A 56,800-nucleotide genomic window follows, 5' to 3' on the forward strand; every position below is an offset into this window, starting at 1 on the left:
CGTCACCGACGGATCGAGCACGCCCTTCGGCGCGACCGGCTTGTCGGCGGCGTCGAACGGGCCGTTGGCGATATCGGTGGCGGCGGAAAGGTCGACAATCTCGATCTTGCGGTAGACCGACTCGGCGTCCTTCAGCCCCTGGCCGTTGCCGCTGTCGCGTGCCAGCATCAGAAAGTTCTTGTCCGACAGCGCCACGATCTCGCTCTGCGCGGCCACCTTGGTCTTGCCCTTGGCGTCCTTGAACACCGGCAGCGGCACGACATATTCGTGCGCCAGCTTGAGGTGGGCGAGGTCGGAGGCGTCATAGACCAGCGCGCGGGTGTTCATGCGGGTCGACCCGGAATCGCCGCCATCCTGGCGCGGCGCCGACTGCAGCACGGCGATCAGGAACTTGCCGTCCGGCGTCATCGACATGCCTTCGAGGCCCTGATTGTTCTGGCGACCGGTCTCGGGATCCTTCGGATCGGGCTCGGCCGCACCCGGGCCGGGATTGTCGGAAGCGAAGTTCGGCTTGCCATGGCGCATCGGCACCAGAGCCGCCGGCGGCTGGGTCGCCGACATCAGGCGGCCATCGGACGAAAAGCGATAGATGTTGGGACCATATTCGTCGGAAATGAACATTGTGCCGTCGGGCAGGCGCACGATGGCCTCGTCATCCAGCGAAAGCTTGCCATTGTCGGCCTGCGGCAGGATCGGCATGTCGCCGGCAGCGGGGCGCACGCCGTTGAGCGGGTCGAGGCCGGTTGCGTCGGCGCTCTTGTCGTCGGTCAAGAGCATGGTGTCGGCGAGCGTCGCCTTGACGCCCGACTGTTCCTGGCCGGCGGCGGGCGCGGCGCCCGGAGCGGTCGGGGTCAGCTCGATTGCAATGGTGTTCAAGCGAGGCCGGTAGTCGGTGGTGCCGGCGACGTTGTAGCCGCGGTCCGGCAGCAGCCAAAGCGAGCCTTTGTAGCCGACGCCGTCACGCGCCCAGCTCTTGGTGTCGATCGCCATGCCGGAGCCCGAACCGAAGGTCTCGCCGAACTTGTCCTTCTGGCTGGCGGGGATGCGGCCGACCCCGACAAGCCCCTTGTTGGCATAGGTGACGCCCTCGGCGAGCGCAGGGCTGAAAACGGTGAACAGGGCGAGTGCCGCGCCAATCGCGACGGTTTGGTTGAGGCGCTTCATGGATATTCCCCTCGTGACGAGCAGAGCCGGAATGGCGTCACATCGGGTCTAGGGCGCGAACATGATACTTGCGTGACAGGGTGGCGTACTTGCCGTCTCCCACACGCAAGGAAGGGGTGTGCCTCAATCGCTCTCGCGCGCGACGAGCTCCAGCGGCCAGACTTCGCGGATGGTGCGTGGCCCCTCCGGACCGGCATGGGCGGGAAGCGAGGCCAGCAGCATCTCGGCCAAACGCCGGCCCATCGGACCGAGCGCCGGGCGGAAGCCGGTCAGCGCCGGCGAGAAATAGCGGCAGAGCGGGGTGTCGACGATGACGATCACCGCCATGTCGTGACCGGGCCTGATGCCCATTTCGGCCAGCGCCTTGCAGCCGCCGAGGGCCATGGCGTCGTTATTGAAGATGATCGCGGTCGGCCGGTCCTTGGAGAGCATCACGCGCGGCGTCACCTGGTAGCCGCCGGCCTCGTTGATGAAGCCATCGGCAATTAGTCCGGGATCCACCTCGATGCCGTGCCGCCGCAAGGCCTTGCGGTATCCGTCGAGGAACAGATAGCCGAAATTGAGGTTGAGCGACGGCCGGATGGCGGCGATGCGGCGGTGACCGCGCGCGACCAGCCGGTCGACGGCGTCGCTGCCTGCTTTCTCGAAATCGAGGTCAAGCGAGGGGTAGGCCTTGCCGCCCGAGCGGCTGCGGCCGAGCGTGGCGAAAGGAAAGCCTCTCTCGGTCAGGTAATCGATGCGCTCGTCGTCGCGTCGCGTCCAGGCCAGCACGACCGCGTCGGCCCGGCGCGTCTCGACAACGCGGCGCAGGCGTTCCTGCTGATAGTCGCCGGGCGCGCCCATGACCACGATCAGGTCGAGATCGCTTTCCGCGAGCCTCTCCTGCAAGCCGCTCAGGAACGGAATGAAGAACGGTTCGCCATATTGCTGGTCGCCGGGATGCGGCTGAAGCATGAAGGCGATCGAACGGGTGGCGCCCTGCCTGAGGCTCCGGCCGGACTGATTGGGCGAATAATTCAGCTTCCTGGCCGCGTCGAGCACGCGCTGGCGTGTCTCGGCATTGACGTCGGCGCGGCCGTTCAATGCGCGTGAGACGGTGCCGATCGAAATATTCAGGTGACGTGCAAGGTCGTGGATGCTGGACGCCAAAGACAGTTCTCCCCCGCCTTGGCTAGCACCGGCTGCCGCTGAGGCCAAGGCTTCGGGACGATTTTCGCAGGCAGCCGGTTGACATTCTATCGCATCGGGTGTGTTGTCGTAAACGTTTACGGGAAAACGTTTACGGTCACGCCGTGGATGCCGTGGCGATCGGTCTGGAGGGACCGGTCTGGAGGGACCGGTCGGGAGGAGCGCTGGATGATGAATGTCGTCCTGGTCGGATGCGGAGCCATGAGCAGGCACTGGCTCGACGCCGCGACGCGGATCGACGGGCTTGCCATTGTCGGCCTTGTCGACCTCGATGCCGAGCGGGCGAAGGCGAAGGCGCTTGAGTACGAGCTCTCAAGCGCCGTCATCGGCACCAGCCTCGATGCCGTTCTCGACCAGACCCGGCCCGATGCCGTGTTCGATGTGGTGGTCCCCGCCGCCCGGCGCGAGGTCGCGCTTTCGGCCTTTGCCTATAATTGCCATCTGCTCACCGAAAAGCCGCTCGCCGACAGCCCAGAAAATGCGCGCGCCATCATCGAAGCGGCGCGCCGGGCAGGACGCGTCCATGCCGTCGTGCAAAATCGGCGCTATGTCGCCAATGTCCGGCGGATCAGGCGCTTCCTGGAATCCGGCGCGATCGGTCGGCCGACCAGCATCCATGCCGATTTCTTCGTCGCGCCGCATTTCGGCGGCTTTCGTGAAGAGATGGCCCATGTGCTGCTGCTCGACATGGCGATCCATACTTTCGATGCCGCCCGTTATATGGTCGGCGGCGAGCCGGCCAGCGTCTATTGCCAGGAATGGGAGCCGGCCAATTCCTGGTACCGGCAAGGATCTTCGGCCAGCGCCGTGTTCGATCTGGGCGGCAAGGTGTTCACCTATGCCGGCTCCTGGTGCGCCGACGGCTTCCGCACCAGCTGGGAAAGCGCATGGCGCATCGTCGCCGAGCGCGGCAGCATCACATGGGACGGCCACGATGCGCTGAAGGCGGAGGTGGTTGTGTCGGGCCGCGAGGGCCTGTTCGACAAGACCGCGCCCATCGAAGTGCCGGCCCTCGATCCCACCGACCGCGTCGACGGTCATCTCGGCATCATCAAGGATTTCATGCGCGCGATCGAGACCGGCACCGAGCCGGAGACGCGCGGCAGCGACAACATCAAGAGCCTGGCCATGGTTTTCGCCGCGATCGAGAGCGCCGAGACGGGCCGCCGCGTGACGATCGCACAGGAAACCCAATGATGCCCAACCCGCTTCTCGACATCAGGATCGGCACCATGGTGCGGGCCAATCTCGACGATCCGGCCGCCTACATAAAGCAGATCCTGCCGCTCGGCTTCGAGAGCATCCAGCCCTTCTTCTGGCAGACGCTCGGCGGCAAGGACCTGCCGCGGCTCGCCGGTCAAATAAGCGAGGCGATCGGTGACGCCGACGTCACCGTGTCGTCGATCGGCGTGTTCGGCAATCCGCTGGAGAACGGCGATGTCGATCGTGGCGTGCTCGCCGCCTGGGAGACCGTCATCGACAATGCGCATCTGTTCGGCACGTCGACGGTTAGCGGGTTCACCGGCCGCATCCGCGGCAAACCGCTGACCGACAGCCTGCCGGGTTTCCGCGAGGTCTGGGGGTCGCTGGCCAGGCGCGCCGCCGACAAGGGCGTGCGCATCGCCTTCGAGAATTGCGCCATGGACGGCAACTGGGCGAGCGGCGATTGGAACATCGCCCACAATCCCGATGCCTGGGAGCTGATGTTCAACGAGTTGCCAAACGACAATCTCGGCCTCGAATGGGAGCCCTGCCACCAGCTCGTCTATCTGATCGACCCGATCCCGCAGATCCGCAAATGGGCGCCGCGCATCTTCCATGTTCACGGCAAGGACGCGACCGTGCGCTGGGACGTGATCCGCGAGCACGGCGTGTTCGGCCGGCTGCCATTCGTGCAGATGCGCAGCCCCGGCTTCGGCGACAGCGACTGGACGCGGGTGATCAGCGAATTGCGGCTGGCGGGCTACAAGGGCACCATCGACATCGAAGGCTGGCACGACCCGGTCTATCGCGGCGACCTCGAGATGACCGGTCAGGTGCGGGCGCTCGAATATCTGAAGCAGTGCAGGGGAGGAGCCAGCTACCTGCCCAATCCGGTGTGAGGACCGGCCGGCGGGAGGAGCCGGCCACCAAGACTACGGCCGAAGCAATCGTCGAAACCCTCCGTCGGGAGGGACAAAAGGGAGGAACGTGCATGAGCATCATGACGAGAAGGACTGTTCTGCGCTCGACCGTCGTGGCGGCTGCCGCGGCGCTCTGCGCCTCGATCTCCACCTTGCCGGCGCAGGCGCTTGATGCCCAATGGTGCAAGGATGTCCATATCCGCTTCTTCGTCGGCGGCGCCGAGGGCGACGCCTTCGGCACCATCGTCTACAATGGCGCCAAGCAGGCGGCCGCCGATCTCGGACCGAAGGTCGACTACATCTTCTCCGGCTGGGACGTCGAAAAGATGGTGCAGCAACTGCGCGAAGCGGTGGCGGTCAAGCCCAAAGGCATTGCCATGATGGGCCATCCCGGCGACGCCGCGATCATGCCTTTAGCCGAACAGGCGCATAAGGATGGCATCAAGATGATGTACCAGAACGTGCCGGTGCCGAAAGTGGTGGCGGCGTTCGGCGGCGGCTATGTCGGCGCGCAGCAGGAAGAGCAGGGCCGCGCGCTCGGCGCCGAGGCGTTCAAGCTCGCCAAGCTCAAGGCCGGCGACAAGGCGATCATGATCGGCCCGTTCGAGAACGAGAATCGCGGCGCGCGCGAGCGCGGCACGGTCGCGGCGCTGAAGGAGGCGGGTGTCGAGGTGATCCAGCTCTCCTCGCCGCCGAGCGGCGAATGGGCGTCCGATCCGAACCTTGCCATTCCGGTGATCACGGCGGCGCTGCTCAACCACCCCGACGTCAAGGCGGTCGGCTATCCCGGCGGACAGATGCTCGGCAATGTCGCCACCTACATGCAGGCGGCAGGGCGCAAGCCCGGCGACATCTTCAACTTCGGCTTCGATACCAGCCCGCAGATCGTCGAGGCTTTCAAGGGCGGCTGGGTGCAGCTGACGGCCGACCAGCAGCCTTTCCTCCAGGGCTATCTGCCGATCTTGAGCCTGTGCCAGCAAGTTGTGCTGGGTCTTGCGCCGATGAATGTCGACACCGGCGCCGGCTTCGTCACGCCGCAGAATTACGAGATCGTCGCCGAGCTGGCCAAGCAGGCGCTGCGTTGACCTCCCAGGTGGTCGGCCGGGGTTGGGCCCGGCCGGCCGGATCGCCGGCAGCGGCAGATACACAGTTGGAAGCGAGGATCGCATGGGCGAACGCATCATCGAACTGCGCGACATCAAGAAATCCTACGGCCAGGTTTATGCGCTGGGCGGCGTCAACCTCAGCGTCGATCGCGGCGAGGTGGTCGGCTTGATCGGCGACAACGGCGCCGGCAAGTCGACGCTGATCAAGATCCTGTCCGGCGTGGTCAAGCCGACCAGCGGCGACATCCTCGTGCGCGGCAAGCCGGTCACCGGATGGAGCGCGGCCCGCTCGCGCGACGCCGGCATCGAGACGGTGTTCCAGGACCGGGCTCTCGCCGTGCAGCAGACGATCGTGCGCAACATCTTCATGGGCCGCGAGCTGACCGGCTTTCTCGGCTGGCTGAAGGTCGGCAAGGAGATCGAGGAAGCAAGCCGGCTGATGCGCGAGATCGGCTTCACCTCGAAAGTGTTCACGCCGCACTCCATCGTCGGCCAGCTTTCGGGCGGCGAGCGTCAGGGCGTGGCGATTGCGCGCGCCATCTACAAGCAGGCGGAGCTGATCATCCTCGACGAGCCGACGACGGCGCTGTCGCTGACCGAAACCGCCAAGGTGTTCCATTTCGTGCGCCAGGTGCGGGCGAGCGGCCGGTCGATCCTGTTCATCGGCCACAACATCCATCATGTCTTCGACATCGCCGACCGCTTCGTGGTGCTCGACCGCGGCAAGGTGGCGCTGACGGCGGACCGCACCGAGATCAAGTCGGCCGATGATCTCATCAACTTCATGGAAGAGATCGCGCATCCCGGCGGCCTGCCGGGGCTGCACGAGGCGGGCGGAGCGGAGCAGAGAGCGCGATGAGCAAAGCCATGGAACCCGATCTGCAAACGCCTCTGGGAAGGGCAAGCGGCCCGACAGCCAAGGAATCAGGCAAGGAGTGGAGCCATCCTTCCGATCACTGGCTGCGCGGCTTCGTCCTCGACAACCGCGCATCGCTCGGCACACTTGCCGTGTTCATCGTCATGATGGCGATCTTCATGATCGCCAACCCGACCGTCTTCACCACCTGGTATCTTTACAGTTCGGTGCTGACGACGCTTCCCGTGGCGCTGTTCGTGGTCGTGCCGCTGGTCTTCGTCGTCACCTGCGGCGAGATCGACCTGTCGTTTCCCGCGACCATGGGGTTCGCCTCATGGGTCTTCGCGATCGTTGTGCAGGCCGGCTACGATCCCTTCCTCGGCATTGCGGCCGCGCTTCTCACGGGCACGCTGCTTGGCTTCCTGGTCGGATCGCTGGTGGTCTATGGCGGCCTGTCGTCGCTGATTGCCACGCTCGGCATGAACTTCCTGCTGCGCGGGCTGATCCAGATCATCAACGAGGGCAAGTCGACGGCGCTGACCAATCTGGCCGACAGCTCGGCTTACGCGATCTTCTCCAGCCAGCTCTGGGGCATCCCAGTGCAAATCTTCTGGGCGATCGCCTTCGTCGTGTTTTCGGCGCTGCTCTACAACCGCCACCGCTTCGGCGCCCAGGTGAAGGTGGTCGGCGACAACCCGGACAGCGCCAAGCAGATGGGCATCGACGTCCAGCGCGTCAGGGTCAAGGTGTTCGTCTTCACCGGCATCGGGGCGGCGATCGCCGGCACCTTCTCGGTGATGATCAACTTCACCTGGTGGCCGACGGCAGGCGACGGCTATCTCTTACCGGTGCTGGCGTCGGTGTTCGTCGGCGGCACGCCGACCTGGGGCGGCATCGGTACCGTGGCCGGCGGCGCGATCGGCGCGGTCACCGTGTCGTTCATCCAGACCGGCGTCGTCGCGGCGGGTTTGAGCGGCTTCTACGTCCAGTTCTTCAACGGGCTGATCATCATCCTGTCGCTGCTCGGCCACAAATGGAACCAGGCGCGGTATCGCTGAGCGGCTGCGGTTTTCGGGCGGCAATCCGGGCGGCGACCGCTCAGACGCTGGTGACGAACCCGTCGAGCACGCGTTTCTGGCCCGCCTTGTCGAAGTCGATGGTGAGCTTGTTGCCGTCGATGGCCGCGATGTTGCCGTTGCCGAATTTCTGGTGGAAGACGCGGTCGCCGACGTTGAAGGCGGATGGCGTGTCGGCGACCGATTTGGCGACCAGCTCGCCCTCGATGGTGCGGCCTTTCACGCTGGTGCGGCCGGCGCCGTAGCCGCTATCGGTTTCGCCATAGCCGATGCGCTCGACCTGGTGGCCGGAGCGGGTGCCCCAGTTGCGGTCCGTCGCCTCGGTGCGGTTGGCCTGCGCGCGTTGCCAGCCGGGTGTCGCATAGGTGTTGGAGAAGCTGCCGGATTTTTCCGCGCCGATATTGTCGAAGCGCGAGGCGCCGTAGGGGTTCTGCCGGCCGCCGCCGCGACCCGAGGCGAAGGAGCCGCCGCCGTAAGGATTGCCGTAGCCGCCATAGGAATTGCCGCCGTCGGCGACATCGACATGGGCTTCCGGCAATTCATTGACGAAACGCGACGGGATGGTCGATTGCCACAGGCCGTGGATGAGGCGGTTTGAGACGAACCAGACGTGCAGGTTCTTTTTCGCGCGCGTCAGTCCGACATAGGCGAGGCGGCGTTCTTCCTCGAGGCCCGAACGGCCGCCCTCGTCCAGCGCGCGCTGATGCGGGAACAGGCCTTCCTCCCAGCCGGGCAGGAAGACGGTCTCGAATTCAAGGCCTTTCGCCGAATGCAGTGTCATGATCGAGACCGCATCGAGCGATTCGCCTTGCTCGGCTTCCATGACCAGCGCGACATGTTCGAGGAAGGAACGCAGCGATTCATACTCCTCCATGGAGCGGATCAGTTCCTTGAGGTTCTCCAGCCGGCCGGGCGCTTCCGCCGAACGGTCGTTCTTCCACATGTCGGTGTAGCCGCTCTCCTCGAGGATGGTCTCGGCGAGCTCGGTGTGCGGGGTGGTCTCCAGCGCCTTTTGCCAGCGCTCGAAATTGGCCGCGACCTCGCGGAGCGCGGCGCGCGGCTTCGGCTTCAGCTCGTCGCTTTCGGCAAGTGTCGCAGCGGCCTCGAGCATCGGGATTTGCAAGGCGCGCGCCGTGTCGTGGATCTGGCGGATGGTGGCTTCGCCGAGCCCACGCTTCGGCACGTTGACGATACGCTCGAAGGCGAGGTCGTCGCCGCTGTTGACGACGACGCGGAAGAAGGCCAGCGCGTCGCGGATTTCCAACCGTTCGTAGAAGCGCGGGCCGCCGATGACACGGTAGCTCAAGCCAAGCGTGATGAAGCGGTCTTCGAAGGCGCGCATCTGGAAGGACGCGCGCACCAGGATCGCCATATCGTTGAGGTTGTGCTTCTGCCGCTGGTAGGCCTCGATCGCCTCGCCGATGGCGCGCGCCTCTTCCTCCGAATCCCAGGCGGCATGGACATGCACCTTGTCGTCCTCGGGGTCGTCGCGGTCGGTGAACAGCGTCTTGCCGAAGCGGCCCTCATTGTGGGCGATGAGATGGGAGGCCGCGCCCAGTATATGCGCGGTGGAACGGTAGTTGCGCTCCAGCCTGATGATGGTGGCGCCGGGAAAATCCTTGTCGAAGCGCAGGATGTTGTCGACCTCGGCGCCGCGCCAGCCATAGATCGACTGGTCGTCGTCGCCGACGCAGCAGATGTTGACGGTGCTGGCGCCAATCTCCCCCCTTGTGGGGGAGATGTCGCCGGAGGCGACAGAGGGGGGCGCTGTCCCGCCGGCCTTTCCGCCAGAAAGATTGGAGGCGCCGCGATCCTTCGCGCCCCCCTCTGTCCTGCCGGACATCTCCCCCACAAGGGGGGAGATTGGCCTGCCGCCGGCGTCAGCGCCTTTGCGCCCACCACTGGGCCGCTGCGCCAGCAGCCGCAGCCACATGTACTGCGCGGTGTTGGTGTCCTGGTACTCGTCGACCAGGATGTATTTGAACTTGCGATGATAGTCCTTCAGCACATCCGGATAGGCGCGGAAGATGCGGATCGGGTGATACAGTAGATCGCCGAAGTCGCAGGAATTCAGCGTCTGGAGCCGCTCCTGATAGGCCTTGTAGAGCTGGCGCCCCTTGCCGTTGCCGAAGCTGCGCGCGTCGCCTTCCGGAATCTCGTCGGGGCCAAGGCCCTTGTTCTTCCAGTTGTCGATCATCTGCGCGAAGGTCTTGGCCGGCCAGCGCTTGTCGTCCAGATTTTCGGCCTGGATCAGCTGCTTGATCAGCCGCACCACGTCATCGGTGTCGAGGATGGTGAAATCGGATTTCAATCCGGCAAGCTCGGCGTGACGGCGCAAGAGCTTGACGCCGATCGAGTGGAAGGTGCCGAGCCAGGGCATGCCCTCGACATTCTGCTCGCCGATCAGCAAGCCGATGCGCTGCTTCATCTCCCGCGCGGCCTTGTTGGTGAAGGTGACCGCGAGAATCTGCGAGGGGAAGGCCCTGCCGGTGGCCAGGATGTGGGCGATGCGCGTGGTGAGCACCCGCGTCTTGCCGGTGCCGGCGCCGGCCAGCACCAGAACCGGACCCTCCGTCGTTTCGACGGCCAGCCGCTGTTCGGGATTGAGGCCGTTGAGATAATCGGGCGCACGGTTCTGCGCGCTGCGGGCAGCCATGGCGCGCGCGGCAAGGCCGGATGGGGCGGCGGACCGCGCATTCGGTTCGTCAAAAAAAAAGGGCATGTCTTCCGAAAAGCCGGACATCGCCCCCGAATGTAGTGATTCGGCAGCGAAAGGCCAGAAGTGTCTCCGTTTTGTTCTAGTTGTTCCTGTTCGGGGCCGCCTTGACAGGCGCAACTTGCGAGAGAAAGCTGCCAACAGGGCAGGGACGGCACCGTTGCCTGAGAGGCGCCGGAACCGCGCAACAGTCGAAGGAGTCTCGTCTTGGCTGTCACCATAACCTCCCTCGTCCTTTTGCTTATCGGCCTGGTCCTCGGCGGCGGCGGCATCTGGCTGGTAACCTTAGGCGGCAGCTGGTACTACCTGATTGCCGGACTGGCATTCCTGATCACCGCCTGGCTCATTTCGCGCCGCAAATCGACGGGGCTCTGGCTCTATGCGGCGATCGTGCTCGCCTCGCTGTGCTGGGCGGTATGGGAGACCGGCTTTGACTGGTGGCAGCTCGGCCCGCGCGGCGGCATCATCGTTCTCATCGCGCTCTGGCTGCTGACGCCATGGGCCAGGCGGGGATTCACCGGTCCCGACGGACGCGCGCCGCTCATTCTGGCGGTGCTCGCCTCGCTTGCGGTGGCCGGCTATTCGATGACCGCCGATCCGAAGGACATCGGCGGCACGCTCAACACCGAAAAGGTGACGCCGACGGCCAATCTCGGCGGCGACATGCCGGCGGGCGAATGGCATTTCTACGGCCGTACGCCGTTCGGCCAGCGTTACTCGCCGCTCGATCAGATCACGGCGGATAATGTCGCCAAGCTACAGCCGGCCTGGACCTACCGCACCGGCGACGTGAAAGGTCCTGACGACATCGGCGAGACGACCTACCAGGTGACGCCACTCAAGGTCGGTGATGCGCTCTACATCTGCACGCCGCACAATTTCGCCATCGCCATCGATGCCGCGACCGGCAAGGAAAGGTGGCGCTACGATCCAAAGATCAAGCTCGATCCCAACCGCCAGCACCAGACCTGCCGCGGTGTTTCCTATTATGCCGATGCCAAGATCGCAGCGGGCCAGCCCTGCGCGGAACGCATCTATCTGCCGACTTCGGACGCCCGGCTGATCGCCCTCGATGCCGCGAACGGGCAAGTTTGTCCGTCCTTCGCGGAAGGCGGCACGCTGAACCTGATGGCCAACATGCCCTATCCGAAGTCGGGCTATTATTACTCGACCTCGGCGCCGCTGATCCTCGCCGGCAAAATCATCGTCGGCGGCGCGGTCAACGACAATTATTCGACCGAGGAGCCGTCCGGCGTCATCCGCGCCTATGACGCCGGCACCGGCGCGCTGTTGTGGAATTGGGATTCCGGCAAACCGGATCAGACGACGCCGCTGCCGGCGGGGCAGAAATACACCAATAACTCGCCCAACATGTGGTCAACGGCAAGCGCCGACGAGAAGCTTGGCTTGCTCTACGTGCCGCTCGGCAACCAGACGCCCGACCAGCTCGGCATGGGCCGCAGCGCCAGTGTCGAAAAATTCTCCTCCTCGATTACCGCGCTCGACCTCAACACCGGACAGTTGCGCTGGGTGCGCCAGACCGTGCATCACGACCTGTGGGACATGGACGTGCCGGCGCAACCGACGCTGGTCGACATCACGACGGGTAGCGGCGTGGTGCCGGCACTGGTAGGGCCGACCAAGCAGGGCGATCTCTATGTGCTCGACCGGCGCACTGGGAAACCGATCATTCCGGTGAAGGAAGTGCCGGCACCGGGCGGAGCGATCGAAGGCGACCATACCTCGCCGACGCAGCCGTCGTCCGACCTGTCGTTCAACCCGAAGCCGCTGACCGGCGCGGACATGTGGGGCATCACCATGTTCGATCAGCTGGCGTGCCGGATCGAACTGAAGAGACTGCGTTATGAGGGACGCTACACGCCGCCCTCGCTGCAGGGCACCCTGGTCTATCCCGGCAATTTCGGCGTGTTCAACTGGGGCGGCGTCGCGGTCGACCCGGTGCGGCAGGTGATGTTCGGCATGCCGACTTATCTCGCTTTCACGTCGAAGCTCATTCCGCGCGCGGACGTGCCGCCGCCAGGCGACACCAAGGGCAGCGAGCAGGGGCTCAACCGCAACGAGGGCGCGCCTTACGCGGTGGTGATGGGACCATTTCTGTCGCCGCTCGGCATTCCCTGTCAGGCGCCGCCCTGGGGCTATGTCGCCGGCGTCGACCTGAGGACCGGCCAGATCGCCTACAAGCATCGCAACGGCACCGTCTACGACATGACGCCGCTGCCGCTGCCGCTCAAGGTCGGCGTTCCAGGCATCGGCGGGCCGATGATCACGGCCGGTGGCGTCGCCTTCCTCGGGGCCGCGGTCGACGACTATGTGCGCGCATATGACCTTACGACAGGCAAGCAGCTCTGGCGCGCGAGGCTGCCGGCCGGTGGCCAGTCGACACCGATGACCTACACGGTCGCCGACGGCCGCCAGTTCGTGGTCATCGTCGCCGGCGGCCACGGCTCGGTCGGCACCAAGCCGGGCGATTATGTGATGGCTTACACGCTGGCCAAGTAGACAAAGGTATCCGGACTTCAGAGGCCGAGATGGCGCCTCAGGCTAGGCACCTGACCCAGCACCTGATTGGTGAGGTCCGGGCCGGCGGTGTCGTCGCCGGTATATGACTGGACCGCGCGAGTTCCAACCCTATCTTGCGCGTCAAACAGCCGTCGAGGAGAGCCATGACCCAACCTGTTGCCAAGCCCGTCATCACGCAGCCCATCATCACTCAGGCGATGATCGACGCCTATGACGAATACACGCATCTGACGCTCGACCGGCGGCGCTTCATGGAGCAATTGACCAGGCTCGCCGGATCGGGTGCCGCGGCTGCCGCGATCGCGCCGATGCTGGCGGCGAATTCGGCCCAGGCGGCGATCGTCGCCGAGGAGGATCCAAGGGTGAAGGGCGAAGACATCACCTATCCCGGCAGCAGCGGCGAGATGAAGGGCTATCTGGTCAAGCCGGCGAACCAGTCTGGCAAACTCGGCACAGTGATCGTGATCCATGAGAACCGAGGGCTCAATCCGCATATTCGCGACGTCGCCCGGCGCGTGGCGCTGGAAGGCTTCGTCGCGCTGGCGCCGGACTTCCTGTCGCCGCTAGGCGGCACGCCCGCCGACGAGGACAAGGCGCGCGACATGTTCGGCAAGCTCGATGCCGCTCAAGTCGCGGCCGACGGCGTCGCGACGGTCGCCTATCTCAAGGCTTACCAAGACAGCAACGGCAAAGTCGGCGCGGTCGGCTTCTGCTGGGGCGGCGGCACCGTGAACACGCTTGCCGTCAGCGCGCCGGACCTCAGCGCCGGTGTGGCCTATTACGGCATGCAGCCGAAGGCCGAGGATGTGCCGAAGATCAAGGCGGCGCTGCTGTTGCATTATGCCGGGCTGGACGAGCGCATCGACGCCGGCATCGACGCCTACAGGAAGGCCCTCGATGCCGCGCATGTCGAATACACCGTCTATGTCTATGACGGCGTCAACCACGCCTTCAACAACGACACCTCGGCCGCGCGCTACGACAAGAAGGCGGCCGATCTGGCCTGGGGGAGGACGGTCGCCTTCCTTAAGCAGAAGCTGGGATAACACGATGACCTAGGCATCGGTCGCTGGCTTGTGCGTCGCGACGCCAGTTACAACCAGCGCGATGCCGAGGCAATCGGTGAGGCTCGGAACCTGCCTGAGCACGACGACGCCGATGAGCGTTGCGCTGAGCGGCAAGAGCGATAGCATGAGCGCGAAGCTCGCGCGCGGCAGCCGCGCCATGGCGAGCTGGTCGCAGATATAGGGGATGACCGAGGAGCAGATGCCGACGCCGATGCCGGCGATCAGCAGTTGCGGGGCCGAGAAGGCTGGCAGCGCCTCGCTGAAGCCGACCGGCAGCACGACGAGGAAGGCGATCGCCATGGCGGTACCGAGGCCGGCGATGCCGAGGCCGGTTCGGGCGATGCGGTGGCCCAAAACGATATAGCCGATGAACAGCGCGCCGTTGAGAAAGGCCCAGAACAGGCCGACGGGATCGCTGGACCATTTGACACCAATCAGCAGCAACGTACCGGCGGCGGCGATGGCGAGCGCCGCGAAATTGCCCGGGCTTCTGAGGCCGACCAGCGCGACGCCAATGGTGCCGACGAATTCGATCGCGGCGACCAGCGAGATCGGCAGGCGGTCGAGAGCCAGATAGAAGGAGCAGTTCATCACCGCCAGGCAGGCGCCGAAGGCCAACAGCAGCAGGCGGGCCGAGCGGTCGGCGTGCGTGAAAACCGTCCATGGCCTGGTAAGCGGCGCGAAGACGAGCGCGGCCGTGGCGATGCGCAGCCAGGCCATGCCGAGCACGCCAACCTGAGCGAACAGCAGCACGGCGAAGGCCGGCCCGAGATAGTGGAAGATCGCGCTGACGCAGAACCAGACATGTGGCGGCAGTGCATCGGCCGGTCCAGCGAGGGCGGGGCGCGCAGCGTCGATGTCGCTGCGGGCCCGGTTTGTCGGACGAACTTGCGCTTCAGTATTCATAAGGTCATTATCGCAGGCGAACTTCGCGACTTATATGGATGATGAGCGATTCTGATCGCCGCTCACCTTCTGAAGAAAAGAGAATTCTTTGAAACGCCTTCGAAATGAAAATGGCGATCTGGATGCGGCGGACCTGAAGATTCTGCGACTCCTGGAAAAGGATGCGCGCACCAGCACGGCGGAGTTGGCGCGCGCCGTCGGGCTCTCGGCGCCGAGCGTAGCCGAACGCATTCGCAAGCTGCAGGAGAATGGCGTGATCGAAGCCTATACGGTGAAGATCAATCCGGCGGCGCTCGGCATGAAGCTGTCGGCATGGCTCAGGATCCGGCCCGTGCCCGGGCAACTCGCCGTGGTGGCCGAGATCATCCGCGACCTGACGGAAATCGCGCAGTGTGACCGGGTGACCGGCGAGGATTGCTTCATCGCGCTCGCGCATGTCGGCTCGGTGGCCGAATTGGAGCGGGTGATCGACAAAATCATCCCCTATGCGATGACCAACACCGCCATCATACAGTCGTCGCCGGTCGAGCCGCGCTCGCCGCTTGGCAATTTAAGGGAGCGCTGAAGGCTCAGTGTGACCGCGTCTCATGCGCGCCTGCTTGAGTATCGCGCGCCAGCGGATCATGTCGAAGGGGATGGGCTCGTTGTTGTTGGCGATGTGGAAGATCTCGTTGTTGACGTTCTTCAACGATCGCCAGAAATCATAGTCGGTGATGCGCGGATCGGCCGCCAACCGCTCCACTTCGACCTTGATGTCGGTTTTCATGCACTGTCCTCGCACCGCATTCCGCCTGCCGCCCCGCGCGTAAACCCGGTGCGGCGGTTTTCGAACGCGCCACTGAGTCGTTCAACAGACTCAATCGGCTTGTTCACGTTAAAACCTTGGTAAGGTTAACGCGGGTGTCCGGGTTTTCAAGCGCTCTTGCGTTTGATGCCGATCGAACGGCCGGCACGCTCCGGCATCGGCAGCGCGGCGTGGGCGGCGCGCATGGCTTCAACCTGTGCCATCACATCGGCCGGGAAGGGAGCGACCTTCGGCCCGGCCATGTCGACATGCAGCGCAAGCTGCTCGGACGTCGCGGCCAGCCATCCGTCGACGTGGCGAATCTCCTGATAGGCCCTCAGCCGCTTCTCGTCATGGTCGATGAGCTGGAAGGAGACCTTCACCTTGTGGTCGAGGTGAAGCTCCTGCACGTAGCAGACATGGACCTCGGCCGTGTAGATGGTGAGGCGGCGCTCCTTGGCATAGTTCGGCCCCATGCCCATCAGCTCGAACGCCTCGTCCGAGCAGCGGTCGAACAGCACGTTGTAATAGGCCATGTTGAGATGGCCGTTATAGTCGATCCAGTTCTTCTCGATCGCCATCGGGCTGGAAATGATCGGCGCGGGCATCGTCATCTGGCTTTCCTTGATCGTCGCTGGACAGGGCGTGGCTGGTGAGGTTCTCTTCGCTCTGGCGCAAATCCGGAGCTTCACTCTTTTCCTGGAATTGCTTTAGGCATCATCCATAGCTGCATTACAAGAGTGGCCGCTGGTCCATTCGCGGAGGAATTCATGGCTTTGAGCGACCTCAACCCCGTCGAGCGCAACGAGCAAGGCATCGCCGCCGCGCTCGGCATCCTCAAGCAGCGGTTCGGCGAGCGCTTTCAGACCGGCGAGGCGATCCGCGACCAGCATGCGCACACAACGACCTACATCCCGACCCAGGCGCCGGACGGCGTCGTGTTCGCCGAAACCACGCCGGAAGTGCAGGAGATCGTGCGCACCTGCGCCGCGCACCGCGTCCCGGTCATCGCCTTCGGCGTGGGCTCCTCGCTCGAAGGCCACACCAATGCGCCGGGCGGCGGCATCTCGATCGACACCTCTCGCATGAACCGCATCCTCTCGGTTAATCCGCAGGATCTCGACTGCACGGTCGAGCCCGGAGTGACACGCGAGGACCTCAACCGGCATTTGCGCGACACCGGCCTGTTCTTCCCGATCGATCCCGGCGCCAATGCCTCGCTGGGCGGCATGGCGGCGACACGGGCGTCGGGCACCAATGCCGTGCGCTACGGCACGATGCGCGAGAACGTGCTGTCGCTAACCGCGGTGATGGCGGACGGCGAGGCGGTGACGACCGGCAAGCGGGCGAAGAAAAGCTCGGCCGGCTACGACCTGACGCGGCTTTTGGTCGGCTCGGAAGGCACGCTCGGCATCATCACATCACTGACGCTCAGGCTGCAGGGCATTCCGCAGGCGATCTCCGGTGGCGTCTGCCCGTTCCCGACCTTGGAGGCCGCATGCAACGCAGTGATAGCGACCATCCAGATGGGCATCCCGGTGGCGCGCATCGAACTGGTCAACGCGCTGCAGATGCGGGCAATGAAGAATTATTCCAAGCTCGACTATCCCGAGAGCCCTTGCCTGTTCGTGGAGTTCCATGGCAGCGACGCCGGGGTCGCCGAACAGGCAGAGACTTTCGGCATGATTGCCGAGGAAAATGGTGGCGGGCCGTTCCTGTGGACCAGCGTCACCGAGGAGCGGACGAAGCTCTGGAAGGCGCGGCACGACGCCTACTGGTCGTCGCTGACGCTGCGCCCCGGCGCCAAGGGGCTTTCGACCGATGTCTGCGTGCCGATCTCGCGGCTTGCCGAATGCGTCACGGAGACCGAAGCCGACATTGCCGAAATGGGCCTGATCGCGCCCATCGTCGGCCACGCCGGCGACGGCAATTTCCACGTGCTGGTGCTGATGGATGTCGACAGCCCGCAGGAGATCGCGCTCGCCGAAAGATTCGTCGCGCGGCTCAACATGCGGGCGATCGCCATGGAAGGCACCTGCACCGGCGAGCACGGCATCGGCCAGGGCAAGGTGGGCTTCCTGCGCCACGAGCTCGGCCACGGCGTGGACGTCATGCGCACGATCAAGCAGGCGCTCGATCCGCTGAACATCATGAACCCCGGCAAGATCTTGCCGCGAGCCTAGAAGCCGGCGGTTGCAGCCGAATTGCCTCTTTATCGCCGCGCGGATGCGGGTAGAGTGCGGCTGACTTCAATCCTGGCTCGGGAGCCGATGCTCGCTCGCCTGTTCGTGATCTTCGGTGGCCTGTTCGTGCTGGTGCTGTGCGCGGCGCTGGTGGTGCCGTATTTCATCGACTGGACCGGCTACCGCGCCGATTTCGAGCGCGAGGCGAGCACCATCCTCGGCCGCAAGGTGACCGTGAAAGGCGACGCGACGGCGCGGCTCTTGCCATTCCCATCGGTGACCTTCTCCAATGTCGAGGTCGCCGGCGGCCCGGGCGGCCAGCCGGCGATGACGGTCGAGACCTTCTCCATGGATGCTGAGCTTGCCCCTTTCCTGCGCGGCGAGCTGCTGATTTTCGACATGCGGCTGGTGCACCCGAGGGCGACGATCGATGTCGCCGGAGACGGCACGGTCGACTGGGCCATCCGGCCTTCGACGCCCTTCGATCCCGGGCAGATCGCAATCGAGAAGCTGACGGTCACCGAAGGGCAGATCGAACTGCGCCATGCCGCCGGCGGACGCAGCCATCTTATCTCCGAAATCGACTCGACCGTTTCGGCCAAGTCGCTCGCCGGCCCATGGCGAATGGACGGCTCGCTGCGCTTCGACGGCCTGCGGACGGAGGTCTCGGCCTCCACCGGCAGGGTGGAAGCCGACGGCCAGATGCGAGTAAGGCTGAGAGCCAACCCGGATGCCTATCCGCTCGTCATCGAGACAGACGGCAATGCCGGCATCGTCAAGGGCGCGGCGGTCTATTCCGGTCAGTTCAAGGTTTCGGCCTCTGACAAGAATGGGGCCGACAGGAGCTCGGCCGAATTGCGCGGCACTGACGGCGAGACTGTGAAGGTCCGCACCGGCAAGCCCGATCCCGGCTTCCGGCTGAACGGCAAATTCGCGCTCGACCATCAGAAGCTCGGGGTCGACGAATTCCGCTTCGAGACCGGGCCGCTTGACAATCCCTACACCGCCGACGGCAAGGCTTCGGTCGATCTCGGCCTAAAGCCGCATTTCTCCATCGAAGCGAGCGGCGCGCAGGTGCAGTTCGACGAGGCGGTGGGCTCATCCGCGGGTGCCGGATTGACGCTCGACCAGCGCATCGCGGCTTTCGAGCAGACGCTTCAGCACATGCCGAAGCCGACTATACCGGGCACGGTCGAGGTCAGGCTGCCGGCGGTAGTGGCGGGCGACACGACGGTCCGCGACGTGCGGCTCTCGGCGGAGCCGGTCAAAGGCGGCTGGTCGGTCAAGTCGCTTGCCGCGACGCTGCCGGGTCGGGCCACGCTCGAAGCCGACGGCATGCTGAGCGTCGAGGACCATTTCGGCTTCACCGGCTCCCTGCTGCTTGCTGTCGGACAGCCGTCCGGTTTCGCTGCCTGGCTGTCGAAGGATGTCGACGATGCGATCCGCCGTCTGCCGGCGGCGGGCTTCAAGGCCAAGGTCGATCTCAGCGAGAACCGGCAGTCGTTCAGCGACCTCGAGCTGATCCTCGGCAAGGCGAAATTCTCCGGCCGCATCGATTCGAGCCAGCCCGACGGCGCCAGGCCCTCGGTGCTGATGCAGCTGGAGGGCGGCGAGCTCGACGTCGACGGGCTGGCGGCCTTCGCCTCGATCTTCGTCAGCGATAAGGGCGCCAATCGCTTCTCCGATCGCGACCTCGATTTCCAGATCAAGGCAGGCCCAGTCAGCGCGGCAGGGCTGACGGCCGACACGGTGGATACGGCGTTGAGGCTGCGTGAGGGCCTGCTCGAGATCGACCGGCTCTCGGTCGGCGGGCTCGCCGGCGCCTCGATCAGCGCCACAGGGCGCATCAAGGATTTTCCGGAAAGCCCAACGGGCAAGCTCGACGCATCCGTGGTGGCCGTCGATCTCAAGCCGCTCATCGATGTCGCAGCACAGCATTATCCGGACAATCAGATTCTGAAAGGCCTGGCTGACCGTGTTGCTGCCTATCCGGAGCTGTTCCAGGACGCCCGGATCGACCTGGTGACAAGTGCCGCCGACAATGGCGACGGCACCACCGGGGTCGCGCTCTCCGCGCAAGGCAAGGCCGGCGGTTCCGCCTTCTCGGCTTCGCTTTCGGGCAGGGGAACGCCGGATCGGCTTCTCGATGCGCCGGTATCGATCACCTTCAATGCGAGGAATGAGAACGCCGCCACGCTGCTTGCACTCTACGGCCTGCCGGCGCTGCCGCTCGGCATGCTTGGGCAGGCAACCACCGATATCACGGCGAAAGGCTCGCTGGGCGGCGGTCTGGCGACCAGCTTCAACCTGACCGCGGACGACTTCAGGGCGAGCTTTGACGGGACAGTCGCCGAGACACAGCAAGGCGCGACCGCCAAGGGCAAGGTCAATCTCGACGCCGCCGATATCGAGCCATGGCTGATGACGACAGGTGTCGGGCTGCCCGGGATGGGCACCGGCACGTCGGCTTCGCTCGCCGGCGATGCCGACTTCGGCAATGGGCTTCTGGTGCTGAGCGGGCTCAGCGGCGCCATCAACAAGGCGGCTGTGTCCGGCGACGTCAACGCCGACATGAAAGACGGACTGCCGCATCTTGCCGGCGCGCTGGCGCTCGATGAGCTCGACCTCGATCCGCTGGCGGTGTCGCTGTTCGGCGACCAGTCGTTCCTGGCCGGGAAGGACGTTGGCTGGCCGACGACGCCGTTCAGCCAGAAATCGACCCTGCCGTTCAGCGCCGATCTCGACCTCAACACGGCGGCCCTTGCAGCCGGACCGTTCGCGACCGCGCATGACGCGACGCTGTCGCTGAAGCTCGACCGGGAAGGCGTCCATGTCTCGGACCTCAATGCCAAGCTCTATGGCGGCATGCTGACCGGCCTGTTCGAACTCAAGAACACGGACGGCACCGGCCTGTTATCGGGTCAATTGAAGCTGGCGGGCAGTGATCTTACCGCAGTGCTGCCTGGCGCCGGAATCGGCGGCAGCGGCGACATTTCGGCCGCGCTGTCGACCAGCGGCAAGTCTGTTGATGCGATGATCGCCGCCCTGTCAGGGTCCGGCACGGCGGCGCTGAAGGGATTGACCGTCGCCGGCATCAATCCCGATGCTTTTGCCCGCATCATCGCCAAGGCCGATGCAAGCGGACGCGACATTGATGCCGCCAAGACCGCCAGCTTCGCGCCTGAGATCGTCGGACAGGGAAGTTTCGCGGCCGGCAATACCGATATAGCCTTCACCGTTGCCAACGGCACGCTGCGGGCGCCGCCGATCAGCCTCGACAATCCGGCGGCGACGCTGTCGGCGGACGTCACCGCCGACCTCACTGCGAGCGCGGTGGCCGCCAAGGGGGCGATCACCTATCGACCGGGCGACGAGGCGCTGGTTGGCTCCGAACCGGCTGTGAACTTCAACCTTGCCGGCCAGATCGGGGCGACGTCGCTTCAGTTCGACAGTGCGCCGCTGGCGCAGTTCCTGACCCAGCGCGCGCTGGAGAAGGAGCAGCAGCGCGTCGAGGCGATGCAGGCGGCGCTGCTCGAGAAGCAGAGGCTGCGCCGCGAGGTGCGCTACTACGCTGCGCTGCAGGCGGAGCGCGACCGTGCGGCCGAGGAACTGCGCCGGCAAGAGGAAGAGGCGCGGCAGAAAGCCGAGGCTGAAGCCAGGGCGAAAGCCGAAGCGGAGGCGCAAGCTAAGGCAGAAGCCGAGGCGCAAGCCAAAGCGGAAGAAGAGGCAAGGGCAAGAGCGGAAGCCGACGCCAAGGCTCAGGCAGAGGCCGAGGCGCTCGCCAAGGCTGAGGCTGATGCGAAAGCAGAGGCGGAGGCCGACGCCAAGGCAAAGGCCGAGCAACGGGCTGCTGCCGCTAAAGCCCAGGCCGAGGCCGATCGCAAACGTGCCGAGCAGGCGAGGCTGGAAGCCGAACGCAGGGCGGCTGAGCAGGCGCCAAAAGTCGACCAGTCGCTTCCCGGCGTCAACGACGGTTCGGTTCCAGAGCCGCCGAAGCCCAAGACCAATCCGTTTACGATCGACAACCTCTTGAAGTCCCTGGACGGTGGTTGAAACGCAGTATTCCAGGAAAACTGCATAGCCTTTCCGAGCGGAATCCTGGACAAGGCACCCAGGACGCCGCGAGCACGGCGTTATGCGTCAGCGCTCAAACCGGCTCCTGCCGCGAAAGCAGGCGCTTGAGCATCGGCTCGATGCGCGCAAGCTCGTCGAGATGGGCGGCCGACAATTCGGCGAGACGGTCGTCGGCGAGAGGGGTGAGTTGCAGCAGGACGCGGCGGTGGTCGGCCTTGTCTTGATCCCGCGCGACCAATCCGGCCTCGCTCAGCCGATTCACCAGTTCGACTGCGCTGTGGTGGCGGATGCGCAACCGCTCCGCCAGATCGCCCACTGCCACCGGCCCGCCGCCGGGATAACCCTTGATCGCCAGCAGCGCCTGGTGCTGGCGCGGGGTCAAGCCCGCCTCATTCGCCTGCAACTGGCTGAATTCAAGGAAGCGGCGGATCAGATAGCGGAACTCCGAAAGCCGCTGATAGTCGGCCTGGCTGATGGCGGGACGTGGTTTCTTCGGATGCGTCATGCCACGACTTATCGCCCTTTCCGGCCAAAGCTCAACTCTTATGAAAGCTCGGGGCCTGGCGCATCCATGACCAAAATGACGCGGAGCAACCGCCAAAAACGGCCTTGAAATATTATATCGTGTTACGATATGTAGCCGCCCGACAACCGGACGGTACCGCGCCGCCAGAAAGCTCAGGCTCCCCAATGAAATCCGCTCATGCCGGAAACGGCCATCTCCGCGACTTCACCACCGATCCGCGGGTGCTCATTATCGCCGCCATCGCGGTCGTTGTCGCGACCGCGGGGCTGTTTGCCGGCATCGCGCTGTTGAAGCTGATAAGGCTCGCCACCAACGTCGCCTATCTCGGCCAGTTCACCCTGGCCGAGCTCAGGCTCGAGGACACGCCGCTCGGCTATGCCGCTGTGCTGGTTCCAGTGATCGGCGCCCTGATCATCGGGCTGATGGCGCGCTTCGGCAGTGAAAAGATCCGCGGCCACGGCATTCCGGAAGCCATCGAAGCAATCCTGCTCGGCCGCTCGCGGCTCGACGCCAAAGTGGCGGTATTGAAGCCATTGTCGTCGGCGATCTCGATCGGGTCCGGCGGACCGTTCGGTGCCGAGGGGCCGATCATCATGACCGGCGGCGCGATCGGCTCGCTGATCGCGCAGATGCTGCCGGTCAGCGACAATGAACGCAAGACATTGCTGGTGGCGGGCGCGGCGGCCGGCATGACGACCGTGTTCGGCACGCCGATCGCGGCAATCATGCTCGCCGTCGAGCTGCTGCTGTTCGAATGGACGCCGCGCAGCTTCATCCCCGTCGCCGTTGCCGCCGTCGTCGCCGAAGTCGAACGCACCTTGCTGCACCTGCCGGGGCCGATCTTCCCGTTCTCGGGCAGCATGGAAGCGTCGGTTGCTGGATTGGGCGGCTGGGTGCTTGTCGGCATTGCCGCGGGCCTGCTCTCCGGCTTGCTGACGCAGATGGTCTATGCCTCCGAGGACGCCTTCCAGAAGCTGCCGATACACTGGATGTGGTGGCCGATGATCGGCGGTCTGGTGGTCGGTATCGGCGGATTGATCGAGCCGCAGGCGCTCGGTGTCGGCTACGATAACATCGCCAATATGTTGGATGGCCATGTGCTGGCGGCGGCCGCGCTAACGCTTTTGGTGGTCAAGGCCATAATCTGGTCGGTGGCGCTGGGTTCGGGAACGTCGGGCGGCGTGCTGGCGCCGCTCTTGATCATGGGCGGCGCGATGGGCGCGGTGCTTGCCGGCATCCTGCCCGAGGCGACGCCCGGCTTCTGGCCGCTGCTGGCGATGGCCGCGACCATGGGCGGGACCATGCGCGCGCCGCTGACCGCGACCTTCTTCGCGGTCGAGCTCACCGGCAACACCCATATGCTGGTGCCGCTGATCGCGGCCTGCGCCACCGCCCATGCCGTCACCGTGCTGTTGATGAGGCGATCGATCCTGACCGAAAAGCTGGCGCGGCGCGGACATCACCTCGTTCGCGAGTATCGCGTCGATCCCTTCGCGCTGACCAGGGTGCGCGAAGTGATGACGACCAAAGTCGAGAGCGTGCCTGCGACGATGACGCTGCACGGCGCGGCGGCATTCCTGACCGCGCCGGACACGCGCCATCCGAGTTTTCCTGTAATCGACGAAAATGGCCGTGTGCTCGGCCTCATCGACCCGCCAGCGATCCTGCGCTGGCGCCGCGCCGGCAAGCACCGCAAGACGACGCTCGGCGAACTATTGGCCGGCAGCAAGGTCACGCTCGCCTATCCCGACGAATATCTGGAAGGGCTGTCCGACAAGCTGCTCCTGGCCAACGTCTCGCATCTGCCGGTCGTCTCGCGCGAGGACGCACGGCTGGTCGGCTATATCGGCTGGAAGGACCTGATGCGGGTGCGGTCGAAAAAGCAGGCCGAGGAACGCGACCGTTCGGCCCTGCTCAGCTTCGGGCAAAAGGGCAAGGCGCAGCAAAGCATCGGCGATCCGGTCTGAGGCCGGTCAAGATGCCTTGCCGCCGCGCTTTGCCCAGGCGAGCACGTAGAGTCTGAGCGCGGAGGAGAGGTTGGCGTCGCGGGTTCGCGTTTCGTCGATCTCGGCGACGAGGGCCGCGAGCGACAGCGAGCGCTGCGTCGCGATCGCCACCAAATCGTCGTAGAAGGGTTGCTCCAGGGAAAAACTGGTGCGGTGGCCGCGGATCGTCACCGAGCGTTTTTCGACAGCGGCCATCGGGCGCTCAGCGCCGGTCCGGATCGCCGGGCTTTTCGCGGCGATGGCCGTCCATGAATTTTTCCGTCCTGTCGGACGTCAGCCGGTCACGCTTGCGCTCGGCTTTGGAGCGGCCGTGCAAGGCCCGGTTTTCACCGGCCAGGCGTTCCTTCTCGATGCGCGCTTTGTGCTTGCGGGCCTGGCGGAGATTGACGACCTCGCCCATTTCCCCGGCTCACTTTTTGCGAAAGGCGTCGAGCGAAACCACTTCGGCACCCTTGCCGCCGGTATCGGCGGCAGCCGGCTTCTTCTCGGCCTCGGTGGCCTTTTTCTTCGATTCCGGTTTCTTTTCGGTCACGACCGCGATCGGCAGTTCCGGGGCCGGCGCGGCATCATCATCTTCCACGGCATTGTCCGCCTTGACGTCGAATTCGAGTTCGAAATTCACCGAAGGGTCATAGAAACCGCGCACAGCGGAGAAGGGGATTTCGAGCTTTTCGGGCACGTCGGAAAACGAGAGTCCCACCTCGAAACCGGTGTCGGTCACCTTCAGGTCCCAGTACTGGAACTGGATGACGATGGTCATCTGCTCCGGATAACGCTCGCGCAGCCGCGAGGAGATGCGCACGCCCGGCGCGCCGGTCAGGAAGGTGATGAAGAAATGATGGTTGCCCGGAAGGCCGGTGCGCGCGACTTCGGCCAGGACCTTGCGCATGACGCCGCGCAATGCCTCCTGGGCCAGAATGTCGTAGCGGATGTGGTCGTCGGCCATGTGACGGTCGGGTTCCGTTGAATCGTCCGCATAGCTGTAATCAAGCTTGGGCGCGGCGTAAACCGCATATAGGCGCCGAAAGCTAAGGCCAAGAGGGCTGGCGGCGATTTGATCGCTCAGGCGTGGGCGAGGGCGGCCTGCCGGGCGGCTGGCGCTTTCTTCCTGCCGAAGGCGGCCAGGAAGGTGCGCACGCCATTGCTCGCTGACCGCAACACTTCTTCCTCCGTCGGTATGCCGCCGAGCATGAAGGTTATCTGCAACTCGGCGTTGACGAGTGCGAGGAACTGGCGCGCCGCCACGTCCGGATCGCCGATCGAGAGGTGCCCGGCATAGGCAAGCCGCGCGAAGCGGGCGGCAAGCGCTGACCAGGTGCGGCCCGGTCCCTGTTCGCGCCACTCGGCAAAAAGCTCGGGATAGCGCTCGCCCTCGGCCTGGATCAGCTTGCGCAGGAAGCGGCCGTCGCGGTTGCAGATACAGTTGCGGTTCATGCGCACCGCGAAGGCGACAAGATCGGCTTCGAGATCGGCGGGCTGGTCGGGAAAGGTAGCAATGGTGGCGAAGATGCCGGCGTTGCAGCGCTCCGTCAGGTCGCGCACAACAGCCATGAACAGCTTTTCCTTGTCGCCATGATGATTGTAGACGGTCTGGCGCGAAACGCCGGCCTCGGCTGCGATCAGGTCGATATTGGCGCCGGCATAGCCTTCCCTGCAGAAGACCGAAGCGGCAGCATCAACCACCGATATGCGCTTGGCCTCATGGCTGCGTGGCGGGAAAGTGTCAGGAGAAACGCCGACCTTCATAAAAATTTATATAGCGATGATTGACGAATTGGACAAGCCTGTCTAAATTTGTGGACACAATAAAGGGAAGTCCGCTCCCGGGAAACGACAGATTCGCGCTTTTTGAAGCGACGAATGAGTTCACTCCGGATGTCGGGGTTCCACGGGATGGAACGTCCTTGGGTAGACGCCGGACCACGGCGGCAACCAGATCCGAAAGAAGCCCTATCATGAGTCCCAAATTCCTCCGCATCGCGGTCGTGCTCGGCTTGTTGTCAGCGATCGGCCCCTTCGCCATCGATATGTACCTTCCCGCGCTGCCTTCGATCGGTGAGGATTTGAAGGCTGGCACCGCCGCCGTGCAGATGAGCCTTTTGATCTTCTTCCTATCGATGGGCTTCGGCCAGATCGTCGTCGGACCGATCTCGGACATGGTCGGGCGCAAGCTGCCGCTCTATGTCGGACTCGCGCTGTTCATGGTTGGCGGCGTCGGCTCGGCTATGGCGCCCAATATCGAGTGGCTGATCGCCTTCCGCTTCCTGCAAGGGCTCGGCGCCAGCGCCGGCATGGCAGTGCCGCGCGCCATCGTGCGCGACCTGCACACCGGCAACGAGGCCGCCAAGCTGATGTCGCTGCTGATGCTGGTGTTCTCGGTGTCGCCTATTCTCGCGCCGCTCACCGGCAGCCAGATCATCGAGAGCTTCGGCTGGCGTGCCGTGTTCTGGACGGTCACGGGCGCCGCAGCCTTAGCCGCCATCCTGCTCGCGACCTCGCTGAAAGAGACGCGGCCGGTCGAGGAGCGCGCCGGCTCGTCCTTCGGGACGGCGCTTGCCGGCTACCGCTACCTGATGGGCGACCGCAACTTCCTCGGCCTTGTGGCGATCGCCGGCTTCGGCATTGCGAGCTTCTTCGTCTATCTGTCGAGTTCGTCCTTCATCCTGATCGACCATTACGGCCTGTCGCCGTCGGTCTACAGCGTGTTCTTCTCGATCAACGCGGTCGCCTTCATAGGCATGTCGCAGCTGACCGGGATGCTGGCTGATCGCTTCGGCTTGAAGCGGGTCGTGTGGGTGGCGGTGACCGGCTATGCCACGGTGATGGTGGCGCTGTTCGCGATCATGGCATCCGGTGTCGACCGGCTCGACGTGATGGCGGCGCTGCTCTTCGTCGGCTACGGCTTCCTTGGCCTGGTCATTCCGACCACCTCGGTGCTGGCGATGGAGGAGCATGGCGAGATCGCCGGCACGGCCTCGGCGCTGATGGGCACGCTGCATTTCGCCATCGGTGCGCTGGCGATGGGCGTCGCCGGCATCTTCTTCGACGGCACGCCGTTGCCGATGGTGGCCGGCATCACGCTCTGCGCGGTGATCTCGTTCACGCTGGCCAAGGTCACGCTTGGCCGGGCTCGGGAAGCGGTGGAAGCGCCGGCGGAGTAAGAAGCGGATAATAGATCGGTAGAGGCCGGGATTGCCCGGCCTTTTTCAGCCGTGGCAGGAACCGCGCGCATGCGCGCCAAGCAGGCCTTGGCCGTTCAGTTGACTTGGAAAGAAGAAGAAGAGGGAAGGTGGAGGTTTCTGTTGCCAGGTACCTCCGAACCCCGCCTAGAAGTGCGAACCGCTAGGACTTGATTTGAAGCGTTCGCGCCGCATTAAGCAGCGAGACGAGCTTCCGCATAGTTGTCGTTGGCAACTATAAGTTTAGCCCGATGACGGTGGTACAATGCCGGGCAAAAGTACGATCTTTACACCTTCGTCGATCCTATTTCGCCCCCAGCAAAAGCCGCTCCCTTTGGAAGAGCGGTTTTTGGTGGAGGCGCCGGGTACCGCCCCCGGGTCCGAACGGCTTATTGCATCGCCTGTTTATCGCCATAGTCGGTCAAGCCGACGAAGCGAATATAGGGAGCGATCACGGAAAATGAAAGAGCCAAGTCGTGCTTGTCCCCTTAGCAAACTCGACAGCCGAGGGTTGACTTGCGCACTCACTCAATCGAAGCTCCGCCGGCGATGAGGAATATCCGACCTGGCGCACAAGTTGCGCGGCGCGCCACACGCCTCATCGATCGGATCCGTGGCGCCGACGAGGGGAAGTTTCATGGCCGACTATCTTGCGGATGTGAAGAAATACGATGCAGGCGCCAGCGCCGATGCGGTCGAGAAGATCGTCAAGCATCTGGGCATCGCGCTCAGGAACCGCGATTCCTCCCTGGTCTCCTGCGCAGACCCGAAGGAGCTCGAGCGCGTCCGGGACAACTGGGTCGCCAAGAAGCTCGGCATTGCCGACGCCAAGAAGGCCGACGCCTCGATCGAGAAGGCCTGCAAGGCGATGGCCGCCGACAACACCAAAAGCCGCGTGACCTTCTATTATCTGGTCGCGAAGGACCTGGGCAAACTGGGTTCTCTCTGAGGCGCGGCCATCGGCAGCCGGCATGGCAACGTGCCGGCGCCGTGGATTTTCCGGCGCACGATCGACTCTGTAGGCTTTGGGTATTCGACCGACGGCCAGTCGGCTATGATCGCTTGTCATCCGAATCGAGGCCGAGCCGATGCGCCAATATCTCGACCTGTTGAAGCATGTGCTGGAGAACGGCGCCGATCGCGGCGACCGCACCGGTACCGGCACGCGGTCGGTGTTCGGCTACCAGATGCGCTTCGACCTTTCGCGCGGCTTCCCGGTCACCACCACCAAGAAGCTGCATCTGAAGTCGATCATCCACGAGTTGCTGTGGTTCCTGGCCGGCGACACCAACATCAAGTATCTCAATGACAACGGCGTCACCATCTGGGACGAATGGGCTGACGAGAATGGCGATCTCGGCCCTGTCTACGGCAAGCAGTGGCGTTCATGGCCGGATGGGCACGGCGGCGAGATCGACCAGATCGTCGGCCTTCTCAAGGAGATACGCAGAAATCCCAATTCGCGCCGGCTGATCGTCTCAGCCTGGAATCCGGCGGAAGTGGAGGCGATGGCGCTGCCGCCCTGCCACTGCCTGTTCCAGTTCTACGTTTCGGAAGGCCGGCTCTCCTGCCAGCTCTACCAGCGCTCGGCCGACATTTTCCTGGGCGTGCCGTTCAACATCGCATCCTACGCCCTGCTGACCATGATGGTGGCGCAGGTCACGGGCCTGAAGCCTGGCGATTTCGTCCACACGCTCGGCGACGCGCATCTTTACTCGAATCATTTCGAGCAGGCGCGCGAGCAGATGCGGCGCACGCCGAAGCCGCTGCCGACGATGTGGATCAATCCGGATGTGAAAGATCTTTTTGCCTTCCGTTTCAAGGATTTCCGGCTCGAGAACTATTTTGCGGACGGCAATATCAAGGCGCCGATCGCGGTGTAAGGCCCGGTCCACAACGCGCTCAAATCGTCGGTCAATCCCGACCATGACGTCGGAGGCCTTGATCACCGCGCAGGCAAGCTGGCCCCATTCCAGTTGCAGATCGGCAGCCGCTTCGTTTGCTGATCGAAGCGGTGACGAGGAGGCCGCCACCGATGTCGATCCTGACATGCGAGGTGGTCGCTCCCCTTGACGATTTCCGACGTTGCCCTTGAGGATATCGCGGGCGCTGATCTTCGGCTACCTCAGCCTCGCTGTATCGAACGGACTTCATCGTGGGCTGGTGGGACCCTGACGTACAACGGCGCCGAGCCTAAAAATCCTTTTCTTGTTATGTTCGTCCGGATATATCGAGTGGGCTCGAGCCGAACGGATCTTCAGAAGAGGGAGAGGTTTCATGACGGGCAAGAGTTTTGGATTGAAGGCGATCGCCATCGGCGGACTGACGGCAGCGTTGATGGCGGCTGTGCCGGCGGCTCACGCCAGAGACAAGGTGATCGTGTTCGCCGCAGCCAGCCTCAAGGACGCGCTCGATGCGGTCAACAAAGCCTGCGAGCCGGAAGTAGGCGAAGCGGCGATCATTTCCTATGCGGCAAGCTCGGCGCTGGCCAAGCAGATCGAAGGCGGCGCGCCGGCCGATGTGTTCGTGTCGGCCGACCTCGACTGGATGAAGTATCTCTCCGACAAAAAGCTGACTAGGCCAGACACCGAGGTGAAGCTGCTCGGCAACCAGATCGTGCTGGTGGCGCCGCAGGATTCCAAGGTCGAGACGAAGGTCGAGAAGGGCTTCGACCTCGCCGGGCTCATCGGCGACGGCCGGCTCGCCATAGGCGATTTCAAGGCGGTGCCCGCGGGCAAATACGGCAAGGCCGCGCTGGAGTCGCTGGGCGTCTGGTCCTCGGTCGAAGGCAAGATCGCGCAGGCCGAGAATGTCCGCGCCGCGCTCAAGCTCGTATCGACGGGCGAGGCCGCGCTCGGCATCGTCTACGCCACCGACGCGCATGCCGACAAGGGCGTGAAGGTCGTCGGCACGTTCCCCGAGGATTCGCATCCGCCGATCATCTACCCGATTGCCCAGACGGCGGATTCGAAGGACAAGGATACGGCTGCCTTCCTGAAATGCGTCGAGTCGGCCAAGGCCGCCGCGCTCTTCAAGGAACAGGGTTTTACGGTGCTCGCGCCGAGCAACTGAGAAAGACCTTACATCGCATATGAACTGGCTGCTGGACCTCACTCCCGACGAATGGAATGCGGTCCGGCTGTCGATCAAGGTGGCGACGGTGGCGATGATCGCCAGCCTGCCGCCCGGCATCTTGATCGCGCTCCTTCTGGCCCGGGGGCGGTTCTGGGGCAAGACCTTGCTCAACGGGCTGGTGCATTTGCCGCTGATCCTGCCGCCGGTGGTGACCGGTTATCTGCTGCTGCTCACCTTCGGCCGGCGCGGGCCGGCGGGCGCCTTCCTCGCCGAGCATTTCGGCCTCGTGTTTTCCTTCCGCTGGACGGGCGCAGCACTTGCCTGCGGGGTGATGGGTTTTCCGCTGATGGTGCGGGCGATCCGGTTGTCGATCGAGGCGGTTGACCGCAAGATGGAGGCGGCCGCCGGCACGCTCGGCGCCAATCCGGTCTGGGTATTCGCCACAATCACGCTGCCGCTGATCCTCCCCGGCCTGATCGCCGGCGCGATCCTGTCCTTCGCCAAGGCGATGGGCGAGTTCGGCGCGACCATCACTTTCGTCTCCAACATTCCCAACGAGACGCAGACGCTGCCCTCGGCAATCTACACTTTCACGCAGGTGCCGGGCGGCGATCCCGGAGCGCTACGCCTGACGCTTATTTCGATCGTCATCTCGATGGTGGCGCTGGTGGCCTCCGAAGTTCTGGCGCGGCGGATCGGCCAGAGGATGGACATCGAATGACGCTCTCGGTGGACATCAGTCATCGCCTCGGCGATTTCGCCATCGACGCGAATTTCGAAAGCGCCGGCCGGCTGACGGCGCTGTTCGGGCCTTCGGGTTCGGGCAAGTCCACGCTGATCAACCTGATTGCCGGGCTGATCCGGCCGCAAAAGGGACGCATCGCGGTCGACGGTCGCGTGCTGGTCGACACCGCCGCCGGTATCTTCGTGCCGATGCACAAGCGACGGATCGGCATGGTGTTCCAGGATGCGCGGCTCTTCCCGCATATGAGCGTCGCCGGCAATCTGCGCTATGGCCGTTGGTTCACGCCGGTTGCCGAGCGCTACGCCAGCATGGATGCGGTGGTCGAACTCCTTGGCATCGGTCCTCTGCTCGACCGCCGGCCGGCGAAACTGTCGGGCGGCGAAAAGCAGCGCGTGGCGGTCGGCCGCGCCTTGCTCGCCAGCCCGAAGCTGCTTTTGATGGACGAGCCTCTCGCCTCGCTCGACGAGGCGCGAAAGGCCGAAATCCTGCCCTATATCGAGCGGCTGCGCGACGAGACGAAGATCCCGATCGCCTATGTCAGCCATTCCGTCGCCGAGGTGGCGCGACTGGCGAGCGACGTGGCGGTGCTATCACAAGGCAAGATCGCGGCTTTCGGCCCAACCGAGGTGATCATGCAGCGGCTCGACCTTTTGCCGGCGGAGGAGCGCGGCGAAGGCGGCGCGGTGCTCGACACCAGGGTGCTGCGTCACGACGAAGCTTTTGGCATGACCGTGCTCGGCTCGCCGGCCGGCGAGATCCGCGTGCCGCGCCTTCCAAGGCCGGCCGGCGCCGTGGTGCGGCTCCGCATCCGCGCCCGCGATGTCATGATCGCGACCGAGCAGCCGGTAGGCTTCAGCGCGCTCAACATACTGCCGGGGACGATCGCCGCGGTCAGGCCGGGCGTCGGGCCTACGGTGGAGATCGCCATCGACTGCAACGGAGCAACCGTGCTGGCGCGCATCACCGAACAGTCGAAGCAGAGCCTGCGGCTCGCGCCCGGCCGCGAGGTCTTCGCGGTGATCAAGACGGTGAGCTTTGACAGCGCGACGACAGGTGCTGCGCTGCCGGTGGAGGCCGATGGTTGACGAAAGAGCAATATCGCTATGTTGGTTTGGAATAGCGATATGGTGGCGGAGAGGTTAATCTCGGCATGATCGCAGAGGACAAGGGATGCCATCGCTGAGTCTGCGGATAAATCTCGACCCCGACGGACGAATTGGTCCGGGCAAGATCGAATTGCTGGAGCAGATCGCCGCCTTCGGCTCGATCTCGGCCGCGGCGCGCGGCATGGAGATGTCCTACAAGCATGCTTGGGACCTGGTCGAGGACATGAACCGGGTGTTCGGCAAGCCGCTGGTGGCGGCGCAGACCGGCGGCCGCAAAGGCGGCGGCGCGCAATTGACCGCGGTAGGCCTCGCCGTCGTCAGCCGTTTCAGAGCGATAGAGCGCGCGGCGGCTTCAGCGGCGGCCGTGCACATGCAGGCGTTGCAGGCCGAGATCGACGCCGGATAGGCAGTAGGGGAGTAGGGGAAGGAGTAGGATGTGACATTCTGGAAAGTGTCTCAGGCCACGATCTCGCCCATACCCTTACTCCCTACTCCCCTAACTTCCTCAGCAGATAGGTGTCCATGATCCAGCCCTTTCTCCGCCGGGCTGCCTCACGGACCTTCTCGATTTCGGCGCCGACATCGCCGAGGCGACCGGAAAGGGTGATCTCGTCCGGCGTGCCGAGATAGGCGCCCCACTGGATGAAAACATCCTGGTTGGCCAGCGTGTTGAAGGCGCACTTGCCGTCCAGCATGACAACTGTGCTTCCGGCATTCGCGGGCAGGCCTTCCTCAGTCAGCCGGCGGCCGGTGGTGACCAGGATCGAATCGCCGATGCGGTTGAGCGCGGTCGCGTGGGCGGCGGCCAGCGCCTGGATCGCGGTTATGCCCGGAATGACCTCGAGCTCGAAATCGACATTGCCTCTGCGTCGCACGCGATCCACAATGCGCAGCGCGCTGTCATAGAGCGAGGGGTCGCCCCAGATCAGGAACGCGCCGCAGCCGTCCTCGGCAAGCTCGTCGCGGATCAGCCCTTCATAGATTTCGGCGATCGCCTCGTGCCAGTCGTCGACGGTCACGCGATAGGACGATGTCGGCTCGGCCCGAACCGGGACGTCGAATTCGACGCGACGCGACTTCGGGTTGGTGACGAAGCGGTCGCAGATCTGTCGACGGAGTTCCGCGAGGTCGCTCTTCCTGGCGCCTTTGTCGGGAACGAACAGCACGTCGGCCCGGTTCAGGGCGTTGATGGCCTGTACGGTCATGTGGTCGGGATTGCCGGCGCCGATGCCGATGACGAAAAGCTTGCGCATAGGCGTTCTCCTGCCCGATCGGGCGGCCGGTGTCCAGACGGGGCAGGCAGGCACGCGGGAACGCAAAATTCACTCGTTTGGCGGAAACGCTCAACGCCTCTAGCTACTTCTCCCGGAATTGCTCTAGATGGAGGCGCATCCGCATGATCCCGGTCATGCCGTCGAGAGGGGAGCTATGTTACGCACTATCCTGACCGCAGCGCTGGCATTCTCGATTGCACCCGCCTCCGCCAACGATTCCGTTGCCGAGCTGGGTACCGGCGGGCTGATCCTGTCGCGCAGCGATGCGGTTGCCATGGAGAGCGAGGATCTCTTCATCTCGCCGGAAAAGGTGACCGTCGACTACGTTTTTCGCAACAACACCGACAAGGACGTCAGCGCCATCGTCGCCTTCCCGATGCCGGACATCGAAGGCGACCCGAACGAGATGCCGGCCATCCCGGAAGCGCAAAGCGACAATTTCCTCGGCTTCGAGGTGACGATCGACGGCATCGACGCCAGGCCGCAGCTCGAACAAAAGGCGTTCGCGCTGGGTATCGACATCACCGCCGAACTCCAGGCGCAGAACGTGCCGCTCTATCCGTTCGGCGAGGGCGCCAAGGCGGCGCTGGCAAAGCTGCCCAAGGACGTCGCTGAGGATTGGGAAGATCGTGGCATCATCATCGAGGATACCGCCGATAACGGTTCGGGCATGCAAACCGCCTACGCGCCGTTCTGGCAGTTGCGCTCGACCTATTGGTGGCGCTCCACCTTCCCGGCCAGTAAACAAGTCCATGTCTCGCACCGCTACAAGCCGAGCGTCGGCGGCACGTCATCGGTCACCTTCTATTACGACGGCAAGTTCCAGGGGCAGTACGACACTTACAAGACCCGCTACTGCATGGACGGCGCGTTCGAGAACACTGTGCGCAAGGCAGCGAAGGAAAATCCCGACGGCTATCCGCAATATTTCGAGAGCCGCATCGCTTATATCCTGACCACCGGCGGCAACTGGGCGTCTGGCAGTATCGGCAAATTCAAGCTCACCATCGACAAGGGCAGCCCAAAGAACCTGGTTTCCTTCTGCGGCGACAATGTCCGCAAGGTGGGTCCGACGACGTTCGAGATGACGGCCAGGGATTTTTATCCCGAGCACGATATCGGCATCCTGCTGCTCAAGCCGTCGGACAATAGCGGGAACGGCGGCTGATGGACATCGCGATCTACGTCGCCATTGCCGAGAACGGCGTCATCGGACGCCAGGGCGGGCTGCCGTGGCGGCTTTCCAGCGACCTGAAGCGCTTCAAGGCCGACACGATGGGCAAGCCGATCATCATGGGCCGCAAGACCTATGAGGGCATCGGCCGGCCGCTGCCCGGCAGGCTCAACATTGTTGTGACGCGAGCCGGAGACTGGCGCGCCGAGGGCACCGAAGTCGCCCATTCGCTCGACGAAGCGATCGCGCTGGCCAAGGTGCGCGGCCGCTGCATGGCAGGTGCCGAGGAGATCTGCGTGGTCGGCGGCGGCGAGATCTATGCCCAAGCCCTGCCGCTAGCCGATCGTCTCCATGTCACGCATGTACTGGCTCGGGTCGATGGCGACGCCCATTTTCCGCCGATCGACCCGGCGATCTGGCGGATCGTCCGATCCGAGGATTTCCCGGCGGGCGAAAAGGACAGCCACGCCACACGCTATACCGTTTACGAGCGTCGCGGCGACGGTCACTGACGAGGACAAAGGGTCGCTGACGGCTCAAATCGCAGGCGCGCGTAGCGGATCGCGTTGAAAGCGCGTCACGGCGTCCCTATAGAAGAACGAGGGTACAGCGCCACGCTTCCAACCGGACGCGCAAGAAGGTCGCCGTAAAACTTTGATTTGGCGCATGATTCCTTTCCGAAAACCGATATCGGTTTTCGGGGTCATGCGCTAGGATCGCGCCGCAAGGCCTGAGGGAACCGAAGCGAAAGGACATTCATGCCCTGGAACGACAAGAGCGGTGGCGGCGGCCCATGGGGCGGCGGCGGCAATCAGGGACCCTGGGGGCAGGGACCGAAAGGCCCGAGCGGCCCGCCCGGTTCGCCTCCCGATCTCGAGGACATTATTCGCCGCGGCCAGGACAGGCTGCGGCGCGCTCTTCCGGGAGGCGGCGGCGCCAGCCCGGCCGTCCTCGGGCTGATCGCGCTCGCGCTCGTCGTGCTTTGGGCCTTCAAGGCCATCTATACCGTGCAGCCTGACGAGGTCGCGGTCGAATTGCGCTTCGGCAAGCCGAAGGCCGAGCTCTCGCAGCCGGGCCTGCATTTCCACTGGTGGCCGATCGAAACGGTCGAAACGGCAAAGATCTCCGAGCAGCTCGTCAGCATCGGCGGCGGGGCGAGCAGCGGTTCCGGGCTGATGCTCTCCGGCGACCAGAACATCGTCAATGTGCAGTTCTCGGTCGCCTACCAGGTTTCCGATCCAGGGGCCTACCTTTTCGATGTCTCCGATCCCGACGGCATGCTGACGCAGGTGGCCGAAAGCGCCATGCGCGAGGTCGTTGGCCGGCGCCCGGCGCAGGATATTTTCCGCGACGATCGCCAGGGTATCGCCACTTCGGTGCGTGAGATCGTCCAAAACACGCTCGACGGTTACAAGACGGGTCTGCAAGTCAACGCAATCTCCATCGAGGACGCAGCACCGCCGCGCGAGGTCGCCGATGCCTTCGACGAGGTGCAGCGCGCCGAGCAGGACGAGGACAAGTTCGTCGAGCAGGCCAATCAATATTCCAACCAGAAGCTCGGCCAGGCGCGCGGCGAGGCGGCCCAGATCCGCGAAGATGCCGCCGCCTACAAGAACCGGGTCGTGCAGGAAGCCGAAGGTGAGGCGCAGCGCTTCGTTTCGGTTTACAACGAATACGCCAAGGCGCCCGACGTGACGCGTAAGCGCCTTTACCTGGAAACGATGGAGAGGATCCTGAAGGACTCGAACAAGGTCGTCGTCGAGCAGGGCAACGGGCAGGGTGTGCTTCCCTATCTGCCGCTGCCGGCACTGCAGCCCAAGGTGCCGCCCGCGCCTGGGCTGGGAGGTAACCAGTGATGGCCAACCGTCTTCCCCTCATCGCGGTCATCGCGGCCGTCCTTCTGTTTCTGCTCTATTCCTCGGTGTTCGTCGTCAAAGCGGGCGAGCAGGCGATCGTGCTGAGGTTCGGCGAGATCATCGACGTCAAGACCGAGCCGGGCATCTACTTCAAGGCGCCATTCGCCTTCTTCGATGCCGACAGCGTTCAGACGATCGAGAAAAAAGTGATGCGCTTCGACCTCGACAATATCCGCGTCCAGGTCTCCGGCGGCAAGTTCTACGAGGTCGACGCCTTCATCGCCTACCGCATCTCGGATCCGCGCACGTTTCGCGCGGCGGTGTCGGGGCAGGTGGAACTCGCCGAAGCCCGGCTGAAGACGCGTCTGGATGCGGCCCTGCGCCGTGTCTACGGCCTGCGCGACTTCGAGGCGGCACTTTCCGAAGAACGCGGCGTCATGATGCGCGACGTGCGCGACCAGCTGCGCCCGGATGCGACGTCGCTCGGCCTCGACATCGAGGATGTGCGCATCCGCCGGACGGATCTGACCGCCGAAGTATCGCAACAGACCTACGACCGGATGAAGGCCGAACGCCTGGCGGAAGCCGAGCGGCTGAGGGCTCGCGGCAACGAGCAGGCGCAACGCATCAAGGCCAGGGCCGACCGCGAGGTCGTCGAGATCATCGCCGAGGCGCAGAAGGAATCGGAGATCCTGCGCGGTGAGGGCGAGGCGCAGCGCAGCGCCACCTTTGCTGAAGCCTATAAGCGGGATCCGGGCTTCTTCGATTTCTATCGCTCGATGAATGCTTACGGCACGGCCTTGGACAACACCGGAACCACCATGGTGCTGTCGCCCAACTCCGAGTTCTTCCGCTTCTTCCGCGATCCGGAAAGCAAGCCCGAGCCCGGACAACCGGGGGCATCGCAGTCCGCGCCTGCAGCGCCGGCAGCCCCCGCCACGCAACCCGGCACCGCCCAGTAGCGGGCGGTGCAGGACTTCCTCGCGGCTATCGGCCTGGTCCTCGTCATCGAGGGCCTGGTCTATGGCGGGTTTCCGGCTCTGGCCAGGAAACTGGCGGCGGAGGTGCTGTCGTTGCCGGAGAATGTGCTGCGGATCGGCGGATTGGCTGCAATCGGCATCGGCGTCGCCATCGTCTGGCTGGTTCGCGGCTGATGAAATTCCTTGGTGCCGAGGCGATTGACGATTTATCTTCCGCCAATAGCTATAGCCGCAAACGTGCCTTATTTCTTGCCAACATGAATTGGGCGGGCGCCTTTGCGGAAGCGCCTTTCTTTTTCAAAAACGCCGGGAGGCCACGATGATATCCGACACCCTGTTGCGCGCGGCGCGGCGCACGTTTTTCGCCGGTGCCACCGCATTCGTCGTCGGCATAATTGCCGTCCCGTCCTTCGTCACGCCGACGATCGCCTCTGACGCGCCGCCTTCCGTCGCCGACCTCGCCGAACGCCTGCTCGGCGCGGTGGTCAACATCTCGACCTCGCAAACCGTCAAAGGCACGGAAGGCCCCGGTGCGGTGCCGATGCCGCAACTTCCGGAAGGCTCGCCCTTCCAGGACTTTTTCGATGACTTCTTCAAGAACCGCGGCGGCGACAAGGGCGGCGGGCAGAAGGTGCAGTCGCTTGGCTCCGGCTTCGTCATCGATGCCGAGCAGGGCATCGTCGTTACCAACAATCACGTCATCGCCGATGCCGACGACATCGAGGTCAATTTCTCCGACGGCGTGACGCTGAAGGCGACGCTTGTCGGCACCGATACAAAGACCGACGTCGCGTTGCTGAAGGTCGATCCGAAGGGCCACAAATTGACGGCGGTGAAGTTCGGCGATTCGACCAAGATGCGCGTCGGTGACTGGGTGATGGCGATCGGCAATCCGTTCGGTCTTGGCGGCACGGTCACGGTCGGCATCGTCTCGGCGCGCAACCGCGACATCAATTCCGGCCCCTATGACGACTTCATCCAGACCGACGCCGCCATCAATCGCGGCAATTCCGGCGGTCCGCTGTTCAACAGCAGCGGCGAGGTCATCGGCATCAACACGGCGATCATCTCACCTTCGGGCGGCTCGATCGGCATCGGCTTTTCCATTCCCTCGCAGCTCGCGGCGGGCGTCGTCGAGCAGCTGCGCCAGTTCGGCGAGACACGGCGCGGCTGGCTTGGCGTGCGCATCCAGCCAGTGACGGACGACATCGCCGAAAGCCTCGGCATGGCGACGGCCAAGGGCGCGCTGGTGGCCGGCGTCATCAAGGGCGGGCCGGTTGACAACGGCACGGTCCAGGCCGGCGACGTCATCATCAAGTTCGACGGCAAGGACATCCACGAAATGCGCGACCTGCCGCGCGTCGTCGCCGAAAGCCCTGTCGGCAAGGCGGTCGACGTCGTGATTGTGCGCAAGGGCGTCGAGCAGACAGTGAAGGTGACGCTCGGCCGACTCGAGGACGGCGAGAAGCTGGCCAGCGGCGAGAACGGCAGTACCGAGGAGGACAAGGGCGACAAGGCGGCTCCTGTGTCGACGGCTTCTGTGCTCGGCATGACCGTTGGCGAGCTCAACGACCAGACCAGACAGAAATTCGGCATCGCGGCCGATGTGTCGGGCGTGGTCATCACCGACGTCGTCAAGGATTCGGCCGCCGCCGAACGCGGCATCCAGCCCGGTGAGGTGATCACCGAGATCGCGCAGGAATCGGTCGGCACGCCGAAGGACGTCATGGACCGGATCGGCGCGTTGAAGGAGCAGGGGCGCAAGAACGCTCTGCTGATGCTCGCCTCGAAGTCCGGCGAGTTGCGCTTCGTGACGATCCGGATGGACTGACTCCAGAAAGCCCGGTAACAGGTTGATTTTGCAATAAAGGGCGGCTAGCGAGCCGCCCTTTTTCGCGCCTGCCAGTCCTCGCGCGACAGCCTGTACAGCACATGCCGCTTGAGGTGAGGGTGGCTGTCCGGCACGGCGGGATGGTCGAAGTGGGCGCCCGGGTCGGCGCGCATGCCGAGCCGCTTCATGACGGCGATCGAGCGATGGTTTTCGGCGACGGCAAAGGAGACGATTTCGTCCAGCTCCAGCGTTTCGAAACCGAAGCCGAGCCAGGCCTCGGCCGCCTCGGTGACATAGCCCTTGCCCCAGAATTCCGGGGCTAGCCGCCAGCCGATCTCGATCGTTCCGGCAGCCAGGACGTCGATATCCTCGGTTCCGAACAATCCGACGAAGCCGATGCATTCGCCGGTGGCGGCAATCTCGGCCGCGGCGAAGCCGTAGCCGTCCGCATCGATCCAGGCCCGGACCTCGTCCATTTTGGCATCCGCCGCGGCGCGGTCGCGGCGGAACGGAAAAAATTCCATTACGCGCTCGTCCGAGTTGATGCGATGGAAGAGCGCGCGGTCGCGCTCTTCCCAATTGCGCAGGATGAGGCGCTCGGTGCGGATCGGCTTCATTGCACGAATTCGCCCTGGCGATAGCCTTGGAGGTAGAGCAGCGCGGTCAGATCGCTGTGGTCGATGCGGATCCTTGCCTGCTCAGCCACCGCCGGCTTGGCGTGGAGGGCGACGCCGGTGCCGGCAAGGCGGATCATGTCGAGGTCGTTGGCGCCGTCGCCCACGGCAACTGCATCGGCCGTCGTCAAGCCGAACCTCGCCGCGATGTCGAGCAGCGCCTCGGCCTTGGCGGCGCGGCCGAGGATAGGCTCGGCCACCGTGCCGGTGAATTTGCCGCCGTCCTCGATCAGCCGGTTGGCGCGGTTCTCCTGGAAGCCCAGCATTGCGGCGATGCGGCTGGTGAAGACGTCGAAGCCGCCTGAGACGAGCGCCGTCCAGGCGCCGTTGGCGCGCATGGTCAGCACCAGCGTGCGGCCGCCGGCGGCCAGCGTCAGCCGGTTGGCGATGATGCGGTCGACCACCGCCGTGTCGAGGCCCTTGAGCAAGGCGACGCGCTCGCGCAAGGCCGGCTCGAATGCGATCTCGCCATTCATCGACCGCGCCGTGATCGCAGCGACGTGCTCCTTGACGCCGATCTCGTCTGCAAGCTCGTCGATGCATTCCTGGTCGATCATCGTCGAATCCATATCGGCGAGCAGGATCTTCTTCCTCCTGCCTTCAGCCGGCTGGACGATGATGTCGACCGGCTCGGAGGCCAATGCCGCGCGCAGATTGGCCGTCAATTCGCCGATGTCAGGCGTCTCCGGCAAAACCAGATCGCAGGCGACATCTTCGGCCAGCCAATGAACGGCGCTTGCGCCGGCCGCTCGCGAGGCGATATTCGCAAGCGGGACCGACACTCGGCGGTCTTTGGGATTGGACACAAGCGTGGCGATCAGCGGCATCGAAAATTCCGGCAGGCAGGCGGGCAAAGGCCGCGTGAAAAACGCGATCCTGATAGCGGGGCCGACCGCCAGCGGCAAGTCGGCGCTGGCGCTGGACATCGCCGAGCGCAAGGGCGGCGTCATCGTCAACACCGATTCCATGCAGGGCTATTCGGTTCTTGACGTCCTGACGGCGCGTCCGAGCGCGGCCGAAACGGCGCGCGTGCCGCATTATCTCTACGGCCACGTGCATCCTTCGACAGCCTACTCGACCGGCGCCTGGCTGCGCGACGTCACCGGGCTGATCGCGGAAGGCATTTTGTCCGGCCGGCCGGCTGTCTTCGTCGGCGGCACGGGGCTTTATTTCCGCGCTTTAGCCGAAGGCATCTCGGACATGCCCGACATTCCGTCGTTGGTACGTGAGCGCTGGCGCTACGAGCTCAAGGAACAAGGGGCGGAACGGCTGCACCGCATACTGATGCATGAGGATTCGGCTGTCGCCATGCAGCTCCGGCCGACCGACGGCCAGCGCATTGTGCGGGCGCTCGAGGTGCTCGACGCGTCGGGCCGGTCGATCCTTGAATGGCAGGCGGCTCGCGGCCAGCCCCTCATCGACCGCGACAGCGCGACCTTCCTGGTGATCGAGCCGGATCGCGGCGAACTGGTGACGCGTATCGGGGCGCGTTTCGATCAGATGCTGGACAAGGGCGCGCTCGACGAGGTCAGGCAGCTGATGGCGCTCGACCTCGATCCGAACCTGCCGGCGATGAAGGCGATCGGGGTGCGCGAGCTGCAGGCTGCGATGGCCGGACACATGAGCTTTCCCGAAGCGATTGAGCGAGCCAAAATCGCCACACGCCAATATGCCAAGCGGCAAACGACCTGGTTCAGACACCAGCTGGGACCGGAGTGGCAAAGGTTACGCCCGGGCGAGAGATGGTCAATCCCGGACTGATGGAATGCGATTTGAATCAGGGGCTTGGAATTGTGAGTGCAGCTTCCCGTGACGGTTGTCGGGTTAACCGTCCGTAAGGTCTGGCATGCCATAACGACGACGGTCGCAGTACCGCGGGGCGTTATGCGTTTTCACAAGGCGGAATCCGCGTTTTTCGTCTTTATCTTCGTGATCCTGGCCGCTGGCCTGGTGACCTTCCACGCCTATGGCCAATTGCAGGATATCGCGACCGATCTCGACACCGCATCGCGTCTCGACAGAATCGCTTATCTCAACAAATTGCTGTTCGTGACCGGTGCGCTGCTGGCGGCTGCCTTGTTTTTCGGGACCTTCTTCATCTACCCGCTGATCCGCGGCCAGGTGAGGGAAGAGGGCAAGTTGCGCGCCATGACGGTGTCGCTGAGCGCCCGTTCGCAAACGCTCGAGCAAGCAGCGCTCACCGACGGCCTGACCGGAATGCAGAACCGCCGCTACTTCGACGACGCGTTGCGGGAATATCTCGACGAGTTCGGCCGCATCGACAGGCCGGTGGGCCTGATGATCCTCGACCTCGATCATTTCAAGCAGGTCAACGATACGCATGGCCATGATGTCGGCGACGAAGTTCTTCGGTCCGTCGCGCAGTGTGTACGGGGCATGACGCGCTATCACGATGTGGTGGCGAGGCTTGGCGGCGAGGAGTTCGCCGTGGTGACGCCCAACATGGATGCGGAACTGCTCGCGCGGTTCGCCGAGCGCATCCGCAAAGCGATCGCGAACCTGTCGATCCTGTCGGGCAATGTGCGGCTGAAGGTCACCACCAGCGTCGGCCTCGCCGTCTGGGACCGCAAGGAGAGCGCCGAGGACTTCTATCGCCGGGCGGACCGGCAGCTCTACGAGGCGAAGAAGCAGGGCCGCAACCGAGTCTGCGCCTAAAATTCCGAAGACGAATTCATGAGGCCGGGCGCCTGACGCGGCTTTCTCAACTTCCGGTGCTCACGGACTGAATGTCCGCTCCGCTCCGGCTTTTCGAAAGCCACGCCATTCGATCCGGCCTGATGAATTCCCTTTCGGAATTTGGCAGTGCCTCCGCCGTCGGTCGATCAATCGTTCTGCTGGCGCATGCCGAAGGTCGAGGGCCTCAGGCCGTAGCGCATGTCGAAATCGTCGTCCGGCTGCACGCGCGGCGCCGATGGCTTGCGGTAGTCGGGGTCGCCAGCCTGGCGCCCGGTATCGACGGCCTCGGCAAACGCTATCGACTGCTGCGGTTTCGGCACGTTGCGCAGCCGCTCGACAATTCCGGCGAGATCGACATCGTCGCCGGCCTCTGCGGGCAGGGCCTGCTCCCGCTTCGATGTCCCGGGAATGAATTCCTGGGACAGCTTCTCGAATTTCAGCCGCATGGTCGTCGCCACGCCTTCGCCGAATGCGATCGCTTCGCGCTGGCCCATCGAGGACAGGAACGCAAGCGTCGAGGCCGAGGAATCGGCAATCGCCGAGCGGATGATCGCCTGGTCCTGCTCGTTGGCGAGCCGCATGGCGAAGAAGGTCGAGCATTGCGACAGGATGGTCGGATCGAGCTCGCCTGGACGCTGAGTTACAACGCCGAGATAGCAGCCATATTTGCGGCCTTCCTTGGCGATGCGCGACAAAGCGTGCCTGGTCGGCGCGAAGCCGAGGCGCGGATCGGCAGGCATGTAGCGGTGCGCCTCCTCGCAAAGCAGGAGCAGCCGCAGCCGGCCCTCGCTCCAGAGCGCAAGGTCGAAGGCGAGACGCGCCAGCACCGAGCAGACCGAATTGACGACCTCGGACGGCATGCCCGCCATCTCGAAGCAGGTCACCGGACGCCCGTGGTTCGGCACGCGGAAGATGTTGCCGATCGTCTCGTGGATGGTGTCCTCGATCAGCCGCGAATTGAACATGAAACGGTAGCGCGGGTCGGAAGCGGCGGATTCGATGCGCGTCCTCAGCGACTTCAGGGTTGGGCGATCATTCTTGCTTTCGAGCAGACCCATGCGCTCGTCGATTTGCTTGAGCAGATCGGCGATGCGGTAAGGCACCGGCGTGTCCGCCGTCAGCGCATCGCTGCCGCGCCTGATGTAGCTGCCGGAACTTGGGTTGCGATAGAGGTTCTTGGCGGCCGGGATGAGGTCGCGCAAGACGTCGACTTCGTCCGGAACGGTCTCGCGACCGCGAAACAAAACTTCAGCCAATTCTTCCAGCCTGAACATCCAGAACGGCAGGTCGAGCGTCTTGGAATCGACCTTCACGCAGTATTCCGGAAGCGAGGCGGCAAACTCGTTGTGCGGGTCGAGGATCAGCACGCGCAGATCGGGCCGCGCCTCGATCGATTTGCGCAACAGCAGCGAGACAGCCGTGGATTTACCGACGCCGGTCGTCCCGACAATGGCGAAATGGCGCGCCAGCGTGTCGTCGACAGCGATGTTGGCGTCGATCGCCTCGTCCTGGGACAGCGTGCCGACGGTCATCGAATGGCGGCCGGCGAGATCGTAGACGGCCTGCAGGTCGCGGCTGCGGATACGGTGGGCAACCGCGCCGATATGCGGATAGGTGGTGATGCCGCGGTCGAAGACCGGTTTGGCGCCGGGCTCGGCACCGTCGCGCACCTCGCCGATCAATTCGATGCTGACCTCGATTGCGTTCTGGCCCTCATTGCTCCAGGCGCGGTCAGACTTGCCGATCGCATAGACAAGGCCGACGGTGCGCGTCGCGCCAAGGTTGATGGAAATCATCTTGCCGACGGTCCACAGGCCGGTGACCGTGCCTTCGGCATCCTCCGCGTAGGCGCTGATGGTGGCGCGCGCACCGTCGCATTGCACGACATTGCCCAGAATGCGCTTGTCGCTCTGCTGGGCATCGCGGCGCTCCTGCGACGTCGGCTCCCCAACGGACGCTTCGCGTTCAACAAACATCGGTTACCTGTCCCATTCCCGTCGAGGTCAAAGCTATCCAATCGGGGTTAAAGCGGCGTGAGGTCGGATGGTGTAGGGCCCGTTAAGCCACTCGCGAAAATTCGATCGAACAGCCTCTTCCGTCACCGCGAATTTTCGATATATTGGATGAATGACTGATATATCGAACGACATCACCTCCACGATCGGCAGACGAATACGCTCCGAGCGTGATTTGCGGGGATGGTCGCTGGCCGAACTGGCCGAGCGTTCCGACGTTTCCAAGGCGATGCTGAGCGCCGTGGAGCGCGGCATGACAAGTCCGACCGCGGCGCTCCTCGTGCGCATCGCGTCGGCTTTCAGCATGACGCTCTCTGCGCTGATTGCCCGCGCCGAAATGCAGCGCGGCAGTGTGTCCCGCAAGGACGAGCAGCCGGTGTGGCAGGATCCGGCGACCGGCTATGTGAGGCGGCATCTGTCGCCGGCAACGCAAATGCCGCTCGAGTTGATCCGGGTCAGTCTGCCGGCAGGCGCCAAGGTCGATTTCCCGGCATCGTCCTATACCTTCATCAAGCAGCAAATCTGGCTGATCGGCGGCCGCCTGGACTTCACCGAAGGCGATGTCGTCCACAGGCTGGAGCCGGGCGATTGCTTGGCGCTCGGCGCGCCGTCGGACTGCACCTTCCATGCTCCGGGACCGGAAGCCGCCGAGTATCTGGTGGCGCTGGTCCGGGGCTGATCGCATGGCACGCCGGCCTGGACGCTCCCACAATGGCGGGCCACCTCTCGACGACTACGAAGGTCCGCCCTGGGGCAAGGGCGACGCCTACATCTTTCTCGCCTGGCGCGCCGCCCACGACAAAGCCTGGAAGGCGCCGAGCCACGCCGTCATGCTGATGCGGCTGGAAAAGGCCGAGCAGCTTGGGCTCACCTATGAGGAATACACGCTCGAGATCCTGGAGCGCGGGCGGCACCTCAGCGAGGACGATACCGCGCGTATCGCGGAAATCCAAAGGGCGCGGCGCCGAAGACGCAGCAGTCATTTCGAATGACCGCGGCCCGACACCTCATCACCTGGAGACCACCGACATGAACCCCCTTGAAATCAGGGCGTTGAACGACGACGCAAAAACCAGCGGGATGCTCGCCGACCTGCTGATCGAGACAGTCGCCGCCGGCGGATCAGTGAGCTTCATGCATCCGCTGTCTCCCGATGCGGCCCATGAGTTCTGGCGCAAATCGCTCGCTGCCGCGACGCGCGGGGAACGGGCGGTGCTGGGCGCATGGGCTGGCGAGACGCTTGTCGGCACCGTCACGCTTCTTCTCGACTGCCCGCCCAACCAACCGCACCGCGCCGAGATCGCCAAGCTGATGACCCGCCTCGACTATCGCGGCCAAGGTATTGCAACCCGTCTTGTGCGGGCCGCCGAGGACCTTGCGGTCGAGAAAGGACGCACCCTGCTGGTGTTGGACACAGCAAGCGAAGAGGGGGCCGCCGGCCTTTACGAAAAACTCGGCTTCTCGCTGACCGGCGAGATTCCGGACTTTGCGCTGAAACCCCATGGTGGGCTCACCGGCACGCTCATCTATTGGAAGCGGATAGGGAGCCGGCCCAAGCGCTATCCTGAAATGCTGGCGAGACGCGATAAAAGCCAGCGGCGAAAATCCTGTTCGGCGCCGGACATCCGCGACGACGATGGCCATGTCAGGAAGTGACCCGATGGGCTCGAAAGCTCGAAATTGGAAAGCCTGACAAGTAGATTGTCGTCGAGCGCGGTGTCGATGAGCGGCCGCGAGCCCAGCAGCGCTCCGGCGCCGGCCTTCGCCGCTTCCATCGCGGCGACAAAACTGTCGAAGCGATGCGAGCGTTGGGAGTGTCCGGCAAGGCCGGAGGCTGCGAACCATTCCGCCCACATCTCGCGCGCGCCCGCCACCAGCAGCAGCGGCAGGGATGTCCATTCGGCATTTCCGGCCAGGGTCGGCGCCGCGACCGGGACAAGCCGCTCGACCGTCAACCGATCGGCGTCGCGCCCGGGAAAGGAACCGTTGCCGAAGCGGATGTCGAGCGTCGAGCCCGGCTGGTCGTAGTCCGTCGGCCGATGGATTGTCACGAGATCGAGCCTGATCCACGGCAGCTCCTTTGTGAGATCGGAAAGAGCCGGGACCAGCACCAGCAGCGCGAAGGAGATCGGAACGCGAATGGTGACGGTTTGCAAGACGCGTGGCTCGAACAACTCGCTCGTGCTGCTACCGATGATCGCGAATGCCGACTGGATGTGGGGAAGATAGGCGGCACCCTCCGGCGATAACGCCACACCGCGGGCCAGCCGCGCGAACAGTCTCGTCTTGAGGCGCTCTTCCAGAAAGCGGATGTGCTGGCTGACGGCGGCTTGCGTGAGCCCGAGCTCGGCGGCCGCGGCGGTGAAATTCGACAGGCGCGCAGCCGCTTCGAAACTGCGCAGCCAGTCGAGCGGAGGCATGGGATCGGCAGCTTTTCCAGTCATTAGGTTTTTGGCGGCATTGGCTGAAAAACAATAATTTGAATTATGCCTTCGGCAAGGACAGCATGCAATCGATTCCGCGGCGACGGCCCGAAGACGGGAGTTTCAGAAACATGCTGACGAGAGCAACCCTTGGCGACGAAGGACGAACGATAGCGCTTGGCTGGGACGACGGAACGTGCAGCCGCTTCCATGCCGTGTGGCTGCGCGACAACGCACTGGACAACAGGACGCGCAGCGCCGGCAACGGCCAGCGGCTGATCACCATTCTGGACATTCCGGCCGGGACACGAATCGGCGCGGCCTCGATCAAGAGCGAGGCGCTGGTGGTCACGTTCCTGCCTGAAGACAAGACCGTCAGTTTTCCCGCAAGCTGGCTTCGCGCCCATACTTACGACCGCGAAGAGAATCGGCAGCCCGGCTGGACGGGCAGCGACATTCGGCCGTGGACCAAGGCCACGATGCAGAGTTCGGTGCCGCGCGCGGCCTATCTTGAGGCCAGGCACGACAGGAATGTTCTGCGGCAATGGCTAACGGCGGTGCGGAGCTGTGGCTTTGCCATCATGGACGGTCTGCCGGCCGAATCCGGGGCATTGTGCAAGGTGGCCGACCTCTTCGGATACATCAGGGAGACCAATTACGGGCGCTGGTTCGAGGTGCGCGCCGAGGTCAATCCGAACAATCTCGCCTACACCAATCTCGGCCTGCAGGCGCATACCGACAATCCCTACCGCGACCCGGTGCCGACGCTGCAGATCCTGGCCTGCATCGAGAATACGGTGGAAGGCGGCGAATCCAGCGTCGTCGACGGGTTCGCGGTGGCGGCCGCGCTGCAGGCGGAGAATTCGGAAGGCTTCCGGTTGCTTTCCTCCTTCCCGGCGCGCTTCGAATATGCCGGCTCATCGGGTGTGCGGCTGCAGTCGAAGCGCCCGATGATCGAACTCGGGCCCGATGGCGAGCTCATCTGCGTCCGCTTCAACAACCGCACGCTGGCGCCGACCGTCGACGTGCCGTTCGCCGAAATGGACGCTTACTACGCTGCCTATCGCCGGTTCGCCGAACTGATCGAGGAACCGGCCTTCGAGGTGACCTTCAAGCTCGAGGCGGGCCAGTCCTTCATCGTCGACAACACGCGCGTCATGCATGCGCGCAAGGCCTTTTCCGGCAGCGGCAAGCGCTGGCTGCAGGGCTGCTACGCCGACAAGGACGGCCTGCTGTCCACGCTGGCGGCAATCGAACACGATTTCAGAGAGGCTGCCGAATGAATCCGAATGAACTGAACACCGGCAACATCGTCGAGTTCATCGCGGACATCTTCGAGCGCCGCGGCGCGGAATCCTATCTCGGCGAGCCCGTCACCATGTCCGAGCATATGCTGCAGGGCGCGTGGCTAGCCGAGCAGGATGGCGCGCCGGAGGAGCTTGTGGCTGCGGCGCTGCTGCACGACATCGGCCACTACACCAGCGAGTTCGGCACCTATTCGCCCGACGACATCGAGGACAAGCACCACGACGAGGCGGGCGGCGAGGTGCTGGCGCCCTTCTTTCCGCCGGTCATCGTCGAATGCGTCAGGCTGCATGTTGCGGCCAAGCGTTATCTCTGCGCCACCGATCCGAGCTATTTCGGCAAGCTGTCGCCGGCCTCGGTCCACACGCTGTCGCTGCAGGGCGGGCCGATGAGCGCAGAGGAGGTGGCGGAGTTCCGCAGCAATCCGTTCCATGAGGAAGCCGTGCGGGTGCGCATCTGGGACGAGGGTGGCAAGGTCGCCAACATGAAGACGCGCGCCTTTCGCGACTACGTGTTCTTGCTGGAGCGCGTGGTGGAAAAATTTGCGGCCCAAAGGGCGATGTGATCTCAGATCACAGGCGCTGCTCGAGGTGTCGCCGCGCCGCCGAAGCCAGAGATGTTTTCTTGGCAACATCGTTGCGTCTCGACATACGCGGCAAAATGCGTTGCCGGCAACCCGGCGAGGCGTGTGGTGCTGGCGGCATGAACAATCCGCGCCGCTGAACAATGAGATCGACAGATTGGCCGTTGACAGCGGCGCGGAACCGACCTTATTGTCCGCGCCCATGAAAACAGCACTCATTCTCGTAGGCTGGCGCGTGGGCAAGGCGGTGTAACCGCCGGGCGAAAACCTCCCATGCGCATCCCACAGGCTCCCTCGGGGGCCTTTTTTATTGCCCAAAACCCAACTAAACGACCAGCAAATCGCCAGACGGCGAACAGTACGGGACCAGACCGATGAGCAACGGACAGAACGAGCGGCGCGAAATGACGGGTGCCGAAATGGTGGTGCAGGCGCTGAAGGACAACGGCGTCAAGCACGTCTTCGGCTATCCGGGCGGCGCGGTCCTTCCGATCTATGACGAGATCTTCCAGCAGGATGAGGTCGAACACATTCTGGTCAGGCACGAGCAGGGTGCCGGCCATGCGGCGGAAGGCTATGCGCGCTCGACCGGCAAGGCCGGCGTGCTGCTGGTCACGTCCGGTCCAGGCGCAACCAATGCCGTCACGCCGCTGCAGGACGCGCTGATGGATTCCATCCCGCTGGTGTGTCTCACCGGTCAGGTGCCGACTTCGCTGATCGGCTCCGACGCCTTCCAGGAATGCGACACCGTCGGCATCACGCGCCCCTGCACCAAGCACAATTGGCTGGTGAAGGACGTCAACGAGCTCGCCGCCACCATCCATGAGGCCTTCCATGTCGCGACCACCGGCCGCCCCGGCCCGGTTGTGGTCGACATTCCCAAGGACGTGCAGTTCGCCAAGGGCATTTACGTGCCGCCGCAGACAGCGCCGCGCACCAGCTATCAGCCGAAGGTGCAGGGCGATCTGGAGAAGGTGAAGGCTGCCGTCGAGCTGATGGTCGGTGCCAAAAAGCCGATTATCTATTCGGGCGGCGGCGTCATCAATTCCGGTCCGGAAGCCAGTCATCTGCTGCGCGAGCTGGTCGACCTCACCGGCTTCCCGATCACCTCGACGCTGATGGGCCTCGGTGCTTATCCGGCATCGGGCAAGAACTGGGTCGGCATGCTCGGCATGCATGGCACCTACGAAGCCAACATGGCCATGCATGACTGCGACGTGATGATCTGCATTGGCGCGCGCTTCGACGACCGCATCACCGGCCGGCTGACCGCGTTCTCGCCGAACTCGAAGAAGATCCATATCGACATCGATCCGTCCTCGATCAACAAGAACGTCCATGCCGACGTGCCGATCCTGGGCGATGTCGGCCGCGTGCTGGAAGATCTGGTGCGGCTGTGGCGGGCGACCGCCAAGGCCGACAAGAAGGCGCTCTATCCATGGTGGGAGCAGATCGCGAAATGGCGCGCGCGGGACTCGCTCGCCTATAGGATGAACAACGACGTGATCATGCCGCAATATGCGATCCAGCGGCTCTATGCGCTGACCAAGGACATGGACACCTACATCACCACCGAAGTCGGCCAGCACCAGATGTGGGCGGCTCAGCACTATCACTTCGACAAGCCCAACCGCTGGATGACCTCGGGCGGCCTGGGCACGATGGGATATGGCCTGCCGGCGGCGCTCGGCGTCCAGATCGCTCATCCGAACGCGCTGGTCGTCGACATCGCCGGCGACGCTTCGGTGCAGATGACGATGCAGGAGATGAGCTCGGCGGTGCAGTACGAAGCGCCGATCAAGATCTTCATCCTGAACAACCAGTATATGGGCATGGTGCGCCAGTGGCAGCAGCTGCTGCACGGCAACCGGCTGTCGCATTCCTACACCGAGGCGATGCCGGATTTCGTCAAGCTGGCGGAAGCCTATGGCGGCCACGGCATACGCTGCGACAAGCCGGACGAGCTGGATGACGCGATCCGCGAGATGATCTCGGTGAAGAAGCCGGTGCTGTTCGACTGCCGCGTGGCGACTTTGGCCAACTGCTTTCCGATGATCCCGTCGGGCAAGGCGCATAACGAGATGCTCCTGCCTGACGAGGCGACCGACGAGGCGGTGGCCAACGCAATCGACGCCAAGGGCAGGGAACTGGTGTAGCGGCAGGCAGCGTCTGCGGCGGGAAGCCGTGTGGAAACAGAAAATTAGCGCCAAAGTTTGAAATCGAGATTCAGGTCATGAACGCACAGCTCCAGCCGACCGGCTCCGCCTATTTCATCGCCAAGGAAACCGAGAAGCCGGAAACGCACACGCTTTCCGTGCTGGTCGACAACGAACCGGGCGTGCTTGCCCGCGTCATCGGCCTGTTCTCGGGGCGCGGCTACAACATCGAAAGCCTCACGGTGTCCGAGACCGAGCACGAGAAGCATCTGTCACGCATCACCATCGTGACGCGTGGCACGGCGCATGTGCTGGAGCAGATCAAGCACCAGCTCGAGCGCATCGTGCCGGTGCACCGCGTGGTCGATCTCACCGTGCGCTCGCACGAGCTCGGCCAGGAGCGGCCGCTGGAGCGCGAGCTTGCGCTTGTCAAGGTCGCCGGCAGCGGCGACGCCCGCGTCGAGGCCCTGCGATTGGCCGACGCCTTCCGCGCTTCGGTCATCGATGCCAACACCGAGCATTTCATCTTCGAGATCACCGGGAAGGGCTCGAAGCTCGACCAGTTCATCGCCATCATGAAGCCGCTCGGCCTGGTCGAGATCTGCCGCACCGGTGTCGCAGCCATGAACCGCGGCCCGCAGGGCATGTAGGCGCGCCACCACCGCTCCGACTGCTTCGAATTCTTCTCGCTGGTCCGGCAGTCGCCCGTCCGTGGCTTTTGCGTCTGCCGAAAAAGGACAATATAACTGACCTATCCGGGGAGGATATGATGTCCGTCAATGCGTTCCTTGCACTCTTGGTCTATGCCTTCGTGACGTCGATCACGCCGGGGCCTAACAATCTCATGCTGCTGGCCTCCGGCGTCAATTTCGGGATCGTCAGAACGGTTCCGCACATGCTGGGCATCAGCATCGGCTTTCTGGTTCTGCTGCTGGCCGTCGGCTTCGGACTCGGCGCGGTGCTGACAGCGTTTCCGGCGCTGCACACGGCGCTTAAAATCGCCGGCGCCGCCTACCTGCTCTATCTCGCCTGGAAGATCGCCATGTCGCGCTCGATGAGCGACAAGGGCGGAGCGGAGGCGCGGCCGATGCGCTTCATCGATGCCGCCGCGTTCCAATGGGTCAATCCCAAGGCATGGGTGATGGCGATTACCGCCATGGCCGTCTACACCAATCCGGATCATCCGTTCGTCTCGGTGGCGCTGATTTCGATCGCCTTCACCATCGTCAACCTGCCCAGCGTTTCCGTGTGGGCCGGGTTCGGCACCGCGCTGCGCGGCTTCCTTTCAGATCCCGTGCGCCTGAAATGGTTCAACATCGGAATGGGTCTGCTGCTCGCAGCTACGCTCTGGCCGATGCTGCGTTAAGGGTCTTTCAGGCTGACCGCCACGGCACGTCAGCCGGCTGCACAACCATTGTGCAGTGCACATTAAATCTTCGTAATGCCGCGTTTTGGCCCTTTTCCGCCAAAGCCTTGTCCTATCTATTCGGCGAAATTCGCGGCAACGGCCGTGAAATGAGCTGAGAATAGACCACCGGTTTCGGCGTGTCGGATAGAGGGCCTGTTGTCGATGCGCGGAAAAATCGCCTTTACAGTCGTTGCTCTGGCCTGCCTTGCAGGGGCCGGCCTTTATCTGTCGCCCACCACGATGGGCAGGGTGCAGCAGCTGATCTCCGGCCAGCAGGCCGACGCAGCCGGCGCCGATACGTCCAAGGCATCGGGCAGCCAGAAGGGCGGCGCGGGCGGCGCGCGTTCGGCCTCGATCGTTTCGGCAACCGCGACGACAGCCGATTTTCCGATCCGCCGCTACGCAATCGGCTTCGTCTCCTCGCCGTCCGTGGTCAGCGTGAATGCCCGTGTCTCCAGCCAGATCGTGTCGATCGCGGTGAAGGACGGGCAAATGGTCAAGGCCGGCGATCTTCTCTTCTCGCTCGATGACCGCGCGCTGAAGGCGCAGCTTGCCAAGGACCAGGCGACGCTCGTCAAGGACCAGGCCCTGCTGGTGAGCGCCACGGCGGATCTTCAGCGCGCCAAGGACCTTGTCGCCAAGCAGGCTGGCACGCAGCAGACTTACGACCAGGCACTGGCGGCGCAGAAGGCCGCGGCCGCTACCATCGATGCCGACAAGGCGACGATCGATGCCGATACGGTCCAGTTGAGCTACGCGACCATCAGCGCGCCCATCTCAGGCAGGCTGGGAGCGGTCAACGTCTCGGTCGGCGATCTCGTCACCACCAGCAACGGCTCAAGCACCACGACGCCGCTTGTGACCATCACGCAGATGGACCCGCTGCAGGTGAATTTCACTCTGCCGGAGAGCAACCTTGCTTTATTGCACAAGGCGTTGGCGAGCCCACAGCAAGGGGACGTGACGCTGACCAAAGACGGCGATCCCACGCCGATCGGCAAGGGCACACTCGATTTCGTCGATTCCAGCGTCGACACCGCCTCCGGCACCATCGCCACGCGGGCGAGCATACCGAACTCGGATCTTTCGCTTTGGCCGGGGCAGTATGTGAACGTCATCCTTGATGCCGGCACCATGCCGCAAATGACCTCGGTGCCGACGGTCGCGGTGCAGCCGAGCCAGAAAGGTCCCTTCGTCTACGTGGTCAAGCCGGACAACACGGTCGAGATGCGGCCGGTGCAGGTGGCGCTGACGGAGGGCGATAACAGCGCCATCAGCCAAGGCCTCAAGCGCGGCGAGAAGGTGGTGGTCGAAGGCCAGACAAGGTTAAAGGACGGCGCGGCGGTGCATGAAGGCAAGACCGCGAGCAACAGCGGCGATCAAAATTCGCCTAAGGTCGCGGAAGCCGACAAGGCCGGCGAGGCGCGCCCATGATTTCCGAATTCTGCATACGAAAGCCCGTCGCCACGCTGCTGATGTCGTTCGCCCTCGTGCTGGGCGGACTGTTCGCTTACAAGTTCCTGCCGGTTGCGGCGCTGCCCAGCGCGGAGTTCCCGGTGGTGAATGTCTCGGCCCAACTGGCAGGCGCTTCGCCGGAGACCATGGCGACCTCGGTCGCGACGCCGCTGATCAAGCAGTTCGCAACCATTGCCGGCATCGATTCGATTTCGACAACCAACTCGCTGGGCCAGACCTCGATCGCCATCCAGTTCGTGCTTAACCGCGACATCGACGCGGCCGCCGCGGACGTTCAGGCAGCCATCGCACGCACGCAAAAATCGCTGCCGCCGCAAATGACGGCGCCGCCGAGCTATCGCAAGGTCAATCCGGCCGATGCGCCGATCCTTCTGATGTCGCTGGTCAGCGACACCGTACCACTCACCGACCTCGACGCATTCGCCGAAAACGTCATCTCGCCCTCGCTATCGACTATCGATGGCGTTGCGCAGGTTTCGATCTACGGACAGCAAAAATATGCGGTGCGCATCCAGATCGATCCGACCGCGCTCGCCGCGCGCGGCATCTCGATCGATCAGTTGCAGACGGCCGTGGCCTCGGCCAACAGCAACACGCCGCTCGGCGTGCTGCAGAACGACAAGCAGCAGCTGACGATCACGGCCAACACTCAGCTGATGAATGCCGCCGATTTTTCCAACATTATCATCGCCACCAAGAATGGCCATCCGGTGCGGCTGGGCGAGGTCACGCGCGTTATCGACTCGGTCGAAACCACGACGACGGCGAGTTTTTATGATGGCACGCGCGCCATCATCATGGCCGTGCAGCGCCAGCCCGACGCCAATACGGTCGACGTCGTCGACAAGGTCAAGGCGATGCTGCCGTCCTTCCAGGACCAGATGCCGGCTGCCGCGAGCATCAAGCTGCTCAACGACCGTTCCACCTCGATCCGCCAGGCCGTCGACGACGTGCAGTTCACGCTGCTCCTGACCATCGCGTTGGTGGTGATGGTGATCTTCGTGTTCCTGCGCCGCGTCACGGCAACGATCATCCCCGCGGTGGCCGTGCCGATCTCGCTGATCGCGACCCTCGGCGCGATGTTCCTGTTCGGCTTCTCGATCGACAACATCTCACTGATGGGTCTGACGCTGGCCGTCGGCCTCGTCGTCGACGACGCAATCGTCATGCTCGAAAACATCTTCCGCCACATGGAAGAGGATGGGCTGTCGGCTTTCGACGCCGCGCTCAAGGGCGCGCGCGAGATCGGCTTCACCATCATATCGATTTCTATTTCGCTGGTGGCGGTGTTCATCCCCGTGCTTCTGATGGGCGGCGTCATCGGTCGCATCTTCAACGAATTCGCCGTCGTGGTGACGGTCGCCATCCTGGCGTCGATGTTCGTGTCGCTGACCCTGACGCCGATGCTATGCTCGCGACTTTTGTCGGTGACCAAGGCTGATCGCGAGGCGCATGCTGACGGTCACAGACATGATCTCATCACGCGTGGCTATGACTGGATCCTGAGCTTCTGCCTCCGCCACACCTTCCTGGTGTTCCTGGTCTTCGTCGGCACCGCGGCGGCCTCTGTCTGGCTGATCCAGGTTTCGCCGAAGGGCTTCTTCCCGCAAGAGGACATAGGCCAGATCTCGGTAACCACCATCGCCCGCCAGGACATCTCCTTCGACGCGATGACGAAGCTGCAGGGCCAGGTTGCCAACGTCTTCGCGCATTCGCCTTACGTCGATCACGTCGCGTGGTCGGTGGGCAGCGGCAACAATGCGCTCAATCAGGGACAGTTGTTCGTGCAACTGAAGGACAAGGACAAGCGTCCCGACATAGAGAAGGTGCTTTCCGATTTGAGGCGGCAGCTGTCCAGCGTCGCCGGCATCGAAACCTATATGCAACCGGTGCAGAATCTCAGGCTCGGCTCGCGCTCCTCGGCCAGTGCCTATCAGCTGGTCGTCCAAGGCCTCGATAACGGCGCGACGGACGCTTGGGCGCAGAAATTGAATGACGCCATGGCCGCCGATCATAAATTCTTCACCGACGTCACGAGTGATCTGCAGAACAACGCGCTGCAGGCGTCGCTGGTCGTCGATCGGGACAAGGCCGCTCAGCTCGGCATCGACACAGACACGCTGCGCTCGGCGCTCTATGGTGGCTTCGGCACCGATCAGGTCTCAACCATTTTCGGCTCGGCCGACAGTTACGAGGTCATCACCGAGCTCGATCCGAAGATCGAATGGTCACCGGAGCGCATGCTGGCCATTCAGGTGAGAACGGCGAGCGGCAGCCTCGTGCCCCTCGGTGCGTTCGCCCGGGTCGATCGCACGGCCGGCGCCTTGACGGTCAACCAGCTTGGCCAGTTGCCGGCGGTGACGATCTCCTACAACCTGCCGCAGGGCGTCTCGCTCGGCGACACGGTGACCCGCATCAACCAGCTCAAGGACCAGATCGGCATGCCGCAGGCGATCGGCACCACCTTCGCCGGCACGGCCAAGACGTTCCAGGATTCGCTTGCCAACCAGGGGCTGCTGATCGGGGG

51 protein-coding genes, 1 other RNA gene and 2 pseudogenes (2 of these 54 running past the window's edge) are annotated in these 56,800 nt (G+C 64.1%); 36 read left to right on the forward strand and 18 right to left on the reverse strand.

The features are described 5' to 3' along the window. Together CK220_RS16400 and CK220_RS16405 are read right to left on the reverse strand one after the other, a co-directional pair. On the reverse strand, positions 1–1,164 hold the 5' portion of the coding sequence (locus CK220_RS16400; protein ID WP_095812536.1) for an esterase-like activity of phytase family protein. Its footprint begins 318 nt before the window's first position; only the first 1,164 of its 1,482 coding nucleotides appear in the window; the start codon lies at positions 1,162–1,164; its stop codon lies beyond the left edge, outside the window. A 123-nt stretch (positions 1,165–1,287) separates the two neighbouring features. Then, a complete protein-coding gene (locus CK220_RS16405) occupies positions 1,288–2,313 on the reverse strand; it encodes a LacI family DNA-binding transcriptional regulator (RefSeq protein WP_095812537.1) in 1,026 nt (341 codons plus the stop codon). Between the two features lie 207 nt (positions 2,314–2,520). Here CK220_RS16405 and CK220_RS16410 point away from each other — a divergent pair, with 207 nt between their 5' ends. From CK220_RS16410 to CK220_RS16430, 5 genes are all read left to right on the forward strand, one after another. Next, positions 2,521–3,549 (forward strand): Gfo/Idh/MocA family oxidoreductase, encoded by a 1,029-nt coding sequence (locus CK220_RS16410; protein WP_095812538.1) that lies wholly within the window; start codon positions 2,521–2,523, stop codon positions 3,547–3,549. Further along, positions 3,546–4,454, forward strand: a complete 909-nt coding sequence (locus tag CK220_RS16415) for a sugar phosphate isomerase/epimerase (RefSeq protein WP_095812539.1) — start codon at positions 3,546–3,548, stop codon at positions 4,452–4,454. The genes CK220_RS16410 and CK220_RS16415 overlap by 4 nt, the downstream gene beginning before the upstream one ends. A gap of 92 nt (positions 4,455–4,546) precedes the next feature. Further along, on the forward strand, positions 4,547–5,560 hold the full coding sequence (locus tag CK220_RS16420; protein WP_095812540.1) for a substrate-binding domain-containing protein: 1,014 nt from the start codon (positions 4,547–4,549) through the stop codon (positions 5,558–5,560). An 82-nt stretch (positions 5,561–5,642) separates the two neighbouring features. Next, complete coding sequence (locus CK220_RS16425; RefSeq protein WP_095812652.1) at positions 5,643–6,440, forward strand: ATP-binding cassette domain-containing protein; 798 nt, start codon at positions 5,643–5,645, stop codon at positions 6,438–6,440. Then, complete coding sequence (locus CK220_RS16430; protein ID WP_095812541.1) at positions 6,437–7,495, forward strand: ABC transporter permease; 1,059 nt, start codon at positions 6,437–6,439, stop codon at positions 7,493–7,495. The genes CK220_RS16425 and CK220_RS16430 overlap by 4 nt, the downstream gene beginning before the upstream one ends. Before the next feature lie 40 nt (positions 7,496–7,535). Here the strand turns inward: CK220_RS16430 and CK220_RS16435 are convergent, their stop codons facing one another. Continuing rightward, positions 7,536–10,256: a UvrD-helicase domain-containing protein gene (locus CK220_RS16435; RefSeq protein WP_095812542.1), complete on the reverse strand. Its 2,721-nt coding sequence runs from the start codon at positions 10,254–10,256 to the stop codon at positions 7,536–7,538. 180 nt (positions 10,257–10,436) lie between these two features. Between CK220_RS16435 and CK220_RS16440 the strand changes: the two genes are divergently transcribed. Both CK220_RS16440 and CK220_RS16445 read left to right on the forward strand, forming a co-directional pair. Next, positions 10,437–12,749 (forward strand): glucose/quinate/shikimate family membrane-bound PQQ-dependent dehydrogenase, encoded by a 2,313-nt coding sequence (locus CK220_RS16440; protein ID WP_095812543.1) that lies wholly within the window; start codon positions 10,437–10,439, stop codon positions 12,747–12,749. A gap of 164 nt (positions 12,750–12,913) precedes the next feature. Further along, positions 12,914–13,816, forward strand: a complete 903-nt coding sequence (locus CK220_RS16445; protein WP_095812544.1) for a dienelactone hydrolase family protein — start codon at positions 12,914–12,916, stop codon at positions 13,814–13,816. A gap of 9 nt (positions 13,817–13,825) precedes the next feature. On the opposite strand, the gene CK220_RS16450 is transcribed toward CK220_RS16445, so the two are convergent. Continuing rightward, positions 13,826–14,743, reverse strand: coding sequence for a DMT family transporter (locus tag CK220_RS16450; protein ID WP_245429233.1), 918 nt, complete (start codon positions 14,741–14,743; stop codon positions 13,826–13,828). Between the two features lie 88 nt (positions 14,744–14,831). On the opposite strand from CK220_RS16450, the gene CK220_RS16455 reads away from it, so the two are divergent. Continuing rightward, the gene (locus tag CK220_RS16455) at positions 14,832–15,308 is read left to right on the forward strand and encodes an Lrp/AsnC family transcriptional regulator (protein WP_095812545.1); all 477 of its coding nucleotides are present in this window, start codon (positions 14,832–14,834) and stop codon (positions 15,306–15,308) included. On the opposite strand, the gene CK220_RS16460 is transcribed toward CK220_RS16455, so the two are convergent. Together CK220_RS16460 and CK220_RS16465 are read right to left on the reverse strand one after the other, a co-directional pair. Further along, positions 15,294–15,509 carry a hypothetical protein gene (locus CK220_RS16460; RefSeq protein ID WP_066990849.1) on the reverse strand — a complete coding sequence of 72 codons (216 nt, stop codon included), beginning with the start codon at positions 15,507–15,509 and terminating at the stop codon, positions 15,294–15,296. The two genes, CK220_RS16455 and CK220_RS16460, sit on opposite strands and share 15 nt — an antisense overlap. Positions 15,510–15,655: 146 nt before the next feature. Continuing rightward, complete coding sequence (locus CK220_RS16465) at positions 15,656–16,141, reverse strand: thioesterase family protein (RefSeq protein ID WP_095812546.1); 486 nt, start codon at positions 16,139–16,141, stop codon at positions 15,656–15,658. A 156-nt stretch (positions 16,142–16,297) separates the two neighbouring features. On the opposite strand from CK220_RS16465, the gene CK220_RS16470 reads away from it, so the two are divergent. Both CK220_RS16470 and CK220_RS16475 read left to right on the forward strand, forming a co-directional pair. Next, positions 16,298–17,710 carry an FAD-linked oxidase C-terminal domain-containing protein gene (locus CK220_RS16470; RefSeq protein WP_095812654.1) on the forward strand — a complete coding sequence of 471 codons (1,413 nt, stop codon included), beginning with the start codon at positions 16,298–16,300 and terminating at the stop codon, positions 17,708–17,710. Positions 17,711–17,797: 87 nt separating this feature from the next. After that, positions 17,798–21,763 carry an AsmA family protein gene (locus CK220_RS16475; protein ID WP_095812547.1) on the forward strand — a complete coding sequence of 1,322 codons (3,966 nt, stop codon included), beginning with the start codon at positions 17,798–17,800 and terminating at the stop codon, positions 21,761–21,763. Positions 21,764–21,857: 94 nt separating this feature from the next. Here CK220_RS16475 and CK220_RS16480 read toward each other — a convergent pair whose 3' ends face one another. Beyond that, on the reverse strand, positions 21,858–22,289 hold the full coding sequence (locus CK220_RS16480) for a helix-turn-helix domain-containing protein (RefSeq protein WP_066990862.1): 432 nt from the start codon (positions 22,287–22,289) through the stop codon (positions 21,858–21,860). A 185-nt stretch (positions 22,290–22,474) separates the two neighbouring features. Here CK220_RS16480 and CK220_RS16485 point away from each other — a divergent pair, with 185 nt between their 5' ends. After that, complete coding sequence (locus CK220_RS16485; RefSeq protein ID WP_095812548.1) at positions 22,475–24,277, forward strand: chloride channel protein; 1,803 nt, start codon at positions 22,475–22,477, stop codon at positions 24,275–24,277. Between the two features lie 6 nt (positions 24,278–24,283). On the opposite strand, the gene CK220_RS16490 is transcribed toward CK220_RS16485, so the two are convergent. The 4 genes from CK220_RS16490 to CK220_RS16505 all read right to left on the reverse strand — a co-directional run bounded on the left by CK220_RS16490 (position 24,284) and on the right by CK220_RS16505 (position 26,062). Continuing rightward, on the reverse strand, positions 24,284–24,511 hold the full coding sequence (locus tag CK220_RS16490) for a ribbon-helix-helix domain-containing protein (protein ID WP_095779013.1): 228 nt from the start codon (positions 24,509–24,511) through the stop codon (positions 24,284–24,286). A gap of 7 nt (positions 24,512–24,518) precedes the next feature. Further along, the gene (locus tag CK220_RS16495) at positions 24,519–24,716 is read right to left on the reverse strand and encodes a DUF4169 family protein (protein WP_095812549.1); all 198 of its coding nucleotides are present in this window, start codon (positions 24,714–24,716) and stop codon (positions 24,519–24,521) included. Positions 24,717–24,725: 9 nt separating this feature from the next. Then, positions 24,726–25,262 carry an SspB family protein gene (locus CK220_RS16500; protein ID WP_095812550.1) on the reverse strand — a complete coding sequence of 179 codons (537 nt, stop codon included), beginning with the start codon at positions 25,260–25,262 and terminating at the stop codon, positions 24,726–24,728. Between the two features lie 116 nt (positions 25,263–25,378). Beyond that, complete coding sequence (locus CK220_RS16505; RefSeq protein ID WP_095812551.1) at positions 25,379–26,062, reverse strand: TetR/AcrR family transcriptional regulator; 684 nt, start codon at positions 26,060–26,062, stop codon at positions 25,379–25,381. Between the two features lie 209 nt (positions 26,063–26,271). Here CK220_RS16505 and CK220_RS16510 point away from each other — a divergent pair, with 209 nt between their 5' ends. Continuing rightward, on the forward strand, positions 26,272–27,477 hold the full coding sequence (locus CK220_RS16510; protein WP_095812552.1) for a multidrug effflux MFS transporter: 1,206 nt from the start codon (positions 26,272–26,274) through the stop codon (positions 27,475–27,477). Between the two features lie 127 nt (positions 27,478–27,604). Here CK220_RS16510 and ssrA read toward each other — a convergent pair. Further along, positions 27,605–27,965, reverse strand: a transfer-messenger RNA (tmRNA) gene (gene ssrA / locus CK220_RS16515). Between the two features lie 167 nt (positions 27,966–28,132). Between ssrA and CK220_RS16520 the strand changes: the two genes are divergently transcribed. Both CK220_RS16520 and CK220_RS16525 read left to right on the forward strand, forming a co-directional pair. After that, the gene (locus CK220_RS16520) at positions 28,133–28,444 is read left to right on the forward strand and encodes a DUF2853 family protein (RefSeq protein ID WP_095812553.1); all 312 of its coding nucleotides are present in this window, start codon (positions 28,133–28,135) and stop codon (positions 28,442–28,444) included. A 139-nt stretch (positions 28,445–28,583) separates the two neighbouring features. Continuing rightward, positions 28,584–29,378: a thymidylate synthase gene (locus tag CK220_RS16525; protein WP_095812554.1), complete on the forward strand. Its 795-nt coding sequence runs from the start codon at positions 28,584–28,586 to the stop codon at positions 29,376–29,378. Positions 29,379–29,408: 30 nt separating this feature from the next. Here CK220_RS16525 and CK220_RS32480 read toward each other — a convergent pair. After that, a pseudogene (locus CK220_RS32480) lies at positions 29,409–29,609 on the reverse strand (molybdopterin-binding protein); the annotation flags it as partial. 163 nt (positions 29,610–29,772) lie between these two features. Between CK220_RS32480 and modA the strand changes: the two are divergent. The 4 genes from modA to CK220_RS16550 all read left to right on the forward strand — a co-directional run bounded on the left by modA (position 29,773) and on the right by CK220_RS16550 (position 32,827). Then, positions 29,773–30,567 carry a molybdate ABC transporter substrate-binding protein gene (gene modA / locus CK220_RS16535; protein ID WP_095812555.1) on the forward strand — a complete coding sequence of 265 codons (795 nt, stop codon included), beginning with the start codon at positions 29,773–29,775 and terminating at the stop codon, positions 30,565–30,567. A 19-nt stretch (positions 30,568–30,586) separates the two neighbouring features. Continuing rightward, the gene (modB, locus tag CK220_RS16540; protein WP_095812556.1) at positions 30,587–31,291 is read left to right on the forward strand and encodes a molybdate ABC transporter permease subunit; all 705 of its coding nucleotides are present in this window, start codon (positions 30,587–30,589) and stop codon (positions 31,289–31,291) included. Beyond that, entirely contained in the window at positions 31,288–32,400 is a 1,113-nt protein-coding gene (gene modC / locus CK220_RS16545) for a molybdenum ABC transporter ATP-binding protein (RefSeq protein WP_095812557.1), read from the forward strand. Before modB ends, modC begins: the two co-directional genes overlap by 4 nt. 85 nt (positions 32,401–32,485) lie before the next feature. Beyond that, positions 32,486–32,827 (forward strand): winged helix-turn-helix domain-containing protein, encoded by a 342-nt coding sequence (locus CK220_RS16550; RefSeq protein WP_066990897.1) that lies wholly within the window; start codon positions 32,486–32,488, stop codon positions 32,825–32,827. 82 nt (positions 32,828–32,909) lie between these two features. Here CK220_RS16550 and cobF read toward each other — a convergent pair whose 3' ends face one another. After that, complete coding sequence (cobF, locus tag CK220_RS16555; protein ID WP_095812558.1) at positions 32,910–33,674, reverse strand: precorrin-6A synthase (deacetylating); 765 nt, start codon at positions 33,672–33,674, stop codon at positions 32,910–32,912. A 175-nt stretch (positions 33,675–33,849) separates the two neighbouring features. Here cobF and CK220_RS16560 point away from each other — a divergent pair, with 175 nt between their 5' ends. The 6 genes from CK220_RS16560 to CK220_RS16585 all read left to right on the forward strand — a co-directional run bounded on the left by CK220_RS16560 (position 33,850) and on the right by CK220_RS16585 (position 39,536). After that, on the forward strand, positions 33,850–34,863 hold the full coding sequence (locus tag CK220_RS16560) for a DUF4424 domain-containing protein (protein WP_095812655.1): 1,014 nt from the start codon (positions 33,850–33,852) through the stop codon (positions 34,861–34,863). Then, positions 34,863–35,381 carry a dihydrofolate reductase gene (locus CK220_RS16565; protein ID WP_095812559.1) on the forward strand — a complete coding sequence of 173 codons (519 nt, stop codon included), beginning with the start codon at positions 34,863–34,865 and terminating at the stop codon, positions 35,379–35,381. Before CK220_RS16560 ends, CK220_RS16565 begins: the two co-directional genes overlap by 1 nt. 246 nt (positions 35,382–35,627) lie before the next feature. After that, positions 35,628–36,725 carry an FtsH protease activity modulator HflK gene (gene hflK / locus CK220_RS16570; RefSeq protein WP_095812560.1) on the forward strand — a complete coding sequence of 366 codons (1,098 nt, stop codon included), beginning with the start codon at positions 35,628–35,630 and terminating at the stop codon, positions 36,723–36,725. Continuing rightward, entirely contained in the window at positions 36,725–37,687 is a 963-nt protein-coding gene (locus CK220_RS16575) for a protease modulator HflC (protein ID WP_095812561.1), read from the forward strand. Before hflK ends, CK220_RS16575 begins: the two co-directional genes overlap by 1 nt. 6 nt (positions 37,688–37,693) lie before the next feature. Next, the gene (locus CK220_RS16580) at positions 37,694–37,879 is read left to right on the forward strand and encodes a DUF2065 family protein (RefSeq protein ID WP_095812562.1); all 186 of its coding nucleotides are present in this window, start codon (positions 37,694–37,696) and stop codon (positions 37,877–37,879) included. A 145-nt stretch (positions 37,880–38,024) separates the two neighbouring features. Beyond that, positions 38,025–39,536: a DegQ family serine endoprotease gene (locus CK220_RS16585; protein WP_095812563.1), complete on the forward strand. Its 1,512-nt coding sequence runs from the start codon at positions 38,025–38,027 to the stop codon at positions 39,534–39,536. 44 nt (positions 39,537–39,580) lie between these two features. Here the strand turns inward: CK220_RS16585 and CK220_RS16590 are convergent, their stop codons facing one another. Then, positions 39,581–40,153 carry a GNAT family N-acetyltransferase gene (locus CK220_RS16590; protein WP_095812564.1) on the reverse strand — a complete coding sequence of 191 codons (573 nt, stop codon included), beginning with the start codon at positions 40,151–40,153 and terminating at the stop codon, positions 39,581–39,583. Continuing rightward, positions 40,150–41,037 carry a phosphoserine phosphatase SerB gene (serB, locus tag CK220_RS16595; protein ID WP_095812656.1) on the reverse strand — a complete coding sequence of 296 codons (888 nt, stop codon included), beginning with the start codon at positions 41,035–41,037 and terminating at the stop codon, positions 40,150–40,152. The genes CK220_RS16590 and serB overlap by 4 nt, the downstream gene beginning before the upstream one ends. Here serB and miaA point away from each other — a divergent pair. Together miaA and CK220_RS16605 are read left to right on the forward strand one after the other, a co-directional pair. Further along, the gene (miaA, locus tag CK220_RS16600) at positions 41,027–41,971 is read left to right on the forward strand and encodes a tRNA (adenosine(37)-N6)-dimethylallyltransferase MiaA (RefSeq protein WP_095812657.1); all 945 of its coding nucleotides are present in this window, start codon (positions 41,027–41,029) and stop codon (positions 41,969–41,971) included. The genes serB and miaA overlap by 11 nt on opposite strands. 123 nt (positions 41,972–42,094) lie before the next feature. Then, positions 42,095–42,886, forward strand: a complete 792-nt coding sequence (locus tag CK220_RS16605; RefSeq protein WP_095812565.1) for a GGDEF domain-containing protein — start codon at positions 42,095–42,097, stop codon at positions 42,884–42,886. Positions 42,887–43,053: 167 nt separating this feature from the next. Here the strand turns inward: CK220_RS16605 and CK220_RS16610 are convergent, their stop codons facing one another. After that, positions 43,054–44,883: an ATP-binding protein gene (locus CK220_RS16610; protein WP_095812566.1), complete on the reverse strand. Its 1,830-nt coding sequence runs from the start codon at positions 44,881–44,883 to the stop codon at positions 43,054–43,056. 151 nt (positions 44,884–45,034) lie between these two features. Between CK220_RS16610 and CK220_RS16615 the strand changes: the two genes are divergently transcribed. The 3 genes and pseudogenes from CK220_RS16615 to CK220_RS16625 all read left to right on the forward strand — a co-directional run. Next, a complete protein-coding gene (locus CK220_RS16615; protein WP_095812567.1) occupies positions 45,035–45,601 on the forward strand; it encodes an XRE family transcriptional regulator in 567 nt (188 codons plus the stop codon). A 4-nt stretch (positions 45,602–45,605) separates the two neighbouring features. Further along, the gene (locus CK220_RS16620) at positions 45,606–45,914 is read left to right on the forward strand and encodes a hypothetical protein (protein WP_095812568.1); all 309 of its coding nucleotides are present in this window, start codon (positions 45,606–45,608) and stop codon (positions 45,912–45,914) included. Positions 45,915–45,951: 37 nt separating this feature from the next. Beyond that, positions 45,952–46,467 (forward strand): annotated as a pseudogene (locus CK220_RS16625) (GNAT family N-acetyltransferase); the annotation flags it as partial. 14 nt (positions 46,468–46,481) lie between these two features. Here CK220_RS16625 and CK220_RS16630 read toward each other — a convergent pair. Beyond that, positions 46,482–47,366, reverse strand: coding sequence for a LysR family transcriptional regulator (locus CK220_RS16630; RefSeq protein ID WP_095812570.1), 885 nt, complete (start codon positions 47,364–47,366; stop codon positions 46,482–46,484). Between the two features lie 110 nt (positions 47,367–47,476). On the opposite strand from CK220_RS16630, the gene CK220_RS16635 reads away from it, so the two are divergent. The 7 genes from CK220_RS16635 to CK220_RS16665 all read left to right on the forward strand — a co-directional run. Continuing rightward, complete coding sequence (locus tag CK220_RS16635) at positions 47,477–48,628, forward strand: gamma-butyrobetaine dioxygenase (protein WP_095812658.1); 1,152 nt, start codon at positions 47,477–47,479, stop codon at positions 48,626–48,628. After that, positions 48,625–49,215, forward strand: coding sequence for an HD domain-containing protein (locus tag CK220_RS16640; RefSeq protein WP_095812571.1), 591 nt, complete (start codon positions 48,625–48,627; stop codon positions 49,213–49,215). Before CK220_RS16635 ends, CK220_RS16640 begins: the two co-directional genes overlap by 4 nt. A gap of 392 nt (positions 49,216–49,607) precedes the next feature. Beyond that, the gene (locus CK220_RS16645) at positions 49,608–51,389 is read left to right on the forward strand and encodes an acetolactate synthase 3 large subunit (protein WP_095812572.1); all 1,782 of its coding nucleotides are present in this window, start codon (positions 49,608–49,610) and stop codon (positions 51,387–51,389) included. A gap of 77 nt (positions 51,390–51,466) precedes the next feature. After that, positions 51,467–52,039 carry an acetolactate synthase small subunit gene (gene ilvN / locus CK220_RS16650; protein ID WP_095812573.1) on the forward strand — a complete coding sequence of 191 codons (573 nt, stop codon included), beginning with the start codon at positions 51,467–51,469 and terminating at the stop codon, positions 52,037–52,039. Between the two features lie 119 nt (positions 52,040–52,158). Then, entirely contained in the window at positions 52,159–52,755 is a 597-nt protein-coding gene (locus CK220_RS16655; protein ID WP_095812659.1) for a LysE family translocator, read from the forward strand. A gap of 204 nt (positions 52,756–52,959) precedes the next feature. Further along, positions 52,960–54,231, forward strand: coding sequence for an efflux RND transporter periplasmic adaptor subunit (locus CK220_RS16660; protein ID WP_095812574.1), 1,272 nt, complete (start codon positions 52,960–52,962; stop codon positions 54,229–54,231). Continuing rightward, positions 54,228–56,800, forward strand: partial view of an efflux RND transporter permease subunit gene (locus CK220_RS16665; RefSeq protein WP_095812575.1) — the 5' portion only. The gene runs 586 nt beyond the window's last position; only the first 2,573 of its 3,159 coding nucleotides appear in the window; it begins with the start codon at positions 54,228–54,230; its stop codon lies off the right edge, out of view. Before CK220_RS16660 ends, CK220_RS16665 begins: the two co-directional genes overlap by 4 nt.

This window comes from Mesorhizobium sp. WSM3860, assembly GCF_002294995.1.
Classification (GTDB): domain Bacteria; phylum Pseudomonadota; class Alphaproteobacteria; order Rhizobiales; family Rhizobiaceae; genus Mesorhizobium.

Coding starts and splice junctions, on each gene's coding strand:
- CK220_RS16460 (WP_066990849.1), bottom strand. CDS start 15,509: ATGAAAACCGACATCAAGGTCGAAGTGGAGCGGTTGGCGGCCGATCCG.
- CK220_RS16430 (WP_095812541.1), top strand. CDS start 6,437: ATGAGCAAAGCCATGGAACCCGATCTGCAAACGCCTCTGGGAAGGGCA.
- CK220_RS16630 (WP_095812570.1), bottom strand. CDS start 47,366: ATGACTGGAAAAGCTGCCGATCCCATGCCTCCGCTCGACTGGCTGCGC.
- CK220_RS16575 (WP_095812561.1), top strand. CDS start 36,725: ATGGCCAACCGTCTTCCCCTCATCGCGGTCATCGCGGCCGTCCTTCTG.
- modC (WP_095812557.1), top strand. CDS start 31,288: ATGACGCTCTCGGTGGACATCAGTCATCGCCTCGGCGATTTCGCCATC.
- CK220_RS16610 (WP_095812566.1), bottom strand. CDS start 44,883: ATGTTTGTTGAACGCGAAGCGTCCGTTGGGGAGCCGACGTCGCAGGAG.
- CK220_RS16470 (WP_095812654.1), top strand. CDS start 16,298: ATGGCTTTGAGCGACCTCAACCCCGTCGAGCGCAACGAGCAAGGCATC.
- CK220_RS16605 (WP_095812565.1), top strand. CDS start 42,095: ATGCGTTTTCACAAGGCGGAATCCGCGTTTTTCGTCTTTATCTTCGTG.
- CK220_RS16425 (WP_095812652.1), top strand. CDS start 5,643: ATGGGCGAACGCATCATCGAACTGCGCGACATCAAGAAATCCTACGGC.
- cobF (WP_095812558.1), bottom strand. CDS start 33,674: ATGCGCAAGCTTTTCGTCATCGGCATCGGCGCCGGCAATCCCGACCAC.
- CK220_RS16620 (WP_095812568.1), top strand. CDS start 45,606: ATGGCACGCCGGCCTGGACGCTCCCACAATGGCGGGCCACCTCTCGAC.
- ilvN (WP_095812573.1), top strand. CDS start 51,467: ATGAACGCACAGCTCCAGCCGACCGGCTCCGCCTATTTCATCGCCAAG.
- CK220_RS16560 (WP_095812655.1), top strand. CDS start 33,850: ATGTTACGCACTATCCTGACCGCAGCGCTGGCATTCTCGATTGCACCC.
- CK220_RS16415 (WP_095812539.1), top strand. CDS start 3,546: ATGATGCCCAACCCGCTTCTCGACATCAGGATCGGCACCATGGTGCGG.
- CK220_RS16590 (WP_095812564.1), bottom strand. CDS start 40,153: ATGAAGCCGATCCGCACCGAGCGCCTCATCCTGCGCAATTGGGAAGAG.
- CK220_RS16635 (WP_095812658.1), top strand. CDS start 47,477: ATGCTGACGAGAGCAACCCTTGGCGACGAAGGACGAACGATAGCGCTT.
- CK220_RS16475 (WP_095812547.1), top strand. CDS start 17,798: ATGCTCGCTCGCCTGTTCGTGATCTTCGGTGGCCTGTTCGTGCTGGTG.
- CK220_RS16585 (WP_095812563.1), top strand. CDS start 38,025: ATGATATCCGACACCCTGTTGCGCGCGGCGCGGCGCACGTTTTTCGCC.
- serB (WP_095812656.1), bottom strand. CDS start 41,037: ATGCCGCTGATCGCCACGCTTGTGTCCAATCCCAAAGACCGCCGAGTG.
- CK220_RS16450 (WP_245429233.1), bottom strand. CDS start 14,743: ATGAATACTGAAGCGCAAGTTCGTCCGACAAACCGGGCCCGCAGCGAC.
- CK220_RS16645 (WP_095812572.1), top strand. CDS start 49,608: ATGAGCAACGGACAGAACGAGCGGCGCGAAATGACGGGTGCCGAAATG.
- hflK (WP_095812560.1), top strand. CDS start 35,628: ATGCCCTGGAACGACAAGAGCGGTGGCGGCGGCCCATGGGGCGGCGGC.
- CK220_RS16640 (WP_095812571.1), top strand. CDS start 48,625: ATGAATCCGAATGAACTGAACACCGGCAACATCGTCGAGTTCATCGCG.
- CK220_RS16510 (WP_095812552.1), top strand. CDS start 26,272: ATGAGTCCCAAATTCCTCCGCATCGCGGTCGTGCTCGGCTTGTTGTCA.
- CK220_RS16615 (WP_095812567.1), top strand. CDS start 45,035: ATGACTGATATATCGAACGACATCACCTCCACGATCGGCAGACGAATA.
- CK220_RS16495 (WP_095812549.1), bottom strand. CDS start 24,716: ATGGGCGAGGTCGTCAATCTCCGCCAGGCCCGCAAGCACAAAGCGCGC.
- CK220_RS16520 (WP_095812553.1), top strand. CDS start 28,133: ATGGCCGACTATCTTGCGGATGTGAAGAAATACGATGCAGGCGCCAGC.
- CK220_RS16550 (WP_066990897.1), top strand. CDS start 32,486: ATGCCATCGCTGAGTCTGCGGATAAATCTCGACCCCGACGGACGAATT.
- CK220_RS16435 (WP_095812542.1), bottom strand. CDS start 10,256: ATGTCCGGCTTTTCGGAAGACATGCCCTTTTTTTTTGACGAACCGAAT.
- CK220_RS16480 (WP_066990862.1), bottom strand. CDS start 22,289: ATGACGCATCCGAAGAAACCACGTCCCGCCATCAGCCAGGCCGACTAT.
- modB (WP_095812556.1), top strand. CDS start 30,587: ATGAACTGGCTGCTGGACCTCACTCCCGACGAATGGAATGCGGTCCGG.
- CK220_RS16655 (WP_095812659.1), top strand. CDS start 52,159: ATGTCCGTCAATGCGTTCCTTGCACTCTTGGTCTATGCCTTCGTGACG.
- CK220_RS16445 (WP_095812544.1), top strand. CDS start 12,914: ATGACCCAACCTGTTGCCAAGCCCGTCATCACGCAGCCCATCATCACT.
- CK220_RS16485 (WP_095812548.1), top strand. CDS start 22,475: ATGAAATCCGCTCATGCCGGAAACGGCCATCTCCGCGACTTCACCACC.
- CK220_RS16660 (WP_095812574.1), top strand. CDS start 52,960: ATGCGCGGAAAAATCGCCTTTACAGTCGTTGCTCTGGCCTGCCTTGCA.
- CK220_RS16465 (WP_095812546.1), bottom strand. CDS start 16,141: ATGACGATGCCCGCGCCGATCATTTCCAGCCCGATGGCGATCGAGAAG.
- CK220_RS16420 (WP_095812540.1), top strand. CDS start 4,547: ATGAGCATCATGACGAGAAGGACTGTTCTGCGCTCGACCGTCGTGGCG.
- CK220_RS16505 (WP_095812551.1), bottom strand. CDS start 26,062: ATGAAGGTCGGCGTTTCTCCTGACACTTTCCCGCCACGCAGCCATGAG.
- CK220_RS16490 (WP_095779013.1), bottom strand. CDS start 24,511: ATGGCCGCTGTCGAAAAACGCTCGGTGACGATCCGCGGCCACCGCACC.
- modA (WP_095812555.1), top strand. CDS start 29,773: ATGACGGGCAAGAGTTTTGGATTGAAGGCGATCGCCATCGGCGGACTG.
- CK220_RS16565 (WP_095812559.1), top strand. CDS start 34,863: ATGGACATCGCGATCTACGTCGCCATTGCCGAGAACGGCGTCATCGGA.
- CK220_RS16500 (WP_095812550.1), bottom strand. CDS start 25,262: ATGGCCGACGACCACATCCGCTACGACATTCTGGCCCAGGAGGCATTG.
- CK220_RS16525 (WP_095812554.1), top strand. CDS start 28,584: ATGCGCCAATATCTCGACCTGTTGAAGCATGTGCTGGAGAACGGCGCC.
- CK220_RS16410 (WP_095812538.1), top strand. CDS start 2,521: ATGATGAATGTCGTCCTGGTCGGATGCGGAGCCATGAGCAGGCACTGG.